Raw genomic sequence first — 54,941 nt, 5'->3', positions numbered from 1 at the left:
CGGCTACACCACCAACTGACCCACCCCCACGCAAAACCGAAAGGGCCGGACCCCACCAAGGGGCCCGGCCCTTCGGCGTCGGTCAGGTCAGGTCGGTGGCGCGGCCGGGCCAACCGCGCCGGGCAAAAGCCGTAGCGGGCCGGGGGCAAAGCCGGACCGGGCCGCACATCCACGCCCTGCATCCAGGCGCCGGTGCCGGACACGCGGCGATCAGCCGCCGGAGTCGTCCATCTCGGCGCCCTCGGGGACGGCGTCGTCGTCTCGGCTGGCCAACCAGCCTTCCGGCAGGAAGACCTTCCCCGGCGAGTTGGTGCGCCCGCGCGGCTGGCCCAGGGCGGTCAGCGGGAACGGCTCCGTCGGGTCGAGCTTTCCGAGCAGGTCGTCGAGCTGGGCCAGGCTCTCGATCATCGCCAGCGAACGGCGCAGCTCGCCGCCGACCGGGAAGCCCTTGAGGTACCAGGCGACGTGCTTGCGGAAGTCGGTGCAGCCGTCCCGCTCACCCCGCGCCGGGCTGCTGGCACCGGCCACGAACTGGTCGACCAGCAGCTCGGCGTGCCGGCGCATGGTCACCGCCACCTCGCCGAGGGTGGGCAACCGCCGCTCCGGGCGGCCGTTGAAGGCGGCCTCCAGGTCGGCGAAGAGCCACGGTCGACCCAGGCAGCCGCGCCCGACGACCACGCCGTCGACCCCGGTGTGCGCGACCATCCGCAGCGCGTCGTCGGCTTCCCAGATGTCGCCGTTGCCGAGCACCGGCACATCGAGGGCCTGCTTCAACGCGGCGATCGCGTCCCAGTCGGCGGTGCCGGAGTAGCGCTGCGAGGCGGTCCGCCCGTGCAGGGCCACCGCCGCCACGCCGGCCTCCTGGGCGGCGAGCCCGGCTTCGACGTACGTCAGGTGGTCGTCGTCGATGCCCTTGCGCATCTTCACCGTGACCGGCACCCCGGCCGGCGCGGCGGCAGCCACCGCGGCCTGCACCAGCCGGGCGAAGAGCCGACGCCGCCACGGCAACGCCGCGCCGCCCCCACGCCGGGTGACCTTGGGGACCGGGCAGCCGAAGTTGAGGTCGATGTGATCGGCCAGGTTGCGTTCGACGACGATCCGCACGGCGGCAGCGGTGATCTCCGGGTCGGTGCCGTAGAGCTGGAGGCTGCGGGGCTTCTCGTCGTCGCCGAACGTGATCATGCGCAGCGTCTTCGGGTTCCGCTCGACCAGCGCCCGGGTGGTGATCATCTCGCAGACGTAGATGCCGCCGCCCTGCTCACGGCAGAGCCTGCGGAAACCGACGTTGGTGATCCCGGCCATCGGCGCGAGCACCACCGGCGGCCACACCTGGTAGCCACCGAGGGTCAACGGGCGTACGGCCGCCACCGCGACATCACTCACCCCGCAAGTATACGGAGGGGTTCCTCCCCCTTTGCCTGCCGCAGGGCGGCGCTCGGGTCGACGCCCCCTGGGCCGCCCCGATCGGGCCTACCGGGCCAGCCGTCGAGCGGTGCTGAACCCCGTCCCGCTCCGCCCCGTGCAGGTCTGGAGCACGAGGTCGTATCGGCTCGCCCAGTGCGGCATCGTGCCGCCCTTGCGCGGCTGCCACCGGTGCCCGACCACCTGGTAGATGCCCGCGCACGGCCCCGAGACGACCCGCACCACCCTCCCTGTCGGGAGGTCGTCCAGCCACGCCCAGCCCATGGTGTCGTGCCCCGCCAGGAGGCACGTCGGCGAGGTCGTCCACGTCACCAGCGCTCCGCTGTCGATCTTCGCCTGCGAGTGGATCGCCGTGACGGGGGCGAGACGCGTCACGGGGGCCTGCGGGGACACACGCCGCGCGGGACCGCCGCGGGACGGGGCCGGCGGCTCGAGCCCCCGCTGGGCGGCCTCGATCATCCCAGGGACGGGCGACCCGGAGACTGTGGCCGTGGGGCTCGCACCAGCCGACCCGCGCGACGCGGAGGACGCATTCGGCGGCGGCGGGGCGTGGGCGGCAGCGCTCGCCAGGGGAGGCTGGGCGGCACCGTGGTGGGCCGTTGAGCCCGAGAGCGCCGGGAACACCACGACGATCGACGCCGCAGCGGTCAAGCGGAGGACGGACAGTCGATTCGCCATGTCATCCCACCTTCTTCCGATCGAGACCAAGATATCGAAAGATGGCACTGAGCTAATTTCATCGACCCGCGAGTCGCCGACGGTTCGTCTCGCGTCCCGCCCCTGGTCAGACACCAGAAGGCCCCTCCTCGACCGGGGTCGAGAAGGGGCCTTCTGGGCACGTCAGCAGCCGGGGAGGCGCTCGATCAGGTAGCGCTCAACCTGGTCCAGAGAGACCCGCTCCTGGCCCATGGTGTCCCGGTTGCGCACCGTAACAGCGTTGTCGTCCAGCGTGTCGAAGTCGACAGTCACGCAGAACGGAGTGCCGATCTCGTCCTGCCTGCGGTAGCGGCGGCCGATCGCCTGCGAGTCGTCGAACTCCACCACCCAGCGCTTGCGCAGCAGCGTCGCGAGGTCCTTCGCCTTCGGAGACAGCGCCTCGTTGCGCGACAGCGGCAGCACGGCCACCTTGACCGGGGCGAGCCGCGGGTCGAACCGCATGACGGTGCGCTTGTCCACGCCACCCTTGGTGTTCGGCGCCTCGTCCTCGTCGTACGCCTCGAGCAGGAAGGCCAGCACCGCGCGGGTCAGACCCGCGGCCGGCTCGATGACGTACGGCATCCAGCGCTCACTCTTGGCCTGGTCGAAGTACGACAGGTCGACGCCGGAGTGCTTGCTGTGCGTGGAGAGGTCGAAGTCGGTGCGGTTGGCGATACCTTCCAGCTCGGCGAACTCGGTGCCGCCGAACTGGAACCGGTATTCGATGTCCACCGTCCGCTTCGCGTAGTGCGAAAGCTTGTCCTTGGGGTGCTCGTAGAGGCGCAGGTTGTCCGCCGACAGGCCGAGGTCGAGGTACCAGTTCCAGCGCTCCTGGAGCCAGTACTCGTGCCACTGCTCGTCGGTGCCCGGCTCGACGAAGAACTCCATCTCCATCTGCTCGAACTCGCGGGTCCGGAAGATGAAGTTGCCCGGCGTGATCTCGTTGCGGAACGACTTGCCGGTCTGCGCGATGCCGAACGGCGGCTTCTTGCGGGCGACCGTCTCGACGTTCTTGTAGTTGACGAAGATGCCCTGCGCGGTCTCCGGGCGCAGGTAGTGCATGCCCTCTTCGCTCTCCACCGGGCCGAGGTAGGTCTTCATCAGGCCGTTGAACATCTTCGGCTCGGTGAAGGTGCCCTTGTTGCCGCAGTTGGGGCAGTTCAGCTCGGCGAGCGAGGTCAGCTGCTTGCCGTGCTTGGCCTCGTACGCTTCCTCGAGGTGGTCTGCCCGGAACCGCTTGTGGCAGGACTGGCACTCGGTGAGCGGGTCGACGAACTCGGCGATGTGGCCGGACGCCTCCCACACCTTGCGGGCCAGGATCACCGCTGAGTCGAGGCCGACGACGTCGTCGCGCTGCTGGACCATGGTCTTCCACCACTGCCGGCGGACGTTCTCCTTGAGCTCCACACCGAGCGGGCCGTAGTCCCACGCCGACCGGGTGCCTCCGTAGATTTCGCTGGAGGGGAAGACGAAGCCTCGGCGCTTGGCGAGGCTGACGACGGCATCGATACGGTCGGCTGGCATGTTTCCTCCTACGCCGGCTGGCGGTCGGCGGGGGCGAGATGTGGATGGAACGGTCGGTTCGGGACCACGGTACGACCACCGTCGCCCTGAGCCCAGCAGAATACCGGGGGCGGGTCAGCTGACCCCGCAGACCTCCACGCCGCCGGTCTGACCGTCATGCCCAAGAATGACCTGCTGCTGCTCCCGGTCACCGCCGTCCAGCGTCACGTCGACCGGCACGGTCAGGTTGATGGTGTCCACCTCGCCCAGCCGGAACGCCGTGACCTGCGGCTCGGCGGCGGCCCGCCGTTCGAACTCGGGCCGGGACTCGCGCCGTTGCGCGTCGTCGCAGAGTTGCTCGTACGCCCGCCCGTAGTTCCGCTCAACCAGCGCCTGGTAGTAGTCGCCGGTCACGGTGCGGGCCTGTTCCCGGACCGCCTGCACGCCGGTCACGGCCAGGCCGACGATGGCGCTGCCGCCCCCGCCACAGCAGAGCACCACGGCGAGCGCGCCGACGCCGAGGCCGATCCAGAGCCGAGTCCGGCGGCCCTCGGTGGGCGGCGCGGCGAACGGCGGAGCCACCCCGGGACCGGGTGGCGGGGCGGGTGGGGTCATAGGAGCAGCGTAGTGTCCGGCGGCTCAGCGGTAAGGACCCGCAGCCCGATCACTCTCGGCGACGACCACTGCCCCGCCGGGGGCCGCGGTGGCCAGCGCCTCGTACGCGGAGGGCTCGTCGACCGACTCGGCGAGCAGCGGCACGGCGCTGACCTTGACCTCGAAGGCGCCCAGGGCCCGCCGGTACGTGCCGACCGATTCCCATTCGGTGACCAGTGACCAGTACCGGGGGTCGTCGAGCGCGCGGACCAGTTGGCCACGCAGGTAGCCGGGGCGGGCGGCCAGTGCGGTGAGGGCGGCGTGCGCCCGTTCGGTGAAGTCGTCGGCGACATCGATGTCAACCACGAACCGGTTGGTCACCAGCAACGGGGGTCCCTCCTCGTAGAGTCTGTGGGATGCAGCGTACGCAGCGCCCTCTGCTGGCTCGGCTGGCCGGGGCGAACCCGACGTCGGTGTTCCTGCTCACCCTGGTGGTGGTGCTGGTGGCGTTCTTCACGCCCGGGGTGGTCGGCGGGTTGCTGACGCTCGCGCTCGCCGCGATCCTGATCGCCCTGTTGGCGACGACCTGGGCGGTTCAGGCGCCGCAGACCCGGCTGATTCGACTGGTGATGCTGACCCTGCTCGTGACGGTGGGCCTCGCGAAGCTCCTCTGACATGCAAGCATGCGTTTTTGACAATCATTATCGTTGCCACGGACAGTTGACGGCATGAGCAACCGCACCACGTTCCGTGTCTTGGCCGCCGCGACCACCCTCCTCGCCCTGGGTGCCGCGGCGGGCTGCTCCACCGGTGGTGCCGCTGGCGCCGACCCGCAACGGGTCGACGTGGTGGCCGCGTTCTACCCCCTCCAGTTCATCGCCGAGCGGGTCGGTGGCGATGCGGTCCGGGTGACGAACCTGGCCAAGCCCGGCGCCGAGCCGCACGATCTGGAGCTCAACCCGAGCCAGGTCGGTCAGGTCAGCGAGGCCGAGCTGATCGTCTACCTCAAGGGTTTCCAACCTGCGGTGGATGACGCCGTCGCACAGAACGGTGGCGACCGGGCGTTCGACGTGACCAGCGTGCAGCCGCTGCTGGACGCGAGTGCTGGCGGGCACGACCACGAGGGCGAGGAGGGGCACTCCGAGGACAGCGGCGGCAAGGACCCACACGTCTGGCTCGACCCGACCCGCCTCGCCGGCATCGGTGATCAGCTTGCCCAGCGACTCGGCAAGGCCAACCCGGAGCACGCCGCCGACTACACCGCCCGTGCCGCAGCTCTACGCGCCGACCTCACGACCCTGGACGGCGAGTTCAGGCACGGCCTGGCGACCTGCCAGCGGCGGGAGATCGTGACCAGCCACGCCGCGTTCGGCTACCTCGCCGACCGCTACCAGCTCGACCAGGTCGGCATCACCGGGTTGAGCCCGGACGTCGAGCCCTCGCCGCAGCGGCTCGCGCACGCGATCGAGGAGGCAAAGGAACACCAGGCCACCACGATCTTCTTCGAGACCCTGGTCAGCCCGAAGGTCGCCGAGACCATCGCCGGTCAGGTCGGAGCGAAGACCGCAGTGCTGGACCCGATCGAAGGGCTCGCAGCCGGCAGCAACGGGGACTACCTTTCGGTGATGCGTACGAACCTGCAGACCCTGCAGACGGCCTTGAGCTGCTCGTGACCTCACCTGTCATCACCGTCGAGCACGGGGTGGTCGGCTACGACGGCCGCCCGGTGCTCCGGGACATCTCGCTCACCGTGACCGCCGGCGAAGTGGTCGCGGTGCTCGGTGCCAACGGCTCCGGCAAGTCCACCCTGATCCGCGCCGTGCTCGGGCTGGTGCCCATCAGCGCCGGCTCGATCACCCTCTTCGACCGGCCGTTGCGCCGGTTCCGGCAGTGGGCCCGCATCGGGTACGTCCCGCAGCGCCTGGGCGCCGGCGGCGGCGTACCAGCCACCGTCCGTGAGGTGGTGGCCTCCGGCCGGCTGGCCCGCCGAGGGATCTTCCGCCCTCCGGGTCGAGCCGACCGGGCCGCCGTCGACGCCGCACTACTCGCGGTCGGGCTCGCCGACCGGGCCGGTGACCCCGTGTCCACGCTCTCCGGCGGCCAGCAGCAGCGCACTCTGATCGCCCGCGCACTGGCTGGCAAGCCGGAGCTGCTGGTCCTCGACGAGCCCACCGCCGGGGTGGACGCGGCCAGCCAGGAGGCGTTCGCCGACGCGCTGCGCGACTTCGTCGCCGACGGGGGGACGGTGCTGCTGGTCGCCCACGAGCTGGGCCCGTTGCGACCGGTGATCAGCCGGGCGGTGGTCGTACACGAGGGTGGTATCTGTCACGACGGCCCGGTGCCGGACCCGGCCGGCCATCACGCGGAGCCTGACCACGACCACGTGCATCCGCACGGTCCTGACGAGCCCGCCGGGCTGTGGAGCAACTGACGCATGGGACTCTTCCAGTACTCCTACATGCAGCATGCCCTGATCGGCGCGCTGGTGATCGGCTTGGCCGCGCCGGCGCTCGGCATCTACCTGGTGCAGCGCCGGCTGGCGTTGATCGGCGACGGTGTCGGGCACGTAGCGCTTACCGGCGTCGGCGCGGGTCTGTTGCTCAATCGCTCGCCGGTGCTGGTAGCGGTGCTCGTCGCCACCGTGGGCGCGATCGCCATCGAGGTGGTCCGCGCCCGTGGGCGTACGTCCGGCGACCTGGCCCTGGCCCTGCTCTTCTACGGCGGAATCGCGGGCGGCGTGTTGCTGGTTGGCCTCTCCGACGCGACAAGCGCCAACCTCAACGCCTATCTGTTCGGGTCGTTGATCACCACCTCGCTGGCCGACGTGATCACCATCGCGGTGCTCGGCGCGGCAATCCTGATCACGATGATCGCGCTGCGTCCGGCGCTCTTCGCGGTCAGCCACGACGAGGAGTACGCCCGGGTCTCCGGCCTCCCGGTGCGCACGCTGAACCTGCTGATCGCGGTCGCCACCGCGATCACCGTGACCATCGCGATGCGGGCCGTCGGGGTGCTGTTGATCAGCGCGCTGATGGTGGTGCCGGTCGCCACCGCCCAGCAGGTCACCCGGGGCTTCCGCAGCACGATGACCGCCGCGATGGCGCTCGGGTTCTTCGCCGCCGGCTCCGGTGTCTGGGTGGCGGCCACGGTGGACACGGCACCGGGTGCCTCGGTGGTGCTGGTGGCGATCGCCTGCTTCCTGGTGGTGGCCGTGGCCGGCGGCGTCTGGCGGGCGCTGCGCCGTCGGGCGACTCCGACCGCCGCACCAACATCGGAGCCGCACGAGGTCGTGCTGGGCAGATCCTGACCGGGGTGATGTCGGTGGTATTGGTTATCGTTGCAGGATGAGCAGCACGACGGGCTACGACGGGTTCGACGGGGCCAGCGAGTTGCTCCGCGCGCTCTCCGCGCCCATCCGGCTGGCCATCGTCAGCGAGTTGGCTGGCGGTGAGCGGTGCGTGCACGAGCTAGTGGAGAGGCTCGGCGCCGCGCAACCGCTCGTCTCCCAGCACCTGCGGGTGCTGCGCGGCGCGGGCGTGGTGCGGGGTTCGCGTCGAGGTCGGGAGATCGCCTACAGCCTGGTCGACGAGCACGTCGCGCACATCGTGGCCGACGCGGTCAGCCACGCCGGGGAGGGATCATGAGCGAGAGCAGCGCCGCGGTGCGCAACACCCGGCAGCGCTCGGCGGTGAGCGCGTTGCTGGGTGAGATGGAGGGCTTCCACAGCGCCCAGGACCTGCACGGGATGCTGCGGCAGCGCGGCGAACGGGTCGGCCTCACCACCGTCTACCGCACCCTCCAGGGGTTGGCCGACGCGGGCGAGATCGACGTGATGCGTCCGCCGGGCGGCGAGCACCTCTACCGCCGGTGCAGCGAAGGGCACCACCACCACCTGGTGTGCCGGGTCTGCGGGCGTACGGTCGAGGTGGCCGGCCCGGCCGTGGAGAGCTGGGCCGAGCGGGTCGCGGCGCAACACGGCTACGCCGACGTCAGCCACACCCTGGAGATCTTCGGCACCTGCCCGGACTGCCCGCGTTGACCAGGGCGCGTCCTGCCCATCATGACGCCAGCGACGGCGGCGATGGCGCGAAGGTTGGGGCAGGTCAAGCCTGCTGTGGGCCGGCAGCGCCGTCGTGTGAGGCACCACAAGTCCAGGACCGACCGAGGCCGGGGACGACTGAGCCCTGGGCACCCTCTCGCCTTGATCAATTGATGAAAAGTAGGTACCAGGGGCAGCTCGAACCTACTTTTCATCAATTGATCAAGGCATGCCATGCCGTCATCTAGCTTCCTTGATCGACAGGACAGGCCCTAGCCTGAAGCCGTGTCAGACCTTCAGTTCAGGCCGGTCCAGCCGGTAGGTAGCGAAGCAGCCCTGCTCGACTGGCAACACATCCACAATCTGATCATCCCCACGGCCGCGCTGTCGGTCGATGAGATCGTCGTCCGCGCCAAGCGGAACATCCTCGAGGTCGCGTACGTCGAGGGCACGCCGGTGGGTTGCTCGACGGTACGACCTCCGGAATCCGACACGGCGCCCGCGACCGTGATCGCACGAGTCCTGCCCGAAAATCGCCGGCAGGGCTACGGAGAGCAGATCTACCGGCGAGGGCTGGCGAGGGCACGGGACCTCGGCGCGCAGGTCATCGACACCGTCGTCCTGGCGTCCAACGACGATGGTCTGCGGTTTGCCGAACAGCACGGCTTCGTCGAGGTCGAGCGGTACGTCCTGCCCGGTGACACTGTTGCGTTCGTGGACCTCCGGCTCGCCTGACTGGCGGACGCCACCCGCAGCCTGACAGGCGGTCGCAGGGCGGGCACCGCCGCGCTGTGGCCGGGTTCGCCCGGCCGCCTGACGACGGGTGTCGGGCTGCGGCCGTTCGTGCAACGCTGTCCGGCGTGAAAATCTATGCCGATCGGTTTCCGACCGCCGCCCGTCAGTTGCTCACCGACCTGCTCGTCGTCGCCTGGGTGTACGTGGCGATCCGCGGCGCGCTCTGGCTGCACGACCTGGTGCAGAATCTCGCCGTACCGGGGCAGAAGCTGGAGGGTGCCGGCACCGGGCTCGCCGACAACCTGGGCGACGCCGGCAGCAAGGTCGGCCGTGTGCCGCTGGTCGGCGACGAGCTGACCGCGCCGTTCCAGCGCGCCGCCGATGCCGCTCGGTCGCTCGCCGACGCCGGCCGCGACCAGCAGCACATGGTCGACCAGCTCGCCCTCGCCCTCACCATCGCGGTGCTGATCTTTCCGCTGGGTCTGGTGCTCTTCGGTTGGCTGCCGCTGCGGGTCCGGTGGATGCGCCGAGCCGGGTCAGCGGCGAAGCTGGCCGCGGTCCCGGCCGGCCGGGACCTGCTCGCCCTGCGCGCGCTGGTCAGTCAGCCACTGGGTCGGCTGAACCGGATCGCGCCGGACGTCGCCGAGGCGTGGCGGCGCGGCGACGACGCGACCGTTGACGCCCTGGCCGCGTTGGAGCTGCGCCAACTCGGCCTGCGCGGTCGAGGCCGCTAAGGTCTTCGGGTGTTCTACTTCCTGATCGTCATCGCCGTCCTGCTGCTCGGCTACGCCGCTGTCCTGGTCTCCTTCGTGCGCCGGGGCAAGAAGATCCCGCCCGCGGCGTACCTGGGTCTGGCCGCGCTCAACGGCCTGATCCTGGCGGCGGTGCTGGCCTGGGCGGTCGCCCGCTGACACCTCGGCTGCGGCAGGCGGGAGGTGTGGATCACGGCTTGGGCGGGATGCGGCGGCGGACGTCCTCGGCGGTGGACGGGCCCGGCGACCAGCGGGCCACCCACGGCAACTCGTCGGACGGGGTGATCACGCCCTCCTCCAGGCCCGCGTAGCGGCCGGCGAGGATCCGCTTCGCGGCGGCGGTGTCGACCGAGTCGGTGTTGTCCCAGAGTGCCGTGAACAGGGCATCCACCCGCACCCGCGCCTGCCGGCAGAACAGGTCGGCCAGCTCGACGTTCTCCGGTCGGCTGTCCCGCTCGGCGGAAGCCCGGACGCAGACCGCGGACATCGCGAACAACTCGGCGCCGATGTCCACCACACGGCCGAGGAACGCCTGCTTACGCTCCATCTTTCCCTGCCAGCGGGACATCGCGTAGAACGTCGACCGGGCCAGCTTGCGCGACGACCGCTCCACCTGTCGCAGGTGCGCGGCGAGCGGCCCGAACTCGGCGTACGCCGAGGGGCTCTGCCCTCGACCCACGGCCAGCGTGGGCAGCCACTTCGCGTAGAAAGCGCCGGCTCGGGCACCGGCCCGTGCCTTGCGGCCCAGCCCCGCCTCGGGATCGATGATGTCGCCGGCCACCGACAGGTGGGCGTCGACCGCCTCCCGGGCGATCAGCAGGTGCATGATCTCGGTGGAACCTTCGAAGATCCGGTTGATCCGCAGGTCGCGCATCACCTGCTCGACGTTGGCCGGGCGTTCGCCGCGGGCGGCCAGCGAGTCGGCCGTCTCATAGCCGCGCCCGCCCCGGATCTGGATCAGCTCGTCGGCGATCTTCCAGGCCATCTCGCTGGCGTACAGCTTGACCAGGGCCGCCTCGATCCGGATGTCGTTGCGGTCGTCGTCGGCGAGCAGGCAGCAGAGGTCGAGCATGGTCTCCATGCCGTACGTGGTGGCGGCGATGAAGGAGAGCTTCTGCGCGACCGCCTCGTGCTCGCCCACCGGTCGGCCCCACTGGACCCGGTCGGCGGCCCACCCCCGGGCCACGTTCAGCGCCCACTTGCCGGCGCCCACGCACATCGCCGGGAGCGAGAGCCGGCCGGTGTTCAGGGTGGTCAGCGCGATCTTCAGCCCCTTGCCCTCGCCGCCGATGACGTTCTCGGCGGGCACGAACACGTCGTGGAACCGGGTGAGGCTGTTTTCCAGGCCGCGCAGGCCGACGAACTCGTTGCGTCGCTCGACGGTGATGCCCGCGCTGTCGCCGTCCACCACGAACGCGGTGATTCCGCCCCGCCGCCCCTCGGTGGCGGGCACCCGGGCCATCACCACCAGCAGGGTGGCCACGATGCCGTTGGTGGCCCAGAGCTTCACCCCGTTGAGCCGGTAGCCGGTGCCGTCCTCGGTTGGCTCGGCGATGGTGGCCAGCCGGGCCGGGTCGGAGCCGACGTCCGGCTCGGTGAGCAGGAACGCGGACACCTCTCCGGCGGCGAGCCGGGGCAGGAAGCGCTGCTTCTGCTCGGCGGTGCCGAACATCTTCAGCGGCTGCGGCACCCCGATCGACTGGTGTGCCGAGAGCAGCGCGCCGATGGCCGGGCTGACCGAGCCGGCCAGCATCAGCGCCCGGCAGTAGTGCAGGTTGCTGAGCCCGAGCCCGCCGTACTTCCGGTCGATCTTCATGCCGAACGCGCCGAGGTCGGCCAGGCCGTGGAACACAGAATCTGGAATGGACGCGTCGCGTTCGATGGCCGCGCCGTCCACCTCGGAGTTGAGGAAGGCGCGGAACTGGCCGAGGAACTCCTCAGCGCGGGCCACGTCGTCCGGGTTGGACTGGGGCCACGGGTCGATGAGGTCGAGCCGGAACCGGCCGAGGAACAGCTCCTTGCCGAAGCTGGGCCGGTCCCAGGTGGACTCGCGAGCGGCCTCGGCGACCCGTCGGGCCTCCTTCTCCGAGACCTGACCGGCCTCCGCCGGCAACGGCGCCGCGGCACCGGCGGTGTCGGGGCTGGTGTCGGAATCGGGGCCGTCCGGTGCTGGTCGGCCGTCCTGCGTCGTGGTCACGGCTGCCCCCTCGAACCTTGGTGCGGCTGCTCGGCATGCGCCCTCAACGCCACGCTACCCCCGGGTGTTACCCAGGGGTAGCGTTGCGTGAATATCCGATTCGGCCCGCTCGCCTCGATCAGCGGCCGGCGATCTCATCCGGGTCGTCGTCCTCGTCGTCGATGTCGTCCTCACCCCAGTTGCGCCGGGCGAACGGCAGGGCAGCCCAGAACGTGAGGAACCAGAGCCCGGTCAGCGCAGTGAGCACGAAGGCGATCGGCCGATCCAGCACGAAGTCGGTGATCAGCAGCACCGCGCTGACCATCGCGATCAGCATGAAGGCGAGACCACCGGTGGCCATCCGGTGAGCGAACCGCACCAGCTCCGGCTTGCGCCCCTGCCGGAACAGCGCCCGATGGAACGCCACCGGCGAGATGATCATGGCAGTGGCGGCAGCCGCCGCAAGCAGCGCAACGATGTAGACGTCCCGCTGAAACTCGCTGGTCCGAGTGAAACCGTTACTGAACGGCAGGGTGAGCAGGAAGGCGAAGAGAATCTGCACGCCGGTCTGTGCGACCCGCAACTCCTGCAACAGGTCAGCGAAGTTGCGCTGCCAACGCTGCTTCTCGGTCTCCTTGGACACGCGCTACCTCCGGTGCGACGCTACTGCCGGCGGTCCCGGCCGCCGGCAGCAACGCAATTGCCCCACCCGGCCGAGCGCGAAACTGGTTCACGACATCTGCCGTTCATCTCCGAGACGCAAGTCGGCCACCGGGAGCAGCGCGTCGCGGCGTCAGGAGCCGCGTCGGATCCGACCCGCGTACCGGGCCTCCAGCGCCGTGTTGTGGGCATCACCGTCCGGGATGTTCGCCGACAGGTAGACCGGCGGACGCTCCCCCGCCGCCAGCAACCGCGCCACCACCTCCACGGTGATCTGCTGAGCCAGCAGCGCAGCGGTGATCGAAGAAACCGCGCCGACCGCGCCACCGCCGGGAAGCGGCAGCGTCGCGTCACCGTACGGAGCACCGTTGTCGAGCACCACGTCGGCGAGGTCGCCCAGCTTGCGCCCGGACGGGTGGCGGGAGGTCATTTGGCCGGAGTGCTGTGCGGAGGTGATCGCCACCAGAGCGTGGCCGCGTTCCTTGACCAGCGTGGCGAACTCCACCATCGCGCCGTTGACCCCGGAGTTCGAGGCGAGCACGAAGACGTCGGCGGGCCGCACCGGGGCCAGCTCGTAGAGGCGGTGCGCAACCGCCGGGTCCCGTTCCAGCAGCGGACCGAGCCGCTCGGCCGGGTCGCCGCCGAGCAACACCAGGTCACGCAGCGCGATCCGGTTGGTCGGCACCAGACCGCCCGCCCGGCCGGCGATCTCCATCGCGAGGGCCTCCGAATGGCCGGTGCCGAACGCGTGCACCACGCCGTCGGCGCGCACCGCCTCGGCGATCAGGTCGGCGGCCCGCCCCACCGCCTCCCGCTGACTGGCGGCCACCCGGCCGATCGTCTCGGTCACCACGGCCAAGTAGTCCTCGGCACTCACCGTCATGCGTCCTCCGTCGTCCGATTACGGGCCAGCCAGCGCACCGCGAAGTCGACAGCCGCCCGCTGACGCATCAACCTGCCGGTCCCGGTGCCGACCGGTCCGATGCGAACCGCCCCGGTGACCTCCAGGTCCTTGCCCAACGCGTCGAAGTCGTTCGCGTCGAGCCGTACGTCCTGCCACCACACCCACTCGCGACCACCGTCGTCGGTCCGCACTGCGGCGCCCACCTGCTCGCGGGGCGAACCCGGGCAGCGATATTCGGCCAGGTGCAGTGAGGTGCTCACGGAGTGGTCCACGCCCAGCAGCAACACGTCGGCGTCCAGGTCGTAGAGCCGGGCCAGCGGCGAACCCTCGCCGAGCATGTCGCCCAGGGTGTGCCCGGTGACCACCTGCTCGGCGGCCGGCCCGAGTGCGGCGAACGACACGTGCGGATGCGTACTGCGCATGGCACCGGGCCAGCCGCGAACGGTCTCGGCGAGCAAACCCATGAACCGGCTCGGCGTGACCGCCGGGTCGAAGCCCGGCATCTCGGCGCGGATCAGCGGCCACCAGCCCGCCGGCACCGGCGGGTTACGCCAACCCGCGGGGTCGCTGTTGTCCGGCGTGTGGGTGGGCACCACGATCGTGCCGTCCGGGCCGAGCGCGTCGCGCAGGGCGAGCACCACCGCCTGCGGCCCGCCGCAGACGAATCCCAACGGACGTAGCGCGGCGTGCACCAGCAGCGTCGCGCCGGGTCGTACGCCCAGCACGCGCAACTGCGCGGCGATCGAGCGCCGAGTGCCCAGCCCGCTCGCGTCCGTCGTCACGATGGCCCTCCCTCGCTGAGCCGCACGGCTCAGGCCGTTCCGCCGGCTCGGGCCGTTCCGCCGGCTCGGGCGAGGATCGCCTCGGCGAGTGGGCCTGGTGCCGTGTCCGGGATCCAGTGACTCACCCCGGGCAGCTGCACAAAGCGGAATTCCCCGGTGACGTTCGCCGCGCACGCCTCGGCTGCGGTCCGGCCGATGGCGACGTCCCGGTCACTCCAGACGTACGTGGTGGGCACCGCGACCGGGCCGACGCCGGCCAGGTCGGCGCGGGACATCGCCCGGTACCAGTTCAACGCGGCGGTGAGCGCCCCGGGCTCGCGCATCGGGTCGGCGTAGCGGTCCACCCGGGGCGCGTCGCCCACCCCGCCCAGCATCTTGCGCAGCGCGGTCGCGTGCCACGCCAGCAGCACCTTCTCCGCCTTGTCCGGCTTGCGGAACAGCGCAATGTACGACGAGCGGGCCTTCTGCTGGCTGTCGGTGGCCAGGGCCTGCGCCATGGCCGCCGGATGTGGCACGGACACCGCGGTCAACGTGCGGACCCGATCCGGGTGCCCGGCGGAGACCGCCCACGCCACGATCGCGCCCCAGTCGTGGCCGACCAGGTGGACGGCGTCCAGCCCGAGTGCGTCGAGCACCGCCACCACGTCAGCGACGAGCTCGGGGATCCGGTAGTCGGCCACCCCCGTGGGTCGGGCACCGGGTGAGTAGCCGCGCTGGTCCAGCGCATACGTGCGCAGCCCGGCCGCATGCAGTGTCGGCACCACGTCGTCCCATTCGGCGCTGTGCTGCGGGAAACCGTGCAGCAGCAGAGCGGGTACGCCGTCCGGCGGACCGCCGGCGGTTACCTCGAACGTGAGACCTCGCGCGTCAACCCGCATGATCGGAAGCGTACCCAGCCGACGGCGGGTCGGTCGCTCCCCGCAGGTCAGGCCGATGCCCTGCTGGGCCGGCGGCCCAGGTCGGTGTTAGCGTCAGCGAGACAACTTCACATCCGACAGGGGAGCGCACAGCGCTGAGAGTGCGGGCACGCCCGCAGACCCTCGAACCTGATCTGGGTAATGCCAGCGCAGGGAGTTCGGTCGACCTCCAGCCGCGCCGCCGTCCGGTGCCACCGGGCGCGCGGCGTGCGTCTTCTCCTGGTTCGCAGTCAGAACTGGGAGCAACACATGAAATCCACCACCGACACCAGCCGCTGGCGGACCATCGACATCGTGGTCGCCTCGGTGATCGCGGTCGCCTTCGGCGTCATCTTCTGGGCGTGGGGCCTGGTCTGGAGCGCCACCGAGGGTGCGTTCGCCTTCTTCCCGCCGGCGCAGACGCTGCTCTACGGCGTCTGGCTGATGCCGGCCGTGATCGGCGGTCTGGTCATCCGCAAGCCCGGCGCCGCGCTCTACTGCGAGACGGTGGCCGCGGTTCTCTCGGCACTGTTGGGCAGCCAGTGGGCCGGCACGGTCATCCCGCAGGGCATCGTGCAGGGCATCGGCGCCGAGTTGGCGTTCGCCGCCTTCAGGTACCGGTCGTTCCGCCTGCCGACCGCAATGCTGGCCGGCGCGCTGACCGGTCTCAGCGCCGCACTCTTCGACTTCTTCGTCTGGAACGTCGACTACGCGCTGACCGACTACCGCATCCCGTACGCGCTGCTCACCATCGTCAGCTCCACCGTGATCGCCGGCGCTGGCGGCTGGCTGCTGACCAAGGCCCTGGCCAACACGGGCGCCCTGGACCGTTTCCCAGTAGCCCAGGACCGCGCACTCATCTGACCCCGGGTCGATCGCGTCGATCATGAGGTTGGCGGGCGGATGGATCTTCAGAACCATCGTCAACCTCATGATCAACCGGGCAGGGTGGAGGCGGCGGCCGGGGCGGGAGAGGGAGAGGGGGTGGGGTTTGGTGGGCGGGGTACTGCTGCGGGGGTTTGGGTGGCGGCACGCTGGGCGGCGCGCCTGGGCTGTGCGGGGGGTTGATCTGCGGGTTGAGGCCGGGGAGCGGGTTCTGCTGCTCGGGCCTTCTGGTGCCGGTAAGAGCACCTTGCTCGCCGCGCTGGCCGGGCTGCTGCCCGAGGACTCCGGCGAGCAGGAGGGCACCGTCGAGATCGACGGGCTCGACCCGCGCAAGGGGCGGGAACGGGTCGGCATCGTCTTCCAGGATCCGGAAACCCAACTGGTGATGGCGCGCTGCGGCGACGACGTCGCATTCGGGCTGGAAAACCGAGGGGTACCAACCGACGAGATCTGGCCCCGCGTGGACGAGGCGCTGCACCGGGTCGGCTTCCCGTACCCCCGCGACCGCAACACCGCCGCGCTCTCCGGCGGCGAACAGCAACGCCTCGCGCTGGCCGGAGTGCTGGCCCTGCGCCCCGAGTTGCTGCTGCTCGACGAACCAACCGCCAACCTCGATCCGGCCGGGGCCGACCTGATCCGACAGGCAGTGTCCGGCGCGCTGGACGCCGACACCACGCTGATCCTGGTCGAACACCGGATCGCCGAGGCACTGCCGCTCGTCGACCGGGTGGTCGTCCTGGAACCCGGCGGCGGGGTCCGCGCCGACGGCACCCCCGAGGCGGTCTTCGCCGCGCACGGTGCCACCCTGGCCGCCGAGGGGGTCTGGGTGCCCGGTCACCCCATCGCGCCCCGACCGGCCACCGCCGCGCCCGGGGGCCTCCTGCTCACCGCCGACCGGCTCGGCCTGCCGCCCCGGCTGGGCTCCACCGACCTGGCGGTACGCGCCGGCGAAGCACTCGCCGTACGCGGGCCCAACGGCGCCGGCAAGTCCACCCTGGCGTTGCTGCTCGGCGGTTTACTCCGGCCGGGCACCGGGCGGGTCACCGCATCCGCCGAACTGGCCGACGCGGACCACCGCACTCCCCCGCACCGCTGGCGGGCGCCCGCGCTGGCCCGACGGATCGGGTCGGTGTTCCAGGATCCGGAGCACCAGTTCGTCACCAGCACCGTCTTCGACGAACTGGCGCTGGGCCCACGCCGGACCGGTCAACCCGAGGCAGCCGTCAAGGAGACCGTGTCCGGGCTGCTGGAACGGCTGCGACTGGCCCGGCTCGCCGCCGCCAACCCGTACACCCTCTCTGGTGGGGAGGCGCGGCGGCTGAGCGTGGCGACCGCCCTGGCCACCGCGCCCCGCCTGCTGATCTGCGACGAACCCACCTTCGGCCAGGACCGGCGGACCTGGCAGGAGTTGGTCGATCTCTTCGCCGACCTGCGTGACGCCGGGCATGGCGTGGTCGCGGTCACCCACGACGCGGACTTCGTCGCCGCGCTCGCCGACCGCACCGTCACCCTCCAACGGGCCCCGACCAGCGACGGCAAAGAATGATCAACATCGAGCCGGTCGCGGCACCCGGTGCGCCGTTGGCCCGCCGCAACCCGGTGGCGAAGGTCGCCGCCGCGCTGGTCTTCTCGTTCACCCTGCTGGCCACCCTGGACCCGGTGGCCCCGGCGATCGCCATCGCGATCGAACTCGCCGTGCTGCCGCTGTTCGGCATCGGCTACCGGGTGCTGGCCCGGCGGGCCCTGCCACTGCTGCTCAGCGCCGCCGGCATCGTGGTCACCCTGGTGCTCTTCGCAGCCGACCGGTCCGGCCGGGTCCTCCTGGACGCTGGACCGATGCTGGTGAGCACCGGCGTGCTGCTCACCGCGCTCGGCCTCGTGCTGCGGGTCTTCGCAGTGGCCCTGCCCGGTGTGATCGTCTTTGCGACCACCGACCCCACCGACCTGGCCGACTCGTTGATCCAGAACGCGAAGGCGCCGGCCCGCTTCGCAATCGGGGCGTTGGCCGCGTTCCGGCTGGTGCCGCTGCTCGGCCAGGAGTGGCAAATGATCAGCATGGCTCGGCGCGCGCGGGGCGTCGACGCGGGACGCAACCCGGTGGCGAAGCTGCGACTGTTCGCCTCCACCGCGTTCGCGCTGCTGGTCGGGGCTATCCGCCGGGGCACCCGCCTCGCCGTGGCGATGGACGCGCGCGGCTTCGACGCCGGCACGCCCCGGACAGTCGCCCGCCGCCAACGCTTCACCCGGGCCGACGCTCTCCTCATCGCCGGGGCGGTCGTGCTGGCCGGCGCCGCCCTCACGACAAGCGTCCTCCTAGGCGCCTTCCGTCCCTTGATCAGCTAACCCGCGCGGCCGTGAACCCTGGCCCCGGCCCTCCGCCCGGCGCGGTGGGCGTCCGGGCGTGATCGACTCCATGTCGCCGACATTGCGGTATCCGCGAGGCGGGATGCCGCCACATCGGCGACGTGGAGTCGATCATGTCGCAGGTCCGGACAATCGGACATCGGCGTCGGGAACTGCACGATCGACGGGGCGGGCAGGGCTGGGTGGGCTGGGTGGCTCAGCTGCGGCGGAAGGCGTAGCGGCGCGGTTGACCCGCTCGCTGGCTCTTGCCGCCGCCGGAGCGGCCTCCCCCGGCCTGCGGCGGTCCGGCCTTCGGTGCCGCCGGCCGACCGACGGTCAACGACGGGTCGACCACCGAGGGCACGTCCAGCGTTGTCGGCACGTTGACCACCGGGGGCACGACCAGCGCGTCGTCCGCCGAGGGCACGTCGACCACCACCGGTATGTCACTCGTCAGTCCGTCGAGCGGCAGGATCGACTCGACCGGTAGATCCGGTAGATCCGGCCCCACCGTCAATGCGGGGAGCGGGCCACGCTCGGCCGCCGGGTGGGTGCCGAGCGGGGTCTTGCGGGACTTCTTCGGGTTACGCCTGGCTGGCATCCGGGCCTCCTTCTGCCGACCGTCACGGCCGGTCCCGCGCTCCGGCGGTCGGTCGGATCGGCTGGTGACCGCCGCAGCGCGACGGTCGACGGGAAAGGAACTGCTCACCGGGGTCGGGCATGGCCAGCACCGCCGAACTGCGGTGGGGATGCGGGACGCCCGAGAGCGCACGGACCGCGACGCGGGGCGGCGGGCCGGCTCGGAGAAAGGGCGTCAGTTGCGCATGCCAGCACACTATCGGCTGGGCGTACGTCGGCGCAGCCGATTTTCCTGGCACCATCGGCGGCATGCTGATCGCGTTCTCGATAACCCCGCTCGGTGTCGGTGAGTCCGTCGGTGACCTGGTCGCCGAGGCGGTACGAGTGGTCCGCGACTCCGGCCTGCCCAACCGCACCGATGCCATGTTCACCACCATTGAGGGCGAGTGGGACGAGGTGATGGCGGTCGTCAAGCGGGCCGTCGACGTCGTGTCCGCGCAGGCGCCCCGGGTGAGCGTGGTGCTCAAGGCCGACGTCCGACCGGGGGTGACCGACGCACTCACCGCGAAGGTGGCGCACATCGAGGATCGACTGGCCCAAGGCTGAGCGCCACCGGCCGGTGACCGACTGTCGACGACACGCCCGTACCGCCGCGTACCGCGATACGGTCGCAGCACGGCAGCACGACGGCGAGAGGTGGCGGCACGAATGGCTGAGCAGGCGACGGCGCAGATCGGTGTCACCGGGTTGGCGGTGATGGGCCGCAACCTGGCCCGCAACCTGGCCCGCAACGGCTTCACAGTGGCGGTGCACAACCGAACGCCTGCGCGCACCCGCAGCCTGATCGCCGAGCACGGCGACGAGGGCACGTTCGTGCCCGGCGAGACGATGGCCGAGTTCGTGGCGTCGCTGGAACGGCCCCGCGCGGTGATCGTGATGGTCAAGGCGGGTGCCCCCACCGATGCGGTCATCGACGAGTTGGTGCCGCTGCTGGAGGAGGGCGACATCATCGTCGACTGCGGCAACGCCCACTTCGCCGACACTCGCCGCCGGGAGGAGGCGCTGCGTACGCATGGGCTGCACTTCAGCGGCACCGGCGTCTCCGGTGGTGAGGAGGGCGCGCTGCTGGGGCCGAGCATCATGCCCGGCGGCTCCACCGAGTCGTACGCCAAGCTCGGGCCGATGTTCGAGAAGATCGCCGCCCAGGTGGACGGTGTGTCGTGCTGTAGGCACATCGGGCCGGATGGCGCCGGGCACTTCGTCAAGATGGTGCACAACGGCATCGAGTACGCCGACATGCAGCTCATCGCCGAGGCGTACGACCTGCTTCGGGCCGGTCTGGGCGCGGAGCCGGCGGAGATCGCGGAGATCTTCCGCGACTGGAACAACGGTGAGCTGGAGTCGTTCCTCATCGAGATCACGGCCGACGTGCTCGCGCACACCGACGCGGCGACCGGCCGCTCGTTCGTCGACATCGTGCAGGACCGGGCCGAGCAGAAGGGCACCGGCCGGTGGACCGTGCAGAGTGCACTGGACCTGGGCATTCCGATTACCGGGATCGCCGAGGCGACCTTCGCCCGCTCGCTCTCCGGGCATGTCGACCAGCGCGAGGCGGCGCGGCGGGCGTTCCCGGACGCGGGTGAGAAGTGGCAGGTCGCCGACCGGAACGCATTCGTCGAGGACGTCCGCCGGGCGCTGCTCGCCTCCAAGATCGTCGCGTACGCGCAGGGTTTCGACCACATCCGCGCCGGCAGCCAGGAGTTCGACTGGGACATCGACCTCGGCGGCACGGCGACGATCTGGCGGGGCGGCTGCATCATCCGGGCCCGCTTCCTGAACCGGATTCGCGAGGCGTACGACGAGCAGCCCGACCTGCCGACGCTGCTGGTGGCGCCGTACTTCGCCGAGGCGGTCGGCGCTGGTGTGCCGAGCTGGCGGCGGGTGGTGGCCGACGCGGCCCGGGCCGGTGTGCCGACGCCGGCGTTCTCGTCGTCGCTGGCGTACTTTGACGCGCTGCGCGCCGAGCGGCTGCCCGCCGCGCTGATCCAGGGCCTGCGGGACAACTTTGGGGCGCACACCTACCAGCGGGTGGACCGCGAGGGCTCGTTCCACACCACCTGGGCCGGCGACCGCACCGAGTCTCCGGCGTAGCCGGCGCGGCGCCCTGCGCCGCCGTGATCGTGCTCGATCCTCGATGTAGTGGTCTCCCCCGATGGGGAGGCCACTACATCCATGTTCGGGCGAGATCGTGGGGGCAGTGCGCGCCATCTGACGGTCAGGCGACGGTGGCGTGCATCTCCCAGACGAGGATCTCGGCTGGTTCGTCGGCGGTGACCCGCCGGCCGCCGGTCATGGTGAGCCGGGCCGCATCGCCGGTGCCGAGCGGGCCGCTGCCCTCCAAGGTCACCGTGCCGTTGGGCACATACAGGTGCACGAAGGGCGCATCGGGGATGGTGACCTCGTCACCGGGGGCGAGACGGGCGGCGTGCAGGGTCGCGTACCGGTTGCGGATCCGGATCGCGGACGCGCCGTCGTAGCGGTCCATCCCCGAGGCGATCGGCACCAGGCCGCCGCGGAGCAGCTCGTCCTCGATCTCCAGCTGCTCATAGCCGGGGTCCACGCCCTGCTCGTCGGGGAGCACCCACATCTGCACGAAGTGGACCGGGTCGGTGTGCGGCTCCTGGTTGTTGAGTCGCCAGGCGTCGTTCTTCTCCGAATGCAGAATGCCGGTGCCGGCGCTCATCCGCTGGGCCAGGCCCGGGTAGATCACCCCGGAGTGCCCGGTGGAGTCCTGGTGCACCAGGGAGCCGCGCAGCACCCAGGTGATGATCTCCATGTCCTGGTGCGGGTGGGTTTCGAAGCCGGCCCCCGGGTGCACCACGTCGTCGTTGTTGACCAGGAGCAGACCGTGGTGGGTGTTGGCCGGGTCGTAGTGGCGGGAGAACGAGAACGAGTGCTTGGAGTCGAGCCAGGAGATCTTGGTGGCGAAGCGATCCTCACCACGGCGTACGTCGACCGCGGGGGCGGGAGCGGAGGCGGTCACCAGGCACGCTGCGCGGCGTCGGGGGTCGACGGCGCCCAGGTCAGGGCCGGATCGCCGGTGGCCAGCTCAGCGATTTCGCCGGTACGCAGCTGCGGTGTGTGACCGAATTCGGCGCAGTGCTGCTCGGCTATCTCGGCACAGATGTCGGCCACCTGCTCGCAGATCGGATCACCAAGATCAGCCGCGTTCAACGCCATGATCATCTTGTACCGAAGGTCCCGCATATCCACCCCCATCGCCGTCGTCCCACCATCTCCGGACCCTACCCGCCCCCATCCCGCAAGACCCCGGAACAACCGCACCGCCCACCCCTGACCCGTCACCCCACCCCACCCGTGCCACACCCCGACCCCGCCACTCCAACCCAGTCGATCATGGAGTTGTGGTGGTGGACACAAGTCGCGAAGCGGCTGAATTGGGCACCACCACTCCATGATCGACCGCGGGCGCGGGGCGGGGCGGGGCGGGGGCGCGTCAGGATGGGGCGGCGCCGCCCGCACGGGGTGCGGGCGGCGCCGGGAAGGGTGGGGTCTGGGGGCGGGAGGGGGTTCGGGTTAGAGGAACCGGCGGCGCTTGGCCTTCTGCGGGCGGATCAGATCCGCACCCCTGGTCAGCAACCGGGTCGCCCCGGAGGGACCACGCCGTGCCTCCAGGGTGTGGCTGAGCCGCCGGGCACCGGCAGCCGCCAGTGGCACCGCGACTGCCATCACCGCCCACTGGGCAATGCGCTTCTGGATCATGTGGGTTCACCTCCGTCAGTGGCTTCTGACAGAGGAGGTACCCAGAGTGACGGGAGGGTAAGCGCGTCGGCTCAGATAACCGGGGCGACCGGGTTGGGCAGCGCCCCGCCGAAGCGTCGGTCCCGCTGCGCGTACAACTCGCACGCATACCAGAGATGACGGCGATCGAAGTCGGGCCAGAGCGTGTCCAGAAAAACCAGTTCGGAGTACGCGGCCTGCCAGAGCAGGAAGTTGGAGATCCGTTCCTCCCCTGAGGGGCGCAGGAACAGGTCCACCTCCGGGATCTCCGGGTGGTAGAGGTATTTCGCCACGGTCTTCTCGTTGACCTTCGCCGGATCCAGCCGCCCGGCCGCCACATCGCGGGCGATCGCGGCGGCGGCGTCGCCGATCTCGGCCTGTCCGCCGTAGTTGACGCAGAACTGCAGGGTCAACGTCGAGTTGTCGCGAGACATCTCCTCGGCGGTCTGCAGCTCGGAGATGACGCTCTTCCACAACCGCCCGGACCGACCCGACCAGACCACACGGACGCCGAGGTCGACCAGCTGGTCACGGCGGCGACGGATCACGTCCCGGTTGAACCCCATCAAGAACCGGACCTCGTCGGGCGAGCGCCGCCAGTTCTCCGTGGAGAAGGCGTACGCCGACAGGTACGGGATGCCCATCTCGATCGCGCCCTCGATGGTGTCGAAGAGGCTGTGCTCCCCTGCCTCGTGACCCTTGGTGCGGGCCAGCCCGCGCTCCTTGGCCCAGCGACCGTTGCCGTCCATCACCACCGCCACGTGCCTCGGCACCGCCTCGGTGGGCAGTGCCGGCGGCCGAGCGCCGGACGGATGCGGTGTCGGCGGGGTCGGCTCACGCCGGCCGGCCTTCTTCGATCGGATCACTCGGTCACTCCTTGCTCGCGCTGTCCGCCCCGGCCCCGACGTCGCCTCGTGGCCGGAGCACCCCGGCCCCGGTGCCTTCCGGCGGCGGGGCCGTGCCGGTCGCCGAGGGGCCCCGGTCGACCAGCGGCAGCGAGCGTAGCGCGCGCTCCAGGTGCCACTGCAGGTGAGCCGCGACCAGCCCGCTGCACTCCCGGCGTACGCCGGAGTCGGTGGCGTCGGCGACCACCCAGTCGCCGGTGGTCAGCGCGGACATCAGGTCGATGGTGGCGGGCGCGGGGTGGGCCGCCCCGGGTGGCCGACAATCCGGGCAGACCGCGCCGCCAGCCGGCACGGAGAACGCCCGGTGCCGGCCGGGGGTGCCGCACACCGCGCAGGCGATCAGCGCCGGTGCCCAGCCCGCGAGGGACATCCCGCGCAGCAGGTACGCGTCGAGCACCAGGGTGGTGGCGTGCTCGCCTCGGGACAGCGCCTTCAGCGCGCCCACGGTGAGCTGGAACAGGCGTAGCGACGGCTCCCGCTCGACCGGGGTCAGCCGCTCGGCAGTCTCGGCGATCGCACTCGCCGCCGTGTAGCGGGGGTAGTCCCCCAGGAACCGCTTGCCGTACAGCTCGATGCCCTCGACCTGGCTCACGGTGTGCAGTGAGCTGCCGTGGTTGCCCTTCGGGTCACCGGCGAGTTGAAGGTCGACGTGGCCGAACGGCTCCAACCTGGCACCGAACTTGCTGGTGGTGCGGCGGATCCCCCGGGCCACCGCGCGCAGCCGGCCGTGCCGGCGGGTGAGCAGGGTGATGATCCGGTCGGACTCGCCGAGCTTCTGCACACGCAGCACCACCGCGTCGTCGCGGTAGAGCTGTCGGCGATACCCGGCCATCGGGCCATTCTCCCTCGGGGTGTGAAATCAGGGTTGGTTCGGGGTGGATGCGCGGAGGAACCCCGATGCGCCGGGCTCGCGCTCGGCCGTAGCGTGCTGGCCATGGCACTACACCACACCACCACCCCGCGCCGTCGTCGCGTTGTCGCTCCCGTCGCGCTGGGGCTCGCCACCACCCTCATCGTGCTCGCCGGGTGCGACAACCTGTCGTTCCGCCGGCTCGACTACGACAACACCGAGGAAGTCCAGATCACCACCATTCGGGTGTCGGGCGGAGCGGGCGACATAGTGGTCCGCGGCACCGGCCCGGCGTCCCAGGTGCGGATCAAGCGGGTGGTGCGCTACCAGGGCGGTGAACCCGACAACGCCCGGTACGAGATCAAAGGCAGCGAGCTGGTGCTGGACACCGAATGCGGCTCGCGGTGCAGCATCTCCTACGAGGTGTGGGTGCCGGAGGGCGTGGCGGTGCAGGGCGAGACGAGCTCCGGCAACGTCGAGCTGAGCCGGGTCGGCACGGTGGACCTGCGGCTGAGCTCGGGCGACGTGCGGATCTCCGGTGCGTCGGGCGCGCTCGGGGTGGAGACCCAATCCGGCAACATCGAGGTGAGCGAGGCCGCCGCCGCGGTGCGGCTGCGCGCCTCGTCCGGAGACATCAACGCACGCCGGCTGGGCGGCACGGTCGACGCCGAGGCCACCTCCGGCAATGTCGACGTCGAGCTGGACAAGCCCGCCTCGGCCCGGGTCCACGCATCCAGCGGTGACGTCACGCTACTGGTGCCGGAGGGCAGCTACCGGGTCCGGTCCAACGCCGACTCCGGCGACAAGACCGTCTCCATCGCCGACAACCCGGCGGCGTCCCTGGTGCTCGACGGTTCGGCCAGCAGCGGCAACCTCACGATCCGCGAGCGATGATCTCGACGCTGGCCGCCTCCCCGGCCAGCCGCTGCGCAGGTACCACCGCTCGTTCGCCGGTCGCCCCCGCCGCTCCGGCACCGTCCGCCGCTTCACCGCCCGGCCGGAGCGCCGATTCGGTACCCGTGCGCTCGGCGGACTGGATCGAGCCGCCGGGGATCAGCTCCGGGCGGCGACGTGCGGCGACGTCCTCGACCCAGCCGACAGCCAGGGTGACCAGCCCGACCAGCGCGAAGACCAGCAACACCCGGATGGCCAACCCCACCGGCTGCCGAGGGGACCAACCCACCACGCCGACCAGCGGAGTGAGCGCCACCACGAACGGCATGTGCCAGAGATAGATGGTGAGCGCCCGCCGGTTGACCACGGTCACCGCCCGGTCGAAGAGCCGGCTGCGGCCCAGCCAACTCACCTCGGACGGTGCCCGACCCAACGCGATCAGGATGAACGCGGCCGACCAGAGGGCGTTGCCCAGGTGGTTGTCGTTCAGGTCGTACCCGCGCGGACCAGGATGCCCGACGATCCAGGCGCCGCCGCCTACCGCGAGTGCGAGTGCGACGGGGTAGAGCACCCGGCCGGAGAGCCGGCGCAACATCCCGGCGTGATGGGCGAAGCCGAGCATCCACGCTCCGAAGTAGAGCCCGAACTCACGCAGCACCGGCGGCGGCGCCGGGTAGATCCCCGCCTCGATCGCCACCAGAAGGAGGTACGGGACGAGCAGGGTGAGCAGTGGGGCACGCCGGAACAGCCAGAATGCGACAGGTGAGGCGAGCACGAACCACAGGTAGTCGCGCAGGTACCAGATGACGCTCAGCGCCAGGGCACCCCAGTTGTTGGCTGGCGGGTCGGCGATCGGGAACAGCCACAGCAGCACTCGGGGTGTCACCGGCAGCCCGCTGAGCAGCATGGCCGGCACGACGACCACGGCGAGCACCCAGAGCGACGGCAGCAGCCGGCGCAGTCGACGCCCGACCGCCGCCGGCCCGGAGCGGGTCAGCGACGCGGCCATCAGCGAGCCGGCCAGCGCGAACATCACCGACATGGCGGGGAAGACGAGGGTGAGGGTCGCGTACCCGGTGACGTGGTAGACGATCACTCGGACGATGGCCAGGAAACGGAGCAGATCGAGATACCTGTTGCGCATCAGCCTGCATTTGGGTCGGGGACGCGGGGTGTAACTCCCCTACCCTGCGCGCCGCCCGTACCAAACGGCCGCGACCCCCAGCCGAACGTGAATTTTCCCATCTGCCCGACCGAAGGTGATCATGCCGACGGTCGGGCATCCGCCTCGACGAGGTGGGTCAGAAACCCAGCTTGCGCAACTGCCTCGGGTCGCGCTGCCAGTCCTTCGCAACCCGTACGTGCAGGTCGAGATAGACCCGGCCGCCCAGCAGCTCCTCGATCTGCCGGCGGGCGTTGGTGCCGACCTCCTTGAGGCGGCTCGCCTTGTGGCCGAGCACGATGGCCTTCTGGCTGGGCCGTTCCACGTAGAGGTCGGCGTAGATCTTCATGACCTGACCCTCGGGGATCATCTCCTCCACCACCACGGCGATGGAGTGCGGCAACTCGTCGCGGACCCCCTCCAGGGCGGCCTCCCGGATCAGCTCCGCGACCAGCACCTGCTCGGGATCGTCGGTGAGCATGTCGTCCGGGTAGAGCTGCGGCGACGGCGGCAGGTATTTGGTCATCACGTCGACCAGAGTGTCCACCTGGTGCCCGGAGACCGCGCTCACCGGCACGATCTCGGCGAACTCGCCCATCTTGCTGACCGCGAGCAACTGCTCCGCCAAACGACGCTTGTCCACCAGGTCGGTCTTGGTGACCACCGCCAGCACTGTCGCCTTCAACTCGGCCAGCTCGCCGGTGATGAACCGGTCACCGCGCCCGACCGGCTCGTCGGCCGGGATGCACAGGCCGATCACGTCGACCTCCGTCCAGGTGGACCGGACCAGGTCGTTGAGGCGCTCGCCGAGCAGCGTACGGGGGCGGTGCAGGCCCGGCGTGTCGACCAGGACCAGCTGCGATTCCGGCCGGTGCAGCACGGCCCGGATGACGTGCCGGGTGGTCTGCGGCTTGTTCGAGGTGATCGCGATCTTGGTGCCGACGATGGCGTTGGTCAGCGTCGACTTGCCGGCGTTGGGCCGGCCGACGAAGCAACCGAATCCGGCCCGGTACGGCCGTGCCTGCGGGTCCTGCACGGGGCTCACTGAGTCACCGTGCCGAGGACCGTGCCGTCCGGGGCTGCCACATGGATCGGCGCGTCCACCGACAGGTCACGCACCGCCGCATGCCCGGCACCGTCCAGGGTCGATGCCTCGGTCACCACCGCCGCGGCCTCCAACCGGCTCGCCCCGGCCGCCACGGCCGATGCGACCGCCAACTGCAACGCGGTGAGGGTCAGCGAGGGCAGCGCGACACTGGCCGCGGCGTACGTCCGGCCGTCCTGATCACGGACCGCAGCGCCCTCTACGGCGCCGACCCGTCCGCGGGCTCCCCGGGCCAGGACGACGAGTTTGCCGTCCTCGGCGCTCAGCGCGGCCGACGGGTTGGGGGCGGGCCAGGCGGCAGGCGCGGCGGGTGTGTCAGGCATCGGCGGATTGCCTCTCGTCGTCTCGGTAGTTGTTCGTGTCGTCCCCGGGGCCGGCGCGCTCGCCACGCCCCGCGGTGTCCTGCTCTTTGCCCAACTCCACCCGGCTGACCAGGACGGTGTCGATCCGGTTGCGCCGGCCGGTGGTGCCCTCGGCGACCAGCCGGAGGCCGGCGACCTCGACCTCCGCACCGGGGATCGGCACCCGCCCCAGCGACTGGGCCAGCAGGCCGCCGACCGTCTCCACCTCGTCCGTGGGCAGATCGGTGTCGAACATCTCACCCAGAGTCTCCACCGGCAGGCGGGCGGTAACCCGCACCGAAGAGTCCGTCAGACGTTCGACGGGCGGGCGTTCGACATCGTACTCGTCGGTGATCTCGCCGACGATTTCCTCCAGGATGTCCTCGATGGTGACCAGACCGCCGGTGCCGCCGTACTCGTCGACCACGATGACCAGGTGGTTGCGGGCCGCCTGCATCTCCGACAGCAGGTCGTCGACCGGCTTGGACTCCGGAACGAAGGTCGCCGGGCGCATCAGCTCGGCCACCGGCAACTGCTCGGCTTGCGGGTCTCCGCCACGGGAGCGCCGGATCAGATCCTTGAGGTAGAGCACACCGAGCACGTCGTCGACGCTCTCGCCGATCACCGGGATGCGGGAGAAACCGGAACGCAGGAAGAGCACCAACGCCTGCGCGAGCGTCTTGCCCTCCTCGATCCACACCATCTCCGTACGCGGCACCATCACCTCGCGGGCGATGGTGTCACCGAGCGCGAAGACCGAGTGGATCATCTGACGCTCGCCGTGCTCGACCACACCGCGCTGCTCAGCCAGGTCGACCAGCTCACGCAACTCCACCTGGCTGGCGAACGGCCCCTCCCGGAAGCCGCGCCCCGGAGTGACGGCGTTGCCGATCAGGATCAGCAACGACGCGAGCGGGTTGAGCGCCCGGCCCAGCCAGCGGACCAGCGGTGCCACCGCACGACCCACGGCGTACGCGTGCTGCCGGCCGATGGTGCGCGGTGCGACGCCGACCACCACGAAGCTGACCACTGTCATCGCGCCGGCGGTCACCAGTGCGGCCCGCCAGCCGGCGCCGAAGCTGTCCACCGCGACCAGCGCCACCAGCGTGGTGGCGGTCAGCTCGGCGAGCAGCCGCAACAGTAGGAGCAGGTTGAGGTGCCGAACGACGTCCCCGGCAACGACCTGGAGGGTACGGGCGCCACGCACGCCGTCGCGGGCCAGCTCGGCGGCCCGGGCTGGCGAGACCGCGGCGAGCGCCGCCTCGGTCATCGCGATCAGACCAGCCAATACCACCAGGCCGGCCGCGAAGACGATCAGCTGCAGGTCGGGAAGGCCGGCGGTGGCGCCGGCCGCGAGTAACGGAGGAGTGGACATCACTGGGTGCGGGTCGACCGCCAGCTCGTGAGCAGGCGGGCCTGGAGGGCGAACATCTCCCGCTCCTCCTCGGGCTCGGCGTGGTCGTAGCCGAGCAGGTGCAGCACCCCGTGCACGGTGAGCAGGTGCAGCTCGTCGGCCGGTGCGTGCCCGGCGGTCGCCGCCTGCTTGGCCGCGACCTCCGGGCAGAGCACGATGTCGCCGAGCAGGGCCGGCTCGCCGCCGGCTGGCGCGGACTCGCCCGGGCCGTGGTCGACGCTGCCCTCATCCATGGGGAAGGCGAGCACGTCGGTCGGGCCGTCGCCACCCATCCAGCGGTGGTTCAGCTCGGTCATGTAGTCGATGTCGACCAGCAGCACGGACAGCTCGGCGAGGGGGTTGACCCCCATCTCGTCGAGGGCGTGCCGGGCGACGGCGAGCACGGCGTCGGTGTCAACCTCGACACCGGACTCGTTGGCGATCTCGATGGACAACTGCTTTCCTCTGCTTTAGCGGCGGTGGCCGGCCCGGCCGCCCTGGGCGGGTCGCCCGGGCACGGCGTGAACGCCCTGCGCCTGCTGATTTTCCCGCTCGGCGTCCCAGCGGGCGTACGCGTCGACGATCTCCCCGACCAGCCGGTGGCGGACCACGTCGGAGCTGGACAACTGGGCGAAGTGCACGTCGTCGACGTTTTCCAGGATCTCCCGGACCACCCGTAGGCCGCTGCTCGTCCCGCCGGGAAGGTCCACCTGGGTGATGTCACCGGTCACGACGATCTTGGAGTTGAAGCCGAGCCGGGTGAGGAACATCTTCATCTGCTCGGGCGTCGTGTTCTGCGCCTCGTCCAGGATGATGAACGCGTCGCTGAGCGTCCGACCGCGCATGTAGGCGAGTGGCGCGACCTCGATCGTCCCCTGGGCCATCAGCTTCGGGATCGTCTCCGGGTCGAGCATCTCGTGCAGCGCGTCGTAGAGCGGGCGCAGGTAGGGGTCGATCTTGTCGTTGAGCGTGCCGGGCAGGAAGCCCAGTCGCTCACCCGCCTCCACCGCCGGCCGGGTCAGGATGATCCGGTTGACCTGCTTGGCCTGCAACGCCTGGACGGCCTTCGCCATCGCCAGGTAGGTCTTTCCGGTGCCGGCCGGGCCGATGCCGAAGACGATGGTGTGGGAGTCGATCGCGTCGACGTACCGCTTCTGCCCGAGGGTCTTGGGGCGGATGGTGCGTCCGCGACGGGAGAGGATGTTGAGAGTCAGGACTTCGGCGGGCCGCTCGGCGCTGCCCTGCTCGAGCATGCCGACGGTACGCCGGACGGCGTCAGTAGTCAGGGTCTCGCCTTTCTCGATGAGTTCGAGCAGCTCACTGAAGACCCGCTCGGCGAGGGCGTTGTCCGCGGGGTCACCGGTGATGGTGATCTCGTTGCCACGGACATGCACGTCACTGCTGACCGAGCGTTCGACGAGTCGGAGGATCTCGTCGCCTGCGCCGAGCAGATTGACCATGATCTTCGAGTCGGGCACGGTGATCCTGGTCTGCACCCGGGGCGGGCCGGGAGGTGGGGTGCCGGTCATAGGTCGGGCCGAAGGGCCCTGCGCCACCTGCTCTCGATCTCGAAGCCGGCCCTGCTGGCACGGCGTGCGGACGTTACACCCATCGTATCGGTTCAACGCGGGCCGCATCGCGCCCATTTCCGCTGGCCGCGATCAACTCCCGGCCCGGAAGTCGTACCCGTCGAAGGTCTCCTGGTGACGGGTGAACCGGTACGTCGCCCAATGCATCCGGACCACCGCACCGGCCTCGTTCCGGGTCAGCCGCAGCAGCTCGCCAGCCTCCCGACCGGAGACCGTGCGGAACACGTCCGGCTGGTCCGGCAGCGGGGTGAAGATCGCCGGTGGACGTCCTGCCGGATCGCCGGCCCCCCGCGCCCGCAGGGTGCCGTCGTGCCAGGAGAAGACGTACTCGAAGCCCTCGCCCCACCAGCGGCCGAGCACTGCCCGCAGGGCCGCCGGAGCGGGTGCGCCGGGCTGCCATGGCTCGATCTCGGCCGGGTCGTGCTCGACCGCCGCCGCGAGCAGCCGGTGCGGCAGGTCGAACAACTCGGCCGCCGTGCCGGACGAGCAGAGCACCGCGGCGCCCATCGCGCCGGCCGTGCCGTCGCCTCCGCGCCGGCCGTACGCCGCGGCGAGGAAACCCGGCATCGCCCCGTCGTGCCCCACGTGCACCACCCGCTCCCCCTGCGGGACCAGGATCAGCCCGAGACCGAAGCCCGCGCCCCAGAGCGTCTCGTCGGTGGTGGTGACCGGCCAACGCATCTCGTCCAGCGTGGCGGGAGCGAGGACCACACCGGCCGGGTCCAGCGCGGCCGGGTCGGCGAGGAACGCCGCCCAGCGGGCCATGTCGGTCGCGGTGCTCCAGAGCTGGGCAGCCGGGCCGACCGCGCCGAAGTCGGTCGGCGGCTCCGGGTGTGCCTCATCGGAGTACGCGTCGACCAGGAAACCGGTGGCCGCCGTCGGCCGGGGGGTCACGGTGGTGTCGGTCAGCCCCAGCGGCGTCAGGATCCGCTCGGTGAGCGACTGCGCCCAGCTCTCGCCGCGCAGACGGGCGACGAGTTGGCCGAGCACGGCCATGCCCAGATTGGAGTAGTGGAACCGGCGGGCCGTCGGCAGCACCCGCTCGGCCCGGTCCAGCTCAGCCAGGAGCTGGTCGGCGTCCGGCGCGCGCAGACTGTCCCAGACGTCGCCGAACGGCTCCCGTTGCAGGCCACCGGTGTGCGACAACAACCGGCGGACGGTCAGCTCACCGTGTGCGGGGAGATCCAGGTGCCGGCCGATCGGGTCGTCCAGGTCCAGCAGCCCGTCGTCGCGGCACTGAAGGGTGAGCACCGCGGTGAAGGTCTTGGTGACCGAGCCGATCCGGAACTGGGTGCCCGGCCCCAACGGACTGTCGGTGCCGGTCGCACCGATGGTGCAGCTCCAGAGCGGTCGGTCGGCCCGGTGCAGCGCCGCCGACACCGCAGGCATCCGGGCGTCGGCCTGCACCCGCCGGACCAGCCGACCCAGGCGCTCGTCAACGCGACTGTCGGGCTCGCTCATGCCAGGTCCCGGGCAAGCATCGGGCCGAGCGGCGCGCCACCGAGCAGATGCGCATGCACGTGGAACACCTCCTGCCCGCCGTTGGCGCCGGTGTTGAACATCAGCCGGAAACCGTCGCCGAGCAGACCCTCGTCCTCGGCCACCGCGGCGGACGTCGCCAGCACGTCCGCGGCCAACGCCGGGTCACCCTGGGCGAGCGTGGCGATGTCCGCGTAGTGCTCCTTCGGAATGACCAGGACGTGCACCGGCGCCTTCGGGTCGATGTCACGGAAGGCGAGCGTGGTGTCGGTCTCCCGGACCACGGTGGCCGGGATCTCCCCGGCGACGATGCGGCAGAACAGGCAATCGGATCCCATCGGGGCAGTGTAAATAGGGCCGGGACGGCTGAGGCAGGATGGCCGGCATGACGGATCGGGCGGTACTCGTAACCGGTGCTTCGCGCGGGATCGGCCGCGCGGTGGCGACGGCGTTCGCGACCAGTGGTGACCGGGTGGCGATCCACCACCGCGACTCCGGCGACGCGGCCGAGGAACTGCGCGCGCAGTTGCCCGGCGCCGGGCACGTGGTGGTCCGTGCCGACCTCACCGACCCGGACGCGGTCCGGGCCATGGTCGACCGGGCCGCCGAGCTGCTCGGCGGGCTGGACGTGCTGGTCAACAACGCCGGGATGTACGGCGACCGGGACGACCCGCACCCAATCTTCGGCGCCTCCTACGAGCAGTGGCAGAAGCGCTGGCGGCAGGTGCTGGAGACCAATCTGACCGGCGCGGGCAACGTCACCTGGTGCGCTGCCCAGCACATGCGGGAACGCGGCGGTCGGATCGTCAACGTCTCGTCCCGAGGTGCGTTCCGCGGCGAACCGGACCAGCCGGCGTACGGCGCCAGCAAGGCGGGGCTGAACGCACTGGGCCAGTCCCTCGCCGTGGCGCTCGCGCCGTACGGCATCGCGGTCGCCACCGTCGCGCCGGGCTTCGTGGCGACCGACATGACCACTGATCACCTGCGCGGCGAGCGGGGCGCGGCCATCCGGGCGCAGAGCCCGTTCGACCGGGTGGCCCGGCCGGAGGAGATTGCCGCCGCCGTGCACTGGCTGGCCTCGCCGGAGGCCGAGTGGGCCTCCGGAACGATCGTCGACCTCAACGGCGCCTCCTACCTACGCAGCTGACCCGCAGGACCAGCCGGGCCGCCGGCCGCCGGCCCCCCGCGCGGCCACCCAGCCTGTGCCCGTCACGTCCTTTGCTCTGCTTCAACCAAGGCAACACTTCAAGGGCACGAGTGTTGCCTCCGCTGAAGCAGAGCAAAGGACGCACGCAACGTGGTCGAGGGGGCGGACGGCCTGGCCCGGCCGGCCCGCGCGAGCGGAGTTGGCCCGAGGTCGGACTACCAGCGGCCGAGGCGGGTGGCGAGCACGCTGAGCGCCGCCACGCCGGCGGTCGAGGTACGCAGCACGGCCGGCCCGAGCCGCACCGGCTGCCCGCCGGCCTCCCGGAAGGCGGTCAGCTCGGCCGGGTCGATGCCACCCTCCGGCCCGACGACCAGGACGATCTCCCCGGTGGACGGCAGCTCGGCGGTGGTGAGCCGCTCCTCGGCCTCCTCGTGCAGCACGAACGCGGCGCCAGCGCCGGCGATCCGGCGGGCCACCGTGGCGGTGGACTCGTCCGGAGCACCGGCCACCACCGGCAGCCAGGGGCGGCGCGCCTGCTTGGCGGCCTCCCGCGCGGTGGCCACCCACTTGTCCCGGGCCCGTACGCCACGGTCGCCGCGCCACTGGGTCACCGAACGGGACGCCGCCCAGGGCACGATCTCGTCGACCCCGACCTCGGTCATCGCCTGCACGGCCAGCTCGCCCCGGTCACCCTTGGCGATGCCCTGCACAGTCACCAGCCGGGGCACGGACGCGTCCGCGTACCCCCGGGAGGTGATGGTGACCTCCAGGCTGCCCCGGCCGACGGCCGTGACCACGGCGGCGGCCGTGCCGCCCCGACCGTCGGCGAGCAGCAACTCCTCGCCGACGCGTCTCCGCTGCACGGTCGCGGCGTGGTGCCCCTCCGGGCCGTCCAGGGTGAACGCGTCGCCGGTGGGCAGCGCCTCGACCAGGAACAGCGGCGCGGACACCTCAGGGGTGCCCGTTGAACGCGTCACGCATCCGGGAGAAGAAGCCGCCCTGCTTGGATAACTCGGCGACCTCCTCACCGCGGGTCTTGGCGAAGTCGCGCAGCATCTTCTCCTGATCCGGGTCGAGCTTGGTCGGCGTCCGGACGTCCAGGTGGACGTAGAGGTCGCCTCGGCCGGTGCCGCGCAGGTGTGGCACCCCCCGGGCGCGTAGCCGCAGCGTGCTGGCCGGCTGGGTGCCGGCCTTGACGTCGACCGTCTCCTCGCTGTCCAGGGTCTTGATGGTCAGGCGGGTGCCGAGCGCCGCCGCGGTCATCGGCACGGTGACGCGGCAGTGCAGGTCGTCGCCCTTGCGGGAGTAGACGTCGTGTGGCCGCTCGTGGATCTCCACGTAGAGGTCGCCGGCGGTGCCGCCACCCGGGCCCACCTCGCCCTGCTGGGCGAGCCGGATCCGCATGCCGTCCTCGACTCCGGCCGGGATCTTGACCGTCAGCGAGCGGCGGGTACGCACCCGGCCATCGCCGGCGCAGGTGGGGCAGGGGTGCGGGACCGTGGTGCCGTAGCCCTGGCACACGGTGCACGGCCGGGCGGAAACCACCTGGCCGAGGAAGGTGCGCTGCACCGACTGCACCTCGCCTCGCCCGCCGCACGCCTCACAGGTCGCCAGATGCGTGCCGGCGGCCGTGCCCGCGCCCGAGCAGGTGGTGCAGAGCACGGCGGTGTCGACGGTGATCGGCGCCTCGACGCCGAATGCCGTCTCGTGCAGGTCCAGTTCGAGTCGCAGGATCGCGTCGGCACCCGGCCGGGTACGCGGACGCGGGCCACGGGCGCCACCAGCCGCGCCACCGAAGAACGCGTCCATGATGTCCTGGAAACCGACGAACGGGCCAGCACCACCTGGACCGCCTGGGCCGCCAGCGCCGCCACCGCCACCGGGGGCGAGCGGGTCGCCACCCAGGTCGACGATCTGCCGCTTCCGGTCGTCCGAGAGGACCTCGTACGCGGCGTTGATGTCCTTGAACTTCTCCTGAGCCTCCGGATCCGGATTGACGTCCGGGTGGAACTGGCGCGCCAACTTGCGGTAGGCGCGCTTGATCTCGTCATCGGAGGCTTCCCGGCTCACACCGAGAATGCCGTAGTAGTCCCTGGCCACTGCGTTCCGTGTCCTCATGTTCGTCTCGCGTTGCGCCGATCCGGTGGCAGCAGCCGGCCGTCGGCCCTGACTTGTCAGTTCTGGGCCAGCAACTCGCCCACGTAGCGTGCCACGGCGCGAACCGTGGCGATATTGCCGGGGTAGTCCATCCGGGTAGGCCCCAGCACCCCCAGGCCACCGACGATCGTGGCGCCCGGGCCATACCCGGTGCTGACCACGGAAGCGGCCCGCAGGTTGTCGAACTCGTTCTCGTCGCCGATCAGCACCCGGGTCGTGCTCGGCTCAGTCTCACCGATGAGCTTGAGGAGCACGACCTCCTCCTCCAGCGCTTCGAGGATCGGCCGCAGGGAACCCTGGAAGTCGAGCAGGCCGCCCCGGGTGAGATTGGCGGTGCCGGCCAACGCGATGCGTTCCTCATGTCGCTCGACCAGCGTCTCCAGGAGCACCGTGGCGAGGGTGGTCATCGTCGGACGCAGCTCGGCCGGCGCCTCTTCGACAAGCGCCTGCACCAGCGGCGGTGTGTCGGACAGCCGGGCGCCGGAGAGCTTCTCGTTGATCAGCCGGCGCAGATCGGTGACGTTGTCGGCGGGCACCGGCCCGGGAAGCTCCACCAGCCGCTGCTCCACGCGCCCGGTGTCGGCGATCATGACGAGCATCAGCCGGGTGGTGGAGATCGGCACCAGCTCCAGGTGACGAACCGAGGAGCGGGCCAGGCTCGGATATTGCACGACGGCGACCTGCCGGGTCAGCTGAGCGAGCAGCCGCACCGTGCGATGCACCACGTCGTCGAGGTCGACCGCGCCGACCAGGAAGCGCTCGATGGCCCGGCGCTCGGCCGGGCTGAGCGGCTTGACCCGGGACAACCGGTCGACGAAGAGCCGGTAGCCGCGGTCGGTGGGCACCCGGCCGGCACTGGTGTGCGGCTGCCGGATGTAGCCCTCTTCCTCCAGCACGGCCATGTCGTTTCGGACCGTGGCCGGGGAGACCCCGAGCTGGTGCCGCTCAACCAGCGCCTTGCTGCCGACCGGCTCCTGGGTGGAGACGTAGTCCTCGACGATCGCGCGGAGCACGGCGAGCTTCCGGTCGTCGAGACCCATCCTCCGCACCTCCTGTCGCACGTCGGCCGCCGGCGCCGTAGGCCGGCCGGGCCATCCTGGCACTCGACTGTAGCGAGTGCCAGTCTACGTCGGCGTACCCGCCTGCGCGATGATCAACGGCCGCCCACTGGTGCGGCGTTGCCATGGGCCCCTACCGTGACACCCATGACTGAACCTCCTCGCCCTCCCGGAGGGGGTGACCCCGGCAACAACCCGCCGGAGCCGACCTCCCCGAGCTCGTTCCCGTCGGCCGAGCCGCCCACCGCACCACTGTCCGGGGCACCTGGCCCGGGCGGCTATCCCCCGGCCGGTGGCTATCCGCCGCCCACCGGTGACCAACCGCCGTCAGGTGGCTACCCTCCGGCGGGTGGCTATCCCCCGGCTGGCAGCTATCCCCCGCCCGGCGGTTACCCCGCTGGCGGCTATCCGACCGGTGGCGCCTACGGCGGACCCGGTGGCGGCTACGCCAACAACGAGGACAAGACCTGGGCGCTGGTCGCGCACTTCGGCGGCGCCGTCGGCGCGCTGATCAGCTTCGGTCCGCTGGGCTTCGTCGCTCCGCTCATCGCCTACCTGGCCCGTGGCAACCAGTCGCCGACCGTCCGGGCGCACGCCCTGGCCGCCCTGAACTTCCAGATCCTCTGGTCGATCATCGCGTTCGTGCTGCTCTTCGTGAGCTGGTGCCTGCTCTTCCTGCCCAGCATCGCCGTCGTGGTGATCCAGATCCTGTTCGGGATCATCGCGGGCATGAAGGCCAACGAGGGCGCCCCCTACCGCTACCCGATGTCGGCCAGCTTCATCAAGTGACTCGGGTCGGCCGCTCCCCCGGCCGGCCCGAAGCACCCGCTGCCCCGGACCGGGGCAGCGGGCATGCTCAGGGCAGCAGGTCGCGCACGACCGCGTCGGCGAGCAGCCGCCCGCGCAGGGTGAGCACCGCCCGGCCGGCCGCGTACTCATCCGTGTCCAACAGGCCGTCAGCCAGCGCCCGCTCGGCACCAGCCCGGCCGGTGCCGTCGAGCACCGCCAGCGGCAGGCCGCTGGCGAGTCGCAGCCGGAGCATCACGTCCTCCATGTGCGTCTCGTCGACCGTGAGGACCTCCCGGGCCAGGCCGGGGGACGCGCCTGCGGCCAACCGCTGGGCGTACGCCGAGGGGTGTTTGACGTTCCACCAGCGCACGCCGCCGACGTGGCTGTGCGCCCCCGGCCCCAGCCCCCACCAGTCCGCGCCGGTCCAGTAGAGCAGGTTGTGCCGGCAGCGAGCCTCGTCGGTGCGGGCCCAGTTGGAGACCTCATACCAGGAGAGCCCCGCCGCGTCGAGTGCGGCCTCCGCCGCCAGGTAGCGGTCCGCGGCCACGTCGTCACTGGGGTACGCCAGTTCGCCGCGCTTCATCCGGGCGGCGAGCCGGGTGCCGTCCTCGACGATCAGGGCGTACGCGCTGACGTGGTCCACCCCGGCGGCCACGACCTGGTCCAGTGAGGCGGCGAAGTCCTCGGCCCGTTCCCCCGGTGTCCCGTAGATCAGATCCAGGTTGACGTGCTCAAACCCGGCGTCCCGCGCCTCCAGGGCGGCGGCGGTGGCCCGGCCGGCGCTGTGTTTGCGGTCCAGGATCGCCAGCACTCCCGGGGAGGCGGACTGCATGCCCAGCGAGATCCGGGTGTAGCCGGCAGCCCGCAGCTGCTTCAACGATTCCGGGGTGACCGATTCGGGGTTGGCCTCGGTGGTCACCTCGGCGTCGGCGGCCAGCCCCCAGGTGCGGTCGATGCCGTCGAGGATGCGGGCCAGGTCGTCGGCGGGGAGCAGGGTGGGCGTACCGCCGCCGACGAAGACGGTGTCGACCCGGGGCGGTGGGCTGTCGCCGAGCACCCGGGCCGCGAGTGCCAGCTCGGCGAGGACGGTATCGGCGTACCCCTCGCGGCTGGCGCCACCACCCAGCTCGGCCGCCGTGTAGGTGTTGAAGTCGCAGTAGCCGCACCGGCTGGCGCAGAACGGCACGTGTACGTAGACGCCGAAGCCGCGCGCGCCGACCGCTGCGGTGGCGGTGGCGGGCAGCGATCCGTCGACGGGGACGGTCTCACCATCTGGAAGGACGCCGGGCATGGCCACTAGTGTGCCCGGCATGACCTCTCCCGACGTCCTCGTGCGGGTCGCCACGGCCCGTGGGGTGACCACCCTCACCCTGGACAGCCCGCACAACCGCAACGCGCTCTCCACCGGCCTGATGACCCAACTGCTGGCCGGGCTGGCGGACGCGGTCGCCGACGACGCGGTTCGAGTGGTCGTGCTGGACCACACCGGCCCGGTCTTCTGCTCGGGAGCGGATCTGAAGGAGACCGCTGCGGCGTACGCCAGCGGGACGGTGCCCGCCGGGATGCTGGGCGATGTGCTCGCCGCGCTCTGGGAGTGTCCGAAGCCGGTGCTGGCCCGGGTTGCGGGGCCGGCGCGAGCCGGTGGGCTGGGCCTGATCGCCGCCGCCGATCTGGCGGTCTGCGCCGATCAGGCGACGTTCGCGTTCACCGAGGTGCGGATCGGGGTGATCCCGGCGGTGATCTCGGCGACCGTGCTGCCCCGGCTGCACCCGCGCGCGGCTGCCGAGTTGTACCTGACCGGGGACACCTTCGACGGCCGACGAGCCGCCGAGATCGGCCTGGTCACGGCCTCTGTGCCGGCGGATGGGTTGGACGCTGCGGTGCAGCGGTTCTGCGACTCGCTGGTACGCGGCGCGCCCGGCGCGTTGGCCGGGACGAAGGAGTTGCTGCGCCGACCGGGGACCGCCGAGCTGCGTGCCGACCTGGGCCGGCTGGCCGCTCTCTCGACCGGCTATTTCCTCTCCGACGAGGGGCGCGAGGGAGTCCTGGCCTTCCGGGAGAAGAGGTCGGCTCGATGGGTGGCCGCTCTCGACGACGTCTGAGCATTCGGGTATGCGTTCCTGTGCGTCAACCGTCATAAGTCCTTGACCGGTCAATCACTTTCCGGCGGCGTCGAGGCGGTGACGCGCACAACAGGTCACGCGGCCGGGCCATACGGGCAGGTGAGACCACGCCTGGAGCGGGAATGCCTCGATCGGAACGCGTCGGCGGAGCCGGCCCCGAACCGGGGCGGAGCCGCCGAGCCGACCCCGAACCGCTCGGACGACCCGAACGGAGCGGCGGAGACGTACGCTTGTCAGACTTGCCGATCTGGGGGTGTGGGTGCGAACTCGGGCAGCCGTGGCGGGTGGAGTCGTGCTCATCCTCGTCGCCGTGATCGCGATCTGGCTCGTCGTACGGCAGGTCGGTGACCGCCTCCAGTTGCCGGTTCTGGCACGCAAGTGCACCGTGCAGGCCGACGGCCGGGTCGCGCTGGACGCCGACCAGATGGCAAACGCGGCGACCATCGCGGCGATCGGCGCAAAGCGCGGAATGCCCGAGCGGGCTGTGGTTGTCGCGCTGGCCACGGCATACCAGGAGTCCGGGCTACGCAACCTCGCCGACGGCGACCGCGACTCCCTCGGCCTGTTCCAGCAGCGACCGAGCCAGGGATGGGGCACCCCGGCGCAGATTCGCGACCCGCGCTACGCGGCCAACCGGTTCTACGCCGCGCTCAAGAAGGTGCGCGGCTGGGAAAAGATGCGCGTCACCGACGCCGCCCAGCGGGTGCAGCGCTCAGCCTTCCCCGAGGCCTACCAGAAGTGGGCCGACGACTCCGAGGTGCTCAGCCGGGCACTGATGGGCGACGCCACCGGCGCGGTCGCCTGCACGGTGGGGCGTACCCCGGCGATGCACGGAGCGGCGGCGGCCGCGCAGCTGACCCGCAACCTGGTGCTGGACTGGGGGTTGAAGGGCCTCGACCCGACCGACCCGACCGGCCTGGCAGTGACTCCGGGCGACCAGCGCGACGGCTGGCGGTACGCACACTGGCTGGTTTCGCACGCGCAGGATCACGGTGTGAAGCGCGTCCGCTTCGGCGACCTGGAGTGGACCGCCCGCAACGGCACCTGGGATCGGGTGAGCGGGCAGCAGAGCCCTGCCGGCCAGGTGGTGGCCGAGGTGTTCAACGAGGGTTGACCGGTTCGGATCTCCTAACCGGCAGTCACCGCACAATCGGACAAGAGACCGCGAATCCCTCCATTGATCGCGGAAGTCTCACTCTACGCAGCCCTCCCGCTGCGCGGGGTCCCACTGAGGCCTACTCGCGCAACAGGCACCTCCCGATGGGCATGCCGTCGCGTTACGATCGGCGGCCTGTGCCAGAAAAGGTTTCACCTCATGGGGAGGGGTACGACGCGGTGTTCGATTACGGCGACCGGACCGGCTACGAACCGATCAGCGACACTGACCGCAAGGAGTTCCACGAGCAGGGCTTCCTCCTGCTGCGCAACGTCCTGACGGAGGACCACCGGGCGGCGCTGGAGGCGGCGGTCGACCGCGTCTACGCGGAGGAGCAGGCAAAGGGCACCACCAAGAAGGACGGCACCCTGCACCTGCTGGGCTTCCTGGAGCGCGACGAGCTCTTCGGGGAGCTGCTCACCCACCCGATCGCCTTCCCGTACATGTGGGGGCTGGCCGGCTGGAACATCTACACCCACCACAACCACCTGGACGTCACCCCGCCGGCCGCCGAGCCGGAGAAGCCGTACTGGGGTTGGCACCAGGACGGGTACCGGCAGAACTCCGACCCGGAGACGATGGACCCGAACCTGCCCCGGCCGATGTTCTCGCTGAAGGTCGCGTACGTGCTGTCGGATCTCTCCGAGACCGGCCGCGGCGCCACCAAGGTCATCCCGGGCAGCCACCTCAAGAACTCGCTGCCCCGGCCGGCGGACCTCACCGTCCAGAACCCCGACCCGGAGGGCACGGTGGAGATCACCGCCAACCCGGGCGACGCGTTCATCTTCGACCGCCGGCAGTGGCACTCGCGCTCGACGAACCTGTCGACCATCACCCGCAAGATGCTCTTCGTCGGCTACACCTACCGGTGGATCCGTCCGCTGGACGAGCTGCACCCCGACGTGAACGGCGAGTGGTACCGCAACCGCACCCCCGTGCAGCGCCAGCTGATCGGTGAGGGCACCCACACCGCCAACTACTGGGGCATCAACTGGGACGGGTACGTCGACGACGAGATCCCGCTGCGCAAGGAGCTCAAGGAGCGCGGTCTGCTCGACCGCAACATCCCCTGGCTGCGCTGATTTACCAGAAGGGGCCCCTGTCACCGCCCTCGGCATGGCAGGGGCCCCTTTTTCTGTACCCGGCGACCGGCCAGCGGTGCGCGGCGGGTAGATGTTCGGCTAACCGACAGTTGGAGGGCGCAGCGGCAGGCAGGCCGTACCCTCTGCCGCATGAAGGACGGCATCGCCCTGACGTTGCTTCTCCTCGGAGTGGCCATCGGCGTCGTCGGGAACTGGATCAAACCACCACAGAAGATGACCGGGCGCTGGGTGATCGGCATCTTCGCGCTGCTCCTCGTGGCAGCGTCGGTCTTCACGTTCCTGGAGGACCGCCTGCCGGACGGGCAGTCCTCACCTCCCGGGGCCCAGCCCACGACCGTGCCGGCGCAGATCCCCACCGTGGGGGCGCCGCCCTCCACGGTCGCCACATCCACGCCGACCGCGTCGGTCCGAAAGCCGACCAGCCCGAAGGCGGCTCCGGGCGCCACCGCCACGAGATCGAGTGCCGGCCCGCAGGGAACCAGCGGCAAGAACAAGCCGCCGCGGTCTCCGTATGTCGCCGCGAACAGCTTCCAGCGCTTCGGCGGAACACACGGGCCATTCACCCTGGTCGCCGAGGGAACAGCGCTACGGATCGACACACCGGACAGCATCGAGAGCCAGTGGGGCGCCTACCTTAAGGACCACATGATGTGCGACGGCACGGTCGAGTTCGACGTCCGGCTCGGCGCAGGCACTGTCGACTACTACGGGCTGGCCGTGCTTCCCCGCGGCGGTCTCGACAACGACCAGGCGACCGGCGACGCGATCATCCTCTACCTGGACTCCGACGGCTCCTTCATCGCCAAGTTCTCGTCCCTGCCGACACCGGGTGTCGGCGGGGTCGGCGGCGGTTCATATCCGGTCGCCGACCTGCACCAGACGCGCCACATCGTGGTCTCGGCCCGGGGCTCGACCTACTCGGTGCGTGTGGACGGCGTCCCGGCCGGCCAGTTCGCCGAGACGGAGAGCGCCGGTTGCGGGAAGCTCACGCTGGCCGCCTGGGGCGGCACCACCGCCCACATCGAGGACGTCCTGGTGCAGTGAACGCCGCGGCGGTGACCCGGCGCAGGCCGACCCCGCCGGCGCGCCCACTCGGCGGTCGTCAACGCCCCAGCCGGCGCTGGACCTTCTCCCGGATCGACTCCGGCAGGTCGGATGCCTCCAGCAGCCGGGGCAGCAACTCCGGCTCCAGGCTAGTCGCCCGGAACACCTCGCCGATGGTCACGCCATGCGCGGGACGCTCCACCACCTCGACCGGGTCGCCTGGGCCCATCTCACCTTCCCGCAACACCCGCAGGTAGGCGCCGGGCAGCGCCCGGGCGGTGAACCGCTTGATCAGATCCGGTATGCCCCAGAAGCCGGCGAAGGTGGTGCAGGGCGTACGCGGCTTGGTGACCTGGAGCAGGGCGGTGCCGATCTGCCACTGCTCGCCGATCACCGCGCCGGTCACGTCGACCGCGTACGTGGTCAGGTTCTCACCGAAGGCACCGGGCCCTACGGCGCGGCCCAGCTCGGCCGCCCACCAACCGGCGTCCTCCTCCGCGTAGGCGTAGACCGCCTGGTCGGAGCCGCCGTGATGGGCCCGCTCGCCGATGAAGTCACCGACCACCCCCTCGAAGCGGACAAGCACCGGCCCATCCACCGGCCGCTTGTCGATGCCGCTGCGACCGCTCACGTCGCCGGCCCACTCCGCCTCGGTCACCACGCCGAGGTTCACCGCTGCCACCCTGCCCGTCATGACGGCCAGCCTAGCGGCGGCGCGGTGTCCGCCCGTATCCGCGAACGCCCCGGGTCAGCCCTTGACGGCGCCAGCCACCAGACCGGAGACCATCCGGCGCTGCACCAGCAGGAAGAAGATGATGACCGGCAGGGTGAACAGTGTGGACGCAGCCATCACCGGCCCCCAGTTCGTGTCGTCCCGGCCGAAGAAGAAGGTCATCGCCACCGGCAGCGTGTAACTCCCCTGATCGTTGATGAACGTCAACGCGAAGATCAGCTCGTTCCACGCGGTGATGAAGGAGAAGATGCTGGTTGCCACCAGGCCGGGCGCGACCAGAGGAAAGAGGACCCGACGGAAGGTCTGGGCCCGGCTGGCGCCGTCGATGGCAGCCGCCTCCTCCAGCTCCTTGGGCACCGCGGCGACGAAACCGCGCAGCATCCAGACCGCGAACGGCAGCGAGAAGCCGAGGTACGTGAGGATCAGGCTGGGCAGGGTGTTGTAGAGCCCCAGCCGCTGGATCATCAGGAACAGCGGGATGACCAGCGCCTCCAGCGGGATCATCTGCACCACCAGCAGCATGATCAGGAAACTGGTCCGCAGCCGGAAGCGGAACCGGGCCACCGCGGTCGCGGCGAGCAGCGCGACCAGGCCGCTGAGCACCACCGTGGAGACCGCGACAAGCGCGCTGTTGAGGAAGAAGTCGAAGAAGCTCACGCCGGGGATCAGGTTGCCGGTCAGGATCTCCCGGTAGTGCGCCAGCGTCGGGTGGGTCGGCACCGGCTGCGGGGTGGCCGAGAAGATCTCGTTGCTCGGCTTCAACGAGGTGGAGATCATCCAGTAGACCGGGAACGCCGCGAAGAGCGCGACCAGCAGCCCGGCGGCGTTGAGGGCGACCTTCTTCACGACTCGTCCTCCTGCCTGAGCACCATCCGTACGTAGAAGCCGGTCACCACGAGCAGGATCAGCGTGAGGATCACCGCGATGGCCGCGCCGAGTCCGTACTTCGGCGGCGGAGAGAAAGCTTCGGCGTACGAGTAGATGGCGAGCATGAACGTCGGCCGGTCCTGGGTGCCGCCGGCCAACACGAACTGCTGGGTGAAGACCTTGAAGTCCCAGATGGTGGAGAGCACGATCAGGATCCCGAAGACCGGGCGCAGCAACGGGAAGGTGATCTTCCAGAAGACCCGCCACGGGCTGGCGCCGTCCACCCGGGCCGCCTCGTGCAGCTCGCTCGGCACGCTCTTGAGACCCGCGAGCACGCTCACCGCGATGAACGGGAACGAATGCCAGACCACCACCAGGGTGAGGATGGAGAAGAAGAGCAGTGGCGAGTTGAACCAGCCGTAGCCGGTCCAGTCGCTACGACCGAACAGTCCATTGGAGAGCCCGTCCGGCAGCGCGTTGAACAACCAGGTGACGAGGCCGCTCGTGTCGTCGAAGATCCACTTCCAGACGATGGTGCCGGTCAGCGCCGGCGTGGCCCAGGCGAGCATCACGCAACTGGCCACGAAGGTCGCCATCTTGCGGCCGAGCCGGTTGAGCAGCAGCCCGACCAGAGTGCCGAGGACCATCGTGAGCAGCACGTTGGCCGCAGCGAACAGAACCGTGTTGCGCAACACCGTCAGGAAGAACGGGTCGGAGAGGATGTCGGCGTAGTTGCCCAACCCCACCCACGGCCACTCCCGGTCGCCGCGCAGTTGCCGGACGTTGTTCAGCCGGTAGAAGGACATGACCACCACCTGGCCGAGCGGCCAGAGCAGCAGCACCCCAATGATCACCAGTGCGGGCAGGAGCAGCAGGTAGGGCAGGCGGTCCACCCGGCGACGCCGCCGCGCGGGGGTCTCCCGCGCGGCGGCCGTCTCCGGGTTTTTTGTCTGTGAGCTCACTTGCTGTTCAAAATGCCTTCCATCTCACCGGCCGCGTCGGCGGTAGCCTTCTCGACCGTCTTCTGACCCTTCATGACCGAGCTGTTCATCGCCTGGGTCACCGTCTTGGTCCGGCTGACCTCCACCCACTTCGGGGTGAGCGGCGTGAGCTTGGTGTTCTGCATGGTGGTGGCGAACGCCGCCATCACCTTGTCGTTGGCGTACGTGTCACTAGCGACCAGATCCTGGTAGACCGGGAAGAAGCCGAGGCTGCTCGCGAAGCTCTGCGCGTTCTTCTTGTTCAGCAGCACGGTCAGGTAATCCCAGGCCAGGTCCTGCCGCTCACTGTCCTTCCAGATCGCCACGTCCGAGCCGCCCGCGAAACCGGGTGCCGCCTTGCCGTCCGGGCCGGGAATCGGGAACGTACCCCAGACCTTCTCGATCTCGGGGTTGTCCTTCTTGATGGCGGCCTGCTGCCAACTGCCGGCGAACGCCATCGCCGCCTTGCCGGTGGCGAACTGGGTGCGCGCGTCGATCTCGTTCCACCCTGCCGCTGCCGGCGGGGCCACCTTGTGCACGGTCACCAGGTCGGTCCAGAACTTGACGGCCCGCTGCGCCTCGGGCGTGGTGTAGCCGGACTTCCAGGTGCCGCCCTGGTTGCTGGCGATCTCGCCGCCGGCACCCCAGAGGAAGGAGTAGAAAGGCAGCTCGGAGTTGCCGGGCAGGGCGATGCCGTAGGTGCCCTTCTTCTTCGCCTGCACGGCCTTGGCCACCGTGACCAGGTCGTCCCAGGTCTTCGGCGGCTGAACGCCCGCCTCGGCGAACCAGTCCGTGCGGTAGTAGATCGCCCGGACGCCCGCGTACCACGGCACGCCGTACTGCTTGCCGTCGAGCTGCGCGTTGCGCACCAGGTCGGGCAGCAGGTCCTTGCCGTCGGCCCAGCCGCCCATCCGACCACTCACGTCGGCGAGCGCCTCCTGGGCAGCCCAGCCCTGAGTCTCGGTGTTGCCCAACTCGGTGACGTCCGGCCCTTCGCCTCCGGCGAGCGCGGCCTGGAACTTCTTGGGCGCCTCGAGCCAGGGAATGTACTGCACCACCACGTCGGTGTCGGGGTGCTTCTGGCGGAACTCGGCCTCGACCCCGTCGAGGAACGCGTTCTGCGCGTCGCCGCCCTCGCCCATCATCCAGACCGTGAGCTTGCTGTCGTCGGCCGCGTCCTCACCGGAACCCCCACAACCGGTCAGCACCATCGCGGCCGAGGCCACCATGGCGGTGACCGGGGCCAGCCGCTTCCACCTGTTCACGCCACTTCTCCCCTCGCACCGCCTGGAACTAACCTTCTCCGCCGCACCTTAGTACGGAGAAATCCTTTACGACAGTGGTTGGCACCGGCCGAAGCGTGGCGACCGTACCGCAGAGGCCCGACGAACGGCGCTGTCACATCCGGCCGAAGGCGGGCGACTAGCGCACGAAAGAGCGCCCGGCCAGGGGCCGAGCGCTCTTCCAGTCGGGTCGTCTTGGCAGTCGTGCTGCCTCGCCAGGTGATGCCAGGTCGTTATCGGGTGACGCGGCGGCGGCCCACACCGGCCACCAGCGCGACCGCGATGGCCGCAACGACAACCTGCACCAGCAGCTCGCCCCAGTCGATGCCGCTCGTCTCGGTAGCGATGCCAATGGCCCGCGCCAGCACAGTGCCCAGCAAAGCCGCGCCAATACCGATGAGCATGTGCAGCCAGATCGGCATGTTCTGCCGGCCCGGAACGACCAGGCGGCCGAGCGCGCCGACGATGAGACCAACAACGATCGCAGTGATGATGCCCCACACGGTGAGCTCCACGGCCACCCTCCTTCAAAGAATGTCTGACACACGATGTGTGTGCTTCCTGTCGTGACCGCTAAGTGCCCGCCCCACCGAAAACCCAAACCGACTCAGGCCACCAAACGATCACGACTTGGCCGACAAGACCCGTTCCACCGCCCACCCACCCACCCGCGCCACGGGCCACAGGCCACAGGCCACGGGCCACGGGCCACCGGGACCACGGGCCACCGGGACCACGGGCCACCGGGACCACCGGGACCACCGGGGCCACCGGGGCCACCGGGCCACTCAGACCGCATGATCAACACCAGGTCGCCGATATTGCGGCATCAGCCCGCGGAGACACCCCCACATCGGCGAAATGGAGTGGATCACGCCGGGGTGCGCCGGAAAGGCCCGACGAGACCCTGCCCGTATGACCACTCAGGACCCCGACCCGAAGATCAACACCAGGTCGCCGACATTGCGGCATCAGCCCGCGGAGACACCCCCACATCGGCGAAATGGAGCGGATCACTGCGATTCGGCACGCCGGGGCGCCCGACAGGGCACGACGTTCGGCCCCGGCCGGAATGAACGCCGATGGGCGCCCGACCTGTCGGTCGGACGCCCATCCGGAGTGTTGCGATAGTGCTTGGTGTTATCGGGTGACGCTGCGGCGGCGGCCCACACCGGCCACCAGCGCGACCGCGATGGCCGCAACGACAACCTGCACCAGCAGCTCGCCCCAGTCGATGCCGCTCGTCTCGGTAGCGATGCCAATGGCCCGCGCCAGCACGGTGCCCAGCAGAGCCGCGCCAATACCGATGAGCATGTGCAGCCAGATCGGCATGTTCTGCCGGCCCGGAACGACCAGGCGGCCGAGCGCGCCGACGATGAGACCAACAACGATCGCAGTGATGATGCCCCACACGGTGAGCTCCACGGCCACCCTCCTTCAAAGAATGTCTGACACACGATGTGTGTGCTTCCTGTCGTGACCGCTAAGTGCCCGCCCCACCGAAAACCCAAACCGACTCACCTCGAACGACAACGCCAGATGTCAATACCTAAGGGGTGCGTCGGTTGGCACGGGAGTGCGTCCACACAGGTGGGAGCCCATCTTGTCGGCGCGATCAGCCCACAACATCGCCAGAAAAATTCCCGCACCCGGCGGTCACGCCACCGCTGTCAGCAACCAGCCGACGCCCACGACGGGCAGATAGACCGACCGAGGCAGGCCGGCAAAGACAGGCCGACCCAGACAAGAGGCCGCGACAGGCCGGCCGAGGCATACCGACCAAGACAAGAGGCCGCGACAGGACGGCAAAGACAGACCGACCGCGGCAGCCCGGCAAAGACAGGCCGGCCGAGACAAGAGGCCGCGACAAGCCGGCAAAGACAGCCCGGCCAACGCAGACCGGCCAAGACAGCCCGGCAAAGACAGACCGGCCGACGCAGCGGCGGGCACCCGCCTTAGGGCTGCCCGTCCGAGCATTCCGGTCTGAGCGGACGCTCGATCTTGAACCCTGAGGCGCGACACGCTAGATCCGCACACTTTCGGGGAAAGTGCAGCCTGGACACGTCGCCAGGCTGCACTTTCCCCGAAAAACGCGCAGATCTCGGTCGCTCGGAGGGCGAGACCGGACAGACACCCGATCGCACGTACGGAGGGGGTGGCCCGGTTCGGCGTAGGGGTCTACTTCTTCCCGGCGGCCTTGCCGTCGCCAGAGTCAGAGGAGAGGGCGGCGATGAAGGCTTCCTGCGGCACCTCGACCCGGCCCACCATCTTCATCCGCTTCTTGCCCTCCTTCTGCTTCTCCAGCAGCTTGCGCTTACGGCTGATGTCACCGCCGTAGCACTTGGCGAGCACGTCCTTGCGGATCGCCCGAATGGTCTCTCGGGCGATGACCCGGCTGCCGATGGCCGCCTGGATCGGCACCTCGAACTGCTGGCGCGGGATCAGGGTACGCAGCTTCGCGGCGATGGTGACGCCGTAGTTGTACGCCTTGTCCTTGTGCACGATGGCGCTGAACGCGTCCACCGGCTCGCCGTGCAGCAGGATGTCCACCTTCACCAGGTCGGACGCCTGCTCGCCGGAGGGCTCGTAGTCGAGTGAGGCGTAGCCCTTGGTACGGCTCTTCAACTGGTCGAAGAAGTCGTAGATGATCTCCGCGAGGGGCAGCGTGTAGCGCAACTCCACCCGGTCGGCGGACAGGTAGTCCATGCCCAGCAGGGTGCCGCGTCGGCCCTGGCAGAGCTCCATCACCGCGCCCACGTAGTCGTTGGGCGTCAGCACGGTGGCCCGGACGACCGGCTCGTACACCTCGGCGATCTTGCCGGTGGGGTACTCGCTCGGGTTGGTCACGACGATCTCCTCGCCGTCGTCGGTGATCGCCCGGTAGACGACGTTCGGCGCGGTGGAGATCAGGTCGAGGTTGTACTCGCGCTCCAGCCGCTCCCGGATGATCTCCAGGTGGAGCAGGCCGAGGAAGCCGCAGCGGAAACCGAAGCCGAGCGCGCCGGAGGTCTCCGGCTCGTAGTCCAGTGCGGCGTCGTTGAGCTTGAGCTTGTCGAGTGCCTCGCGCAGGTTGGGGTAGTCGGACCCGTCGATCGGGTAGAGGCCGGAGTAGACCATCGGCTTCGGGTCCTTGTAGCCACCCAGCGCCTCGGCCGCCGGCCGGCTGTTGATGGTGACCGTGTCACCGACCCGAGATTGCCGGACGTCCTTCACACCGGTGATCAGGTAGCCGACCTCGCCGACGCCGAGCGCCTCGGCCTTGACCATCTCGGGTGAGATGACACCGATCTCCAGCAGCTCGTGCACGGCCCCGGTGGACATCATCTTGATCCGGTCGCGGGCGCTGATCCGGCCGTCGATGACCCGGACGTACGTGACGACTCCGCGGTAGACGTCGTACACCGAATCGAAGATCATCGCCCGGGCGGGCGCCTCGGCGTCACCGACCGGGGGGATGAACTGCCGGACGATCTCGTCGAGCAGGTGCGGTACGCCTTCGCCGGTCTTACCGGAGACCCGGATGCAGTCGGCGGGGTCGCCGCCGATCAGGTGGGCCAACTCCTCGGCGTACTTCTCCGGCTGGGCGGCCGGCAGATCGATCTTGTTAAGCACCGGGATGATGCGCAGGTCGTTCTCGAGGGCCAGGTAGAGGTTGGCCAGGGTCTGCGCCTCGATGCCCTGCGCGGCGTCGACCAGCAGCACGGCCCCCTCACAGGCGGCCAGCGACCGGGACACCTCGTAGGTGAAGTCGACGTGCCCAGGGGTGTCGATCATGTTGAGCACCGCGTGCTCGCCGGCCCGCTCACCCTCACGGATGGTCCACGGCATGCGGACGGCCTGGCTCTTGATGGTGATGCCGCGCTCGCGCTCGATGTCCATCCGGTCCAGGTACTGGGCGCGCATCTGCCGGGGGTCGACCACGCCGGTGAGCTGCAGCATCCGGTCGGCCAGGGTCGACTTTCCGTGGTCGATGTGGGCGATGATGCCGAAGTTCCGGATGCGACCGGGGTCGGTGGAACCGGGAGCATTCGCGCCGGGATCGAGCTTCGGTGGCACAGCGGTCCGTTCTGGTCGGCTGACGTGAACAGGCCGGCGCGCCGCCGACCCCCTCTATGTTCCCACGCCGCCGGGGTGCGGCCGCTGCGCGGGCGACGGATCGGGCCGGGACCCTCACTCCATCGGCGGCTCGACGAAGAGCGCGGCCAGTCGGGGCAGCCGACGACGCGCCTCCTCCTCGTCGTCGAAGTCCCAGAAGTCGTTGAGGTCCGGCGTGCGCACCGGGTCGCGGTCCGCCGGCAGTTCGGTCGCGGTGGCCTTGCGGTAAGCGTCCCAGGGCACCGACAGCATCTGCTCGGCGGAGAACTCCTCGCCGCTGAGCGAGGCCGCCCGGACCTGGGGCAACTCGGCCAGCGAGTCCGGTTCGGCGACCGCGCCGGCGAAGACCGCCCGCCCCTGGGTCATCAGCCAGCCCCGGAAGTGCTCGAAGCCGTCGGCCGAGGCGCCGCCGTTGATCAGGTACGCCGCACCCCACAGATCCGCCTTGTGCGAGGCGGCAAGCACCCGCGTCTGATGCCGGGCGTACCCGATGATGTCCTCCGGGTCGCGCTCGGCGAGCAGCTCGACGGCCCGCGCGGCGACCGGGCCGGGCTCACCGCCCCCGCCGGCCCGAGCCTGGTCGATCAGCTGCCAGAAGTCCTCGGTCCTCATGGGTTGGCAGTCTGGCAGTGTCGCCGTGCGTCGCGCACGTACCCCGGGGCAGCATGGTGGGGTGTCCCGTCCCACGCTGCCGCCGGTGCCGTACCACGCGAGCGCGCTGCGCCCGTCGTGGCCGGCGTTGCCGGCGGCGCTGCGGGCCGCGGTCGCCGAACGGCTCGGCGCGCCGGTGGTCAGCGCCCGGGTCGCGGGCGCGGGGTTCACCCGGGGGTTCGCCGCCGTGCTCCAGACGGCTGACGGTGGTCGGGCCTTCATCAAGGCGGCGCCCGCCACCGAGCAACCGCATCTGGTCGACTGGTACGCCCGAGAGGCCGCGATCCTGGACCGGCTGCCGGCGGCCCTGCCGGCGCCCCGCCCCCGGTGGACCCTGTACGAAGCTGGCTGGTTCGTGCTCTGCACCGACGCCGTCGACGGCCATACCCCGCGCCTGCCCTGGGTGCGCGGCGAGTTGGACGCCACCCTCGCCGGGTACGCGGAGGTCGCCGCCGCCCTGGCCGACCCGCCTGCGGAGTTGACTGCGCTCGGCCTGCCGCACCTGGCCAATCTGGCCCGCTCGGACATCCTCTGGTGGGAGGAGGTCGCCGCAGGTCGCGAGCCGACCCCACCGTTACCGCCACCGGCACGGGGTCGGCTGCCCGAGCTGGTGGCGCTGGAGTCGCGCCTCCCCCAGTACGCCGCCGGGTCGACCGGCCTGATCCACGGTGACCTGCGGGTCGACAACGTGCTCATCGACGCGGACGGCCGAGCCTGGTTCTGCGACTGGACCTGGGTCTGCTCCGGGCCGGCCTGGTTCGACCTGGCCGGCCTGCTGCTCACCGCGTACGCCAGCGGGTTGGACGCGGACCGGCTCTTCGCCGCGCACCCGGCGACCGTGGGAGCACCTCCGGACGCGCTGGACGCGACCCTGGCCGCGTTGGCCGGTTACTACCTCACCGGCGCTGCGGCGGCACCGCCGACGACCTCGCCACACCTGCCCGCCCACCAGCGGTGGAGCGGTGAGCAGACGCTCGACTGGCTGGCTCGCCGCCAGGGCTGGCGGTGACCGGCGGCAACGGCCGGGAGCGTATTCTGGTCTCCGACGGGCCGGGTCCGTCCTCGCGAAGGCCGAGCCGTTTTGGCTCGTCCCGGGCGACCTGGTAACCTGGCTCTTCGCGCAGCGATGACGCATGTTCGTCATCACGCGCATAAGCTGACCAACCCGAGCTATCAAGACGAGGCTGTCGCGTGGCGAACATCAAGTCCCAGATCAAGCGCAACCGGCAGAACGAGAAGGCCCGGTTGCGCAACAAGTCGGTCAAGTCGTCGCTGAAGACCGCCGTCCGGAAGTTCAACGAGGCTGCCGAGGCCGGTGACGTCGAGAAGGCCACCGCGCTCATGCTGGACGCCTCTCGCAAGCTGGACAAGGCCGTCAGCAAGGGCGTGATCCACTCCAACCAGGCCGCGAACCGCAAGTCCGCGATCGCGAAGCGCGTGGTAGCGCTCTCCGCCTGACGATTTCACCGTCAGACTGATTCGGAAAGCCCCGGGCCTCGGCCCGGGGCTTCCGTGTGTCTACGGCCCGGCCGCACGCCCGCAGGTCCTGCGCGCAGTCCGACGGGTCGGCGCTCAGTCCGACGGGTCGGCGCGGCGGGTGGGTGGCACCGGATCGGCGGTGATCACGACGCCGGTGACGCTGTGCGAGATCCACTCGACCCGGGCTCGACCGACCACCGGTTCCATCTGCCGACGGAAACGGTCCCGTTCCTGCTCCGGCACGAGCGCGGCGGAACGGACCACGATCGCGGCCACCATGTCGTTGACCTTGACCATCGCCGCCACCACGACGGGCAGCACCAGCACCGCCCACCAGGTGACCAATTCGGCGAGGGCGAGCAGCACCGCCAGAGCGATGGTGCCCTCGAAGAAGAGGAAGCACAGCACACCACCGGGGTTGACGAACCGCAGGCCGAGGAGTCGGGCGTAGAGCGGCCGGTACCGCTCCTCGTCGACACCGATGGTGGCCCACGCTGGGCGGTTCGCCCTCGTCACCTGGTGCTGCCCTGCCGGGCCGCCGCGACCGAGAAGACCGCGCGCTCCAAGGCGTACGCCCGGTCGTCGGAGCCGCCCTTGACGGCCGCGTTGCACTCGGCGGCGACCTGCATGGCCCGGACCAGGCCCTCCGGCGTCCAGCCTCGCCCCTGCCGCTGCGCCCGCTCGATCTTCCACGCAGGCATCCCGAGGCTGCTGGCGAGTTGGTACGGGCTGCCCCGTCCGGCCGACGCCACCCGGGCCACCGTGCGCACCCCGTCGGCAAGGGCGTCGGCGATGGGCACCGGGTCGACCCCGACGTGCAGGGCCCAGCGCAGCGCCTCCAGAGCCGCCGGCACGTCACCGACCATGGTGGCGTCCGCCACGGTGAAGCCGGTCACCTCGACCCGCCCCCGGTAGTAGCGGGCAACCGTGTCGGCACTGATCCGCCCGTCGGTGTCGGCGATCAGTTGGGAGCAGGCGGCGGCCAGCTCGCGCAGGTCGTTGCCGACCGCCGCGATGAGCGCCTCGGCGGCGTCGTCGGTGCACTTCCCGCCGGCTCGACGGATCTCGTCACGAACGAAGGCCACCCGCTCGCGATGCCCCTTGAGCTTTGCCGCCGGGACCACCGTCGCGCCGGCCGCCCGCAGGCCGTCGGCGAACGCCTTTCCCTTGGCGGCACCCAGGTGCAGCACCAGTAGTTGAACGTCCGGGTCGGGGTTCTTCGCGTACGCCAGCAGCGCGGCGACCAGGTCTTTGCGGGCGTCCTGGCCGGAGCGCAGGATGAGCAGCCGCCGCCCGCCGAACAGCGAGGGGCTGAGCATCTCGGCGATCTCGCCGACGGCGAGCGCACTGGCCTGGTATTCGCGAACGTCCACCTCGGCGTCGATGCTGCGGACCTTCGCGACAGCTTCGGTGACCGCGCGCGTGGCGAGCAGCTCCTCGTCACCGAGGACGAGCAGAATAGGGGCGAGGCTGGCGGCGGTCACGCCGCCCATATTCGCACGGCCCACGGCGGGATCGTGCCTGCTCATTCACTGCTTGGTCGGCGCAGCGCGCACACAGTGCAAATCCCGACATCTATCTCAATTCGCCACTCAATCCGCAATTCACCTGCGGTGCATGCTTGCTGCGGGCTGGTCGACGCCCCCGGCCGGCCGCCTTCACGAAGCCCCGCCCTTGATCCACACGAGATCGCCGATATCGCGGTATCAGGAGCCGGCGGTTTCAAGCGGCGGTTGCAACCAGGTGTTTGTGGAGTACTTCGGCCGGATTATGCCAGTCGAGGGTTTTTCG

61 protein-coding genes and 1 riboswitch are annotated in these 54,941 nt (G+C 70.5%); of the genes, 23 read left to right on the top strand and 38 right to left on the bottom strand.

Features of this window, described 5'->3' with window-relative positions; translation table 11 throughout:
* Positions 1-210 precede the first annotated feature (210 nt).
* The 5 genes from dusB to ACLQ28_RS32455 form a co-directional block, all read right to left on the bottom strand.
* Positions 211-1,383 carry a tRNA dihydrouridine synthase DusB gene (dusB, locus tag ACLQ28_RS32475; protein ID WP_425690069.1) on the bottom strand — a complete coding sequence of 391 codons (1,173 nt, stop codon included), beginning with the start codon at positions 1,381-1,383 and terminating at the stop codon, positions 211-213.
* 87 nt (positions 1,384-1,470) lie between these two features.
* Positions 1,471-1,797, bottom strand: coding sequence for a hypothetical protein (locus tag ACLQ28_RS32470; RefSeq protein WP_425690068.1), 327 nt, complete (start codon positions 1,795-1,797; stop codon positions 1,471-1,473).
* Between the two features lie 465 nt (positions 1,798-2,262).
* Entirely contained in the window at positions 2,263-3,642 is a 1,380-nt protein-coding gene (locus ACLQ28_RS32465; protein ID WP_425690067.1) for a glycine--tRNA ligase, read from the bottom strand.
* A gap of 114 nt (positions 3,643-3,756) precedes the next feature.
* Positions 3,757-4,236 carry a hypothetical protein gene (locus ACLQ28_RS32460; RefSeq protein ID WP_425690066.1) on the bottom strand — a complete coding sequence of 160 codons (480 nt, stop codon included), beginning with the start codon at positions 4,234-4,236 and terminating at the stop codon, positions 3,757-3,759.
* A gap of 24 nt (positions 4,237-4,260) precedes the next feature.
* Positions 4,261-4,602 (bottom strand): antibiotic biosynthesis monooxygenase family protein, encoded by a 342-nt coding sequence (locus tag ACLQ28_RS32455; protein ID WP_425690065.1) that lies wholly within the window; start codon positions 4,600-4,602, stop codon positions 4,261-4,263.
* A gap of 29 nt (positions 4,603-4,631) precedes the next feature.
* Here ACLQ28_RS32455 and ACLQ28_RS32450 point away from each other — a divergent pair, with 29 nt between their 5' ends.
* From ACLQ28_RS32450 to ACLQ28_RS32410, 9 genes are all read left to right on the top strand, one after another.
* Positions 4,632-4,889 (top strand): hypothetical protein, encoded by a 258-nt coding sequence (locus ACLQ28_RS32450; RefSeq protein ID WP_425690064.1) that lies wholly within the window; start codon positions 4,632-4,634, stop codon positions 4,887-4,889.
* A 54-nt stretch (positions 4,890-4,943) separates the two neighbouring features.
* Positions 4,944-5,888 (top strand): metal ABC transporter substrate-binding protein, encoded by a 945-nt coding sequence (locus ACLQ28_RS32445; protein ID WP_425690063.1) that lies wholly within the window; start codon positions 4,944-4,946, stop codon positions 5,886-5,888.
* Positions 5,885-6,646 (top strand): metal ABC transporter ATP-binding protein, encoded by a 762-nt coding sequence (locus ACLQ28_RS32440; protein ID WP_425690062.1) that lies wholly within the window; start codon positions 5,885-5,887, stop codon positions 6,644-6,646. Before ACLQ28_RS32445 ends, ACLQ28_RS32440 begins: the two co-directional genes overlap by 4 nt.
* 3 nt (positions 6,647-6,649) lie before the next feature.
* Positions 6,650-7,522 (top strand): metal ABC transporter permease, encoded by an 873-nt coding sequence (locus tag ACLQ28_RS32435; protein ID WP_425690061.1) that lies wholly within the window; start codon positions 6,650-6,652, stop codon positions 7,520-7,522.
* A 37-nt stretch (positions 7,523-7,559) separates the two neighbouring features.
* Positions 7,560-7,859, top strand: coding sequence for an ArsR/SmtB family transcription factor (locus ACLQ28_RS32430; RefSeq protein WP_425690060.1), 300 nt, complete (start codon positions 7,560-7,562; stop codon positions 7,857-7,859).
* Entirely contained in the window at positions 7,856-8,254 is a 399-nt protein-coding gene (locus tag ACLQ28_RS32425; RefSeq protein WP_425690059.1) for a Fur family transcriptional regulator, read from the top strand. Before ACLQ28_RS32430 ends, ACLQ28_RS32425 begins: the two co-directional genes overlap by 4 nt.
* A gap of 285 nt (positions 8,255-8,539) precedes the next feature.
* On the top strand, positions 8,540-8,989 hold the full coding sequence (locus tag ACLQ28_RS32420) for a GNAT family N-acetyltransferase (protein ID WP_425690058.1): 450 nt from the start codon (positions 8,540-8,542) through the stop codon (positions 8,987-8,989).
* A 125-nt stretch (positions 8,990-9,114) separates the two neighbouring features.
* Entirely contained in the window at positions 9,115-9,723 is a 609-nt protein-coding gene (locus ACLQ28_RS32415) for a hypothetical protein (protein ID WP_425690057.1), read from the top strand.
* Between the two features lie 9 nt (positions 9,724-9,732).
* Complete coding sequence (locus tag ACLQ28_RS32410; protein ID WP_167454842.1) at positions 9,733-9,900, top strand: hypothetical protein; 168 nt, start codon at positions 9,733-9,735, stop codon at positions 9,898-9,900.
* A 31-nt stretch (positions 9,901-9,931) separates the two neighbouring features.
* On the opposite strand, the gene ACLQ28_RS32405 is transcribed toward ACLQ28_RS32410, so the two are convergent.
* From ACLQ28_RS32405 to ACLQ28_RS32385, 5 genes are all read right to left on the bottom strand, one after another.
* Positions 9,932-11,938: an acyl-CoA dehydrogenase family protein gene (locus ACLQ28_RS32405; RefSeq protein WP_425690056.1), complete on the bottom strand. Its 2,007-nt coding sequence runs from the start codon at positions 11,936-11,938 to the stop codon at positions 9,932-9,934.
* 118 nt (positions 11,939-12,056) lie between these two features.
* Positions 12,057-12,560 (bottom strand): DUF6328 family protein, encoded by a 504-nt coding sequence (locus ACLQ28_RS32400; protein ID WP_425690055.1) that lies wholly within the window; start codon positions 12,558-12,560, stop codon positions 12,057-12,059.
* Between the two features lie 150 nt (positions 12,561-12,710).
* Positions 12,711-13,460, bottom strand: coding sequence for a sugar isomerase domain-containing protein (locus tag ACLQ28_RS32395; RefSeq protein WP_425690054.1), 750 nt, complete (start codon positions 13,458-13,460; stop codon positions 12,711-12,713).
* Positions 13,457-14,263 carry an aminoglycoside N(3)-acetyltransferase gene (locus ACLQ28_RS32390; protein WP_425690053.1) on the bottom strand — a complete coding sequence of 269 codons (807 nt, stop codon included), beginning with the start codon at positions 14,261-14,263 and terminating at the stop codon, positions 13,457-13,459. The genes ACLQ28_RS32395 and ACLQ28_RS32390 overlap by 4 nt, the downstream gene beginning before the upstream one ends.
* 29 nt (positions 14,264-14,292) lie before the next feature.
* Positions 14,293-15,141 carry an alpha/beta fold hydrolase gene (locus ACLQ28_RS32385; protein WP_425690052.1) on the bottom strand — a complete coding sequence of 283 codons (849 nt, stop codon included), beginning with the start codon at positions 15,139-15,141 and terminating at the stop codon, positions 14,293-14,295.
* A gap of 108 nt (positions 15,142-15,249) precedes the next feature.
* Positions 15,250-15,354: riboswitch (TPP riboswitch) on the top strand.
* 75 nt (positions 15,355-15,429) lie between these two features.
* On the opposite strand from ACLQ28_RS32385, the gene ACLQ28_RS32380 reads away from it, so the two are divergent.
* The 3 genes from ACLQ28_RS32380 to ACLQ28_RS32370 all read left to right on the top strand — a co-directional run bounded on the left by ACLQ28_RS32380 (position 15,430) and on the right by ACLQ28_RS32370 (position 18,387).
* On the top strand, positions 15,430-16,023 hold the full coding sequence (locus ACLQ28_RS32380) for an ECF transporter S component (protein ID WP_425690051.1): 594 nt from the start codon (positions 15,430-15,432) through the stop codon (positions 16,021-16,023).
* Positions 16,024-16,153: 130 nt separating this feature from the next.
* The gene (locus tag ACLQ28_RS32375; RefSeq protein WP_425690050.1) at positions 16,154-17,590 is read left to right on the top strand and encodes an ABC transporter ATP-binding protein; all 1,437 of its coding nucleotides are present in this window, start codon (positions 16,154-16,156) and stop codon (positions 17,588-17,590) included.
* Positions 17,587-18,387 (top strand): energy-coupling factor transporter transmembrane component T family protein, encoded by an 801-nt coding sequence (locus ACLQ28_RS32370; RefSeq protein ID WP_425690049.1) that lies wholly within the window; start codon positions 17,587-17,589, stop codon positions 18,385-18,387. Before ACLQ28_RS32375 ends, ACLQ28_RS32370 begins: the two co-directional genes overlap by 4 nt.
* 217 nt (positions 18,388-18,604) lie before the next feature.
* On the opposite strand, the gene ACLQ28_RS32365 is transcribed toward ACLQ28_RS32370, so the two are convergent.
* The gene (locus ACLQ28_RS32365; RefSeq protein ID WP_425690048.1) at positions 18,605-18,988 is read right to left on the bottom strand and encodes a hypothetical protein; all 384 of its coding nucleotides are present in this window, start codon (positions 18,986-18,988) and stop codon (positions 18,605-18,607) included.
* Positions 18,989-19,275: 287 nt separating this feature from the next.
* Between ACLQ28_RS32365 and ACLQ28_RS32360 the strand changes: the two genes are divergently transcribed.
* Both ACLQ28_RS32360 and gndA read left to right on the top strand, forming a co-directional pair.
* Positions 19,276-19,572: an MTH1187 family thiamine-binding protein gene (locus ACLQ28_RS32360; protein WP_425690047.1), complete on the top strand. Its 297-nt coding sequence runs from the start codon at positions 19,276-19,278 to the stop codon at positions 19,570-19,572.
* 102 nt (positions 19,573-19,674) lie between these two features.
* Complete coding sequence (gene gndA, locus ACLQ28_RS32355; RefSeq protein ID WP_425690046.1) at positions 19,675-21,117, top strand: NADP-dependent phosphogluconate dehydrogenase; 1,443 nt, start codon at positions 19,675-19,677, stop codon at positions 21,115-21,117.
* Positions 21,118-21,241: 124 nt separating this feature from the next.
* Here the strand turns inward: gndA and ACLQ28_RS32350 are convergent, their stop codons facing one another.
* The 5 genes from ACLQ28_RS32350 to recO all read right to left on the bottom strand — a co-directional run bounded on the left by ACLQ28_RS32350 (position 21,242) and on the right by recO (position 24,504).
* Complete coding sequence (locus ACLQ28_RS32350) at positions 21,242-22,009, bottom strand: pirin family protein (protein ID WP_425690045.1); 768 nt, start codon at positions 22,007-22,009, stop codon at positions 21,242-21,244.
* Positions 22,006-22,233, bottom strand: coding sequence for a thioredoxin reductase (locus tag ACLQ28_RS32345; RefSeq protein ID WP_425690044.1), 228 nt, complete (start codon positions 22,231-22,233; stop codon positions 22,006-22,008). The genes ACLQ28_RS32350 and ACLQ28_RS32345 overlap by 4 nt, the downstream gene beginning before the upstream one ends.
* 330 nt (positions 22,234-22,563) lie before the next feature.
* Positions 22,564-22,749 carry a hypothetical protein gene (locus tag ACLQ28_RS32340; RefSeq protein ID WP_425690043.1) on the bottom strand — a complete coding sequence of 62 codons (186 nt, stop codon included), beginning with the start codon at positions 22,747-22,749 and terminating at the stop codon, positions 22,564-22,566.
* Positions 22,750-22,820: 71 nt separating this feature from the next.
* Positions 22,821-23,633: an isoprenyl transferase gene (locus tag ACLQ28_RS32335; RefSeq protein WP_425690042.1), complete on the bottom strand. Its 813-nt coding sequence runs from the start codon at positions 23,631-23,633 to the stop codon at positions 22,821-22,823.
* Positions 23,634-23,637: 4 nt separating this feature from the next.
* Positions 23,638-24,504: a DNA repair protein RecO gene (recO, locus tag ACLQ28_RS32330; RefSeq protein WP_425690041.1), complete on the bottom strand. Its 867-nt coding sequence runs from the start codon at positions 24,502-24,504 to the stop codon at positions 23,638-23,640.
* Between the two features lie 102 nt (positions 24,505-24,606).
* On the opposite strand from recO, the gene ACLQ28_RS32325 reads away from it, so the two are divergent.
* The gene (locus ACLQ28_RS32325; protein ID WP_425690040.1) at positions 24,607-25,416 is read left to right on the top strand and encodes a DUF4097 family beta strand repeat-containing protein; all 810 of its coding nucleotides are present in this window, start codon (positions 24,607-24,609) and stop codon (positions 25,414-25,416) included.
* Here ACLQ28_RS32325 and ACLQ28_RS32320 read toward each other — a convergent pair.
* The 8 genes from ACLQ28_RS32320 to ACLQ28_RS32285 form a co-directional block, all read right to left on the bottom strand.
* Positions 25,397-26,560 carry an acyltransferase family protein gene (locus ACLQ28_RS32320; protein WP_425690039.1) on the bottom strand — a complete coding sequence of 388 codons (1,164 nt, stop codon included), beginning with the start codon at positions 26,558-26,560 and terminating at the stop codon, positions 25,397-25,399. The genes ACLQ28_RS32325 and ACLQ28_RS32320 overlap by 20 nt on opposite strands.
* Positions 26,561-26,717: 157 nt before the next feature.
* The gene (gene era / locus ACLQ28_RS32315) at positions 26,718-27,614 is read right to left on the bottom strand and encodes a GTPase Era (protein ID WP_425690076.1); all 897 of its coding nucleotides are present in this window, start codon (positions 27,612-27,614) and stop codon (positions 26,718-26,720) included.
* Positions 27,615-27,619: 5 nt separating this feature from the next.
* Positions 27,620-28,006 carry a cytidine deaminase gene (locus tag ACLQ28_RS32310; protein ID WP_425690038.1) on the bottom strand — a complete coding sequence of 129 codons (387 nt, stop codon included), beginning with the start codon at positions 28,004-28,006 and terminating at the stop codon, positions 27,620-27,622.
* Positions 27,999-29,423, bottom strand: coding sequence for a hemolysin family protein (locus ACLQ28_RS32305; protein WP_425690075.1), 1,425 nt, complete (start codon positions 29,421-29,423; stop codon positions 27,999-28,001). The genes ACLQ28_RS32310 and ACLQ28_RS32305 overlap by 8 nt, the downstream gene beginning before the upstream one ends.
* Positions 29,399-29,872, bottom strand: coding sequence for an rRNA maturation RNase YbeY (ybeY, locus tag ACLQ28_RS32300; protein ID WP_110562700.1), 474 nt, complete (start codon positions 29,870-29,872; stop codon positions 29,399-29,401). The genes ACLQ28_RS32305 and ybeY overlap by 25 nt, the downstream gene beginning before the upstream one ends.
* A 15-nt stretch (positions 29,873-29,887) precedes the next feature.
* On the bottom strand, positions 29,888-30,946 hold the full coding sequence (locus ACLQ28_RS32295; protein ID WP_425690074.1) for a PhoH family protein: 1,059 nt from the start codon (positions 30,944-30,946) through the stop codon (positions 29,888-29,890).
* A gap of 132 nt (positions 30,947-31,078) precedes the next feature.
* Positions 31,079-32,467 (bottom strand): serine hydrolase domain-containing protein, encoded by a 1,389-nt coding sequence (locus ACLQ28_RS32290; RefSeq protein ID WP_425690037.1) that lies wholly within the window; start codon positions 32,465-32,467, stop codon positions 31,079-31,081.
* Positions 32,464-32,823: a histidine triad nucleotide-binding protein gene (locus ACLQ28_RS32285; protein ID WP_425690036.1), complete on the bottom strand. Its 360-nt coding sequence runs from the start codon at positions 32,821-32,823 to the stop codon at positions 32,464-32,466. Before ACLQ28_RS32285 ends, ACLQ28_RS32290 begins: the two co-directional genes overlap by 4 nt.
* A 47-nt stretch (positions 32,824-32,870) precedes the next feature.
* On the opposite strand from ACLQ28_RS32285, the gene ACLQ28_RS32280 reads away from it, so the two are divergent.
* Complete coding sequence (locus tag ACLQ28_RS32280) at positions 32,871-33,632, top strand: SDR family NAD(P)-dependent oxidoreductase (protein WP_425690035.1); 762 nt, start codon at positions 32,871-32,873, stop codon at positions 33,630-33,632.
* A gap of 215 nt (positions 33,633-33,847) precedes the next feature.
* Here the strand turns inward: ACLQ28_RS32280 and ACLQ28_RS32275 are convergent, their stop codons facing one another.
* The 3 genes from ACLQ28_RS32275 to hrcA all read right to left on the bottom strand — a co-directional run bounded on the left by ACLQ28_RS32275 (position 33,848) and on the right by hrcA (position 36,829).
* Positions 33,848-34,582: a 16S rRNA (uracil(1498)-N(3))-methyltransferase gene (locus ACLQ28_RS32275; RefSeq protein WP_425690073.1), complete on the bottom strand. Its 735-nt coding sequence runs from the start codon at positions 34,580-34,582 to the stop codon at positions 33,848-33,850.
* A 1-nt stretch (position 34,583) separates the two neighbouring features.
* A complete protein-coding gene (gene dnaJ, locus ACLQ28_RS32270; RefSeq protein ID WP_425690072.1) occupies positions 34,584-35,732 on the bottom strand; it encodes a molecular chaperone DnaJ in 1,149 nt (382 codons plus the stop codon).
* A 74-nt stretch (positions 35,733-35,806) separates the two neighbouring features.
* Positions 35,807-36,829, bottom strand: a complete 1,023-nt coding sequence (gene hrcA, locus ACLQ28_RS32265) for a heat-inducible transcriptional repressor HrcA (protein WP_425690034.1) — start codon at positions 36,827-36,829, stop codon at positions 35,807-35,809.
* Between the two features lie 165 nt (positions 36,830-36,994).
* Here hrcA and ACLQ28_RS32260 point away from each other — a divergent pair, with 165 nt between their 5' ends.
* Entirely contained in the window at positions 36,995-37,636 is a 642-nt protein-coding gene (locus ACLQ28_RS32260) for a DUF4870 domain-containing protein (protein ID WP_425690033.1), read from the top strand.
* A gap of 67 nt (positions 37,637-37,703) precedes the next feature.
* Here the strand turns inward: ACLQ28_RS32260 and hemW are convergent, their stop codons facing one another.
* Positions 37,704-38,927, bottom strand: coding sequence for a radical SAM family heme chaperone HemW (hemW, locus tag ACLQ28_RS32255; protein ID WP_425690071.1), 1,224 nt, complete (start codon positions 38,925-38,927; stop codon positions 37,704-37,706).
* A gap of 19 nt (positions 38,928-38,946) precedes the next feature.
* On the opposite strand from hemW, the gene ACLQ28_RS32250 reads away from it, so the two are divergent.
* The 4 genes from ACLQ28_RS32250 to ACLQ28_RS32235 all read left to right on the top strand — a co-directional run bounded on the left by ACLQ28_RS32250 (position 38,947) and on the right by ACLQ28_RS32235 (position 43,062).
* The gene (locus ACLQ28_RS32250; RefSeq protein ID WP_425690032.1) at positions 38,947-39,738 is read left to right on the top strand and encodes an enoyl-CoA hydratase family protein; all 792 of its coding nucleotides are present in this window, start codon (positions 38,947-38,949) and stop codon (positions 39,736-39,738) included.
* Positions 39,739-40,012: 274 nt separating this feature from the next.
* Positions 40,013-40,873 (top strand): hypothetical protein, encoded by an 861-nt coding sequence (locus ACLQ28_RS32245; protein ID WP_425690031.1) that lies wholly within the window; start codon positions 40,013-40,015, stop codon positions 40,871-40,873.
* Positions 40,874-41,052: 179 nt separating this feature from the next.
* Positions 41,053-41,997: a phytanoyl-CoA dioxygenase family protein gene (locus tag ACLQ28_RS32240; protein WP_112677226.1), complete on the top strand. Its 945-nt coding sequence runs from the start codon at positions 41,053-41,055 to the stop codon at positions 41,995-41,997.
* 150 nt (positions 41,998-42,147) lie between these two features.
* Positions 42,148-43,062 (top strand): hypothetical protein, encoded by a 915-nt coding sequence (locus ACLQ28_RS32235; protein WP_425690030.1) that lies wholly within the window; start codon positions 42,148-42,150, stop codon positions 43,060-43,062.
* 58 nt (positions 43,063-43,120) lie between these two features.
* Here ACLQ28_RS32235 and ACLQ28_RS32230 read toward each other — a convergent pair whose 3' ends face one another.
* From ACLQ28_RS32230 to ACLQ28_RS32195, 8 genes are all read right to left on the bottom strand, one after another.
* The gene (locus ACLQ28_RS32230; protein WP_425690029.1) at positions 43,121-43,756 is read right to left on the bottom strand and encodes an MOSC domain-containing protein; all 636 of its coding nucleotides are present in this window, start codon (positions 43,754-43,756) and stop codon (positions 43,121-43,123) included.
* 54 nt (positions 43,757-43,810) lie between these two features.
* A complete protein-coding gene (locus ACLQ28_RS32225) occupies positions 43,811-44,641 on the bottom strand; it encodes a carbohydrate ABC transporter permease (protein ID WP_355427528.1) in 831 nt (276 codons plus the stop codon).
* The gene (locus ACLQ28_RS32220) at positions 44,638-45,624 is read right to left on the bottom strand and encodes a carbohydrate ABC transporter permease (RefSeq protein ID WP_425690028.1); all 987 of its coding nucleotides are present in this window, start codon (positions 45,622-45,624) and stop codon (positions 44,638-44,640) included. The genes ACLQ28_RS32225 and ACLQ28_RS32220 overlap by 4 nt, the downstream gene beginning before the upstream one ends.
* On the bottom strand, positions 45,621-46,907 hold the full coding sequence (locus ACLQ28_RS32215; RefSeq protein WP_425690027.1) for a sugar ABC transporter substrate-binding protein: 1,287 nt from the start codon (positions 46,905-46,907) through the stop codon (positions 45,621-45,623). The genes ACLQ28_RS32220 and ACLQ28_RS32215 overlap by 4 nt, the downstream gene beginning before the upstream one ends.
* Positions 46,908-47,158: 251 nt before the next feature.
* Positions 47,159-47,440: a GlsB/YeaQ/YmgE family stress response membrane protein gene (locus ACLQ28_RS32210; RefSeq protein ID WP_425690026.1), complete on the bottom strand. Its 282-nt coding sequence runs from the start codon at positions 47,438-47,440 to the stop codon at positions 47,159-47,161.
* Positions 47,441-48,065: 625 nt separating this feature from the next.
* A complete protein-coding gene (locus tag ACLQ28_RS32205) occupies positions 48,066-48,350 on the bottom strand; it encodes a GlsB/YeaQ/YmgE family stress response membrane protein (protein ID WP_425690025.1) in 285 nt (94 codons plus the stop codon).
* 753 nt (positions 48,351-49,103) lie between these two features.
* Positions 49,104-50,981: a translation elongation factor 4 gene (gene lepA / locus ACLQ28_RS32200; RefSeq protein WP_425690024.1), complete on the bottom strand. Its 1,878-nt coding sequence runs from the start codon at positions 50,979-50,981 to the stop codon at positions 49,104-49,106.
* A 114-nt stretch (positions 50,982-51,095) separates the two neighbouring features.
* Positions 51,096-51,632: a DUF4240 domain-containing protein gene (locus tag ACLQ28_RS32195; RefSeq protein WP_425690023.1), complete on the bottom strand. Its 537-nt coding sequence runs from the start codon at positions 51,630-51,632 to the stop codon at positions 51,096-51,098.
* Between the two features lie 61 nt (positions 51,633-51,693).
* Here ACLQ28_RS32195 and ACLQ28_RS32190 point away from each other — a divergent pair, with 61 nt between their 5' ends.
* Together ACLQ28_RS32190 and rpsT are read left to right on the top strand one after the other, a co-directional pair.
* Positions 51,694-52,680, top strand: coding sequence for a phosphotransferase family protein (locus tag ACLQ28_RS32190; protein WP_425690022.1), 987 nt, complete (start codon positions 51,694-51,696; stop codon positions 52,678-52,680).
* Between the two features lie 182 nt (positions 52,681-52,862).
* Positions 52,863-53,129: a 30S ribosomal protein S20 gene (rpsT, locus tag ACLQ28_RS32185; protein WP_007464006.1), complete on the top strand. Its 267-nt coding sequence runs from the start codon at positions 52,863-52,865 to the stop codon at positions 53,127-53,129.
* Positions 53,130-53,243: 114 nt separating this feature from the next.
* Here the strand turns inward: rpsT and ACLQ28_RS32180 are convergent, their stop codons facing one another.
* A complete protein-coding gene (locus ACLQ28_RS32180) occupies positions 53,244-53,666 on the bottom strand; it encodes a hypothetical protein (RefSeq protein WP_425690021.1) in 423 nt (140 codons plus the stop codon).
* Positions 53,663-54,643, bottom strand: coding sequence for a DNA polymerase III subunit delta (gene holA, locus ACLQ28_RS32175; RefSeq protein ID WP_425690070.1), 981 nt, complete (start codon positions 54,641-54,643; stop codon positions 53,663-53,665). The genes ACLQ28_RS32180 and holA overlap by 4 nt, the downstream gene beginning before the upstream one ends.
* Between the last annotated feature and the right edge of the window lie 298 nt (positions 54,644-54,941).

Origin of the sequence: Micromonospora sp. DT201, from assembly GCF_049841575.1 — a bacterium.
Taxonomy (GTDB): domain Bacteria; phylum Actinomycetota; class Actinomycetes; order Mycobacteriales; family Micromonosporaceae; genus Micromonospora.
Note: the sequence above shows the minus strand (reverse complement) of the source record. Positions and strands in the feature narration are given on the sequence as shown.

Coding starts and splice junctions, on each gene's coding strand:
- ACLQ28_RS32235 (WP_425690030.1), top strand. CDS start 42,148: ATGAAGGACGGCATCGCCCTGACGTTGCTTCTCCTCGGAGTGGCCATC.
- ACLQ28_RS32340 (WP_425690043.1), bottom strand. CDS start 22,749: ATGATCCAGAAGCGCATTGCCCAGTGGGCGGTGATGGCAGTCGCGGTG.
- ACLQ28_RS32365 (WP_425690048.1), bottom strand. CDS start 18,988: ATGCCAGCCAGGCGTAACCCGAAGAAGTCCCGCAAGACCCCGCTCGGC.
- ACLQ28_RS32250 (WP_425690032.1), top strand. CDS start 38,947: ATGACCTCTCCCGACGTCCTCGTGCGGGTCGCCACGGCCCGTGGGGTG.
- ACLQ28_RS32370 (WP_425690049.1), top strand. CDS start 17,587: ATGATCAACATCGAGCCGGTCGCGGCACCCGGTGCGCCGTTGGCCCGC.
- ACLQ28_RS32290 (WP_425690037.1), bottom strand. CDS start 32,467: ATGAGCGAGCCCGACAGTCGCGTTGACGAGCGCCTGGGTCGGCTGGTC.
- ACLQ28_RS32430 (WP_425690060.1), top strand. CDS start 7,560: ATGAGCAGCACGACGGGCTACGACGGGTTCGACGGGGCCAGCGAGTTG.
- ACLQ28_RS32195 (WP_425690023.1), bottom strand. CDS start 51,632: ATGAGGACCGAGGACTTCTGGCAGCTGATCGACCAGGCTCGGGCCGGC.
- ACLQ28_RS32425 (WP_425690059.1), top strand. CDS start 7,856: ATGAGCGAGAGCAGCGCCGCGGTGCGCAACACCCGGCAGCGCTCGGCG.
- ACLQ28_RS32230 (WP_425690029.1), bottom strand. CDS start 43,756: ATGACGGGCAGGGTGGCAGCGGTGAACCTCGGCGTGGTGACCGAGGCG.
- ACLQ28_RS32360 (WP_425690047.1), top strand. CDS start 19,276: ATGCTGATCGCGTTCTCGATAACCCCGCTCGGTGTCGGTGAGTCCGTC.
- ACLQ28_RS32285 (WP_425690036.1), bottom strand. CDS start 32,823: ATGGGATCCGATTGCCTGTTCTGCCGCATCGTCGCCGGGGAGATCCCG.
- ACLQ28_RS32445 (WP_425690063.1), top strand. CDS start 4,944: ATGAGCAACCGCACCACGTTCCGTGTCTTGGCCGCCGCGACCACCCTC.
- holA (WP_425690070.1), bottom strand. CDS start 54,643: ATGGGCGGCGTGACCGCCGCCAGCCTCGCCCCTATTCTGCTCGTCCTC.
- gndA (WP_425690046.1), top strand. CDS start 19,675: ATGGCTGAGCAGGCGACGGCGCAGATCGGTGTCACCGGGTTGGCGGTG.
- ACLQ28_RS32380 (WP_425690051.1), top strand. CDS start 15,430: ATGAAATCCACCACCGACACCAGCCGCTGGCGGACCATCGACATCGTG.
- ACLQ28_RS32460 (WP_425690066.1), bottom strand. CDS start 4,236: ATGACCCCACCCGCCCCGCCACCCGGTCCCGGGGTGGCTCCGCCGTTC.
- hemW (WP_425690071.1), bottom strand. CDS start 38,927: ATGCCCGGCGTCCTTCCAGATGGTGAGACCGTCCCCGTCGACGGATCG.
- ACLQ28_RS32435 (WP_425690061.1), top strand. CDS start 6,650: ATGGGACTCTTCCAGTACTCCTACATGCAGCATGCCCTGATCGGCGCG.
- ACLQ28_RS32395 (WP_425690054.1), bottom strand. CDS start 13,460: ATGACGGTGAGTGCCGAGGACTACTTGGCCGTGGTGACCGAGACGATC.
- ACLQ28_RS32280 (WP_425690035.1), top strand. CDS start 32,871: ATGACGGATCGGGCGGTACTCGTAACCGGTGCTTCGCGCGGGATCGGC.
- ACLQ28_RS32385 (WP_425690052.1), bottom strand. CDS start 15,141: ATGCGGGTTGACGCGCGAGGTCTCACGTTCGAGGTAACCGCCGGCGGT.
- ACLQ28_RS32325 (WP_425690040.1), top strand. CDS start 24,607: ATGGCACTACACCACACCACCACCCCGCGCCGTCGTCGCGTTGTCGCT.
- ACLQ28_RS32450 (WP_425690064.1), top strand. CDS start 4,632: ATGCAGCGTACGCAGCGCCCTCTGCTGGCTCGGCTGGCCGGGGCGAAC.
- ACLQ28_RS32465 (WP_425690067.1), bottom strand. CDS start 3,642: ATGCCAGCCGACCGTATCGATGCCGTCGTCAGCCTCGCCAAGCGCCGA.
- recO (WP_425690041.1), bottom strand. CDS start 24,504: ATGGCCGGGTATCGCCGACAGCTCTACCGCGACGACGCGGTGGTGCTG.
- ACLQ28_RS32295 (WP_425690074.1), bottom strand. CDS start 30,946: ATGACCGGCACCCCACCTCCCGGCCCGCCCCGGGTGCAGACCAGGATC.
- ACLQ28_RS32320 (WP_425690039.1), bottom strand. CDS start 26,560: ATGCGCAACAGGTATCTCGATCTGCTCCGTTTCCTGGCCATCGTCCGA.
- ACLQ28_RS32345 (WP_425690044.1), bottom strand. CDS start 22,233: ATGCGGGACCTTCGGTACAAGATGATCATGGCGTTGAACGCGGCTGAT.
- ACLQ28_RS32260 (WP_425690033.1), top strand. CDS start 36,995: ATGACTGAACCTCCTCGCCCTCCCGGAGGGGGTGACCCCGGCAACAAC.
- ACLQ28_RS32310 (WP_425690038.1), bottom strand. CDS start 28,006: ATGCCTGACACACCCGCCGCGCCTGCCGCCTGGCCCGCCCCCAACCCG.
- hrcA (WP_425690034.1), bottom strand. CDS start 36,829: ATGGGTCTCGACGACCGGAAGCTCGCCGTGCTCCGCGCGATCGTCGAG.